The organism is Enterococcus sp. DIV0574 (assembly GCF_051711125.1).
Taxonomy (GTDB): Bacteria; Bacillota; Bacilli; order Lactobacillales; family Enterococcaceae; genus Enterococcus_D; species Enterococcus_D gallinarum.
The window spans coordinates 2976613-3034283 of record NZ_JBIOMA010000001.1 but is presented as its reverse complement, the minus strand read 5'-3'; the positions used below and the strand labels follow the sequence as shown (position 1 = coordinate 3034283).

The window sequence follows — 57671 nt, the reverse complement described above, 5'->3', positions numbered from 1 at the left end:
AGATTTCTTCTGGTGTGCCTTCTTCAGCGATCACACCTTTGTCCATGAAGATCACTCGGTCAGAGACTTCTTTAGCAAAGCCCATCTCATGGGTCACGATGACCATAGTCAGCCCAGTATGAGCTAACGCATTCATCGTTTTCAAAACTTCTCCGACCATCTCTGGATCAAGAGCTGAAGTTGGTTCATCGAATAACATCACATCAGGATCCATTGACAATGCCCGGGCAATGGCTACCCGTTGCTTTTGTCCACCAGATAATTGAGCCGGTTTTGCTTTGACGTAGCGGCTCATGCCGACTTTTTCCAAATTCTCCCGAGCAATTTTTTCTGCTTCGGCGCGATTTCTTTTTAGAACAGTGACTTGGCCCGTGACACAATTTTCCAGAACATCCATGTTATTAAAAAGGTTGAAGGACTGGAACACCATCCCTAAATGAGTCCGATAGTTTGGTAAGCTGTATCCTTTTTCTAGGACATTTTCGCCCATATAAATGATTTTTCCACTGGTTGGCTTTTCTAAAAGATTGATACACCGAAGCAGTGTGGATTTCCCTGAACCGGAGGAGCCGATAATCGTTACGACTTCACCTTTATTGACCGAAAGACTAATGTCTTTCAAAACGACATTGTCGCCAAAACTTTTCTTTAAATGATCGATTTCGATAATTGCTGACATCTGTCTTCCTCCTTATTCTGGGTTGATATCTTCTAGTTTGACATAAGAACTAGGACCATCCATTTTGCGTTCAACAAAACGTAAAATTTGAGTCGCAGAGATTGTCAAAACGAGATAGATTGCACCGATGATCGCAAATGTTTGGAAGTATTGATAATTTGTTCCGGCAGCCGATGTTCCTTGGAAGAAAAGATCGGCGACACTGATTACGCTCAACACGGCAGTATCTTTGATATTGATGATGATTTCGTTACCTGTTGCTGGTAAGATATTTCGCATAACTTGTGGCAAGACAACTTTGAACATCGTTTGCCAGTGAGTCATTCCAATTGCTTGTGCTGCTTCAAATTGACCATCATCCACTGCAAAGATCCCGCCACGGACGATTTCAGACATATAGGCTCCTGTATTGATAGAAACGATCAATAATGCCGCAATCGTACGATTCATGGAAACACCAAATGCTAGAGCAGTCCCATAAAAAATGACCATAGCTTGTACCATCATTGGTGTGCCACGGAAAACTTCAATATAGATCGTCAATAATGCATTGATCAATTTTTGGAAAAAGCGACTTACAGGATTTTCAGCAGCTGGCAGCGTCCGAAAGACACCGACTAATAGACCAATCAATAATCCGACGACAGTAGAAACGATCGCAATGAAAAGCGTCAATCCTGCCCCTCGTAAAAATAGAGAACCATAGTCATCGATGATTTTTTTGAAATCGGCCAGCAGACCTTGATTCGCTGAATCTCCGCTGGTGTCCGCAGGCTGCTCTTCGATAGCCGCATCCATGAGTTTCGTGCGTTCACTTTGAGGGATCGTCGCTAGAATCTCGTTGACCTTTTGGACATCGGGGTCACCTTTGCGCATACCAACGGCAACTTGGACATCCTCTGGGTTGGTTTCAAAACCTTGACCTTCGGCAAATTCGATCATCTTCAGATCAGGATTTGCCCCTGTAGCAGTGACGCCTTCAGGACGTTCGCTGACGTACCCGTCAATGATGCCTGAAGCCAACGCGACGCGCATGGAAGAAAAATCTTTCATGGCTTGTTCTTTTTGTACTTCTGGAATTTGATCGATCACTGTGTAATGGAATGTATTTAATTGGGCGGTGATTTTTGCACCTGTCAAATCAGCTAAACTTTTCGCATTTGCGAATTTACCATCTTTTTGAACGACAACGACTAAGTTCGATTCGTAGTAAGGATCGGTAAAATCGATTTGTTCCCGTCGTTCGGCTGTAGGGGACATCCCAGCGATTACCGCATCAATGGTCCCTGATTGTAATGCAGGTGCCAGGCCATCCCATTGTGTTTTGACGATCACTAATTCTTTGCCAAGACCATCAGCGATTTTCTTCGCGATTTGAACGTCATAACCGCCAGCATAGGCAGACCCTTTCTCGCCAGAAATAGGTACCGCTCCATGGGCATCGGTGGTTTGGGTCCAGTTGAAAGGGGCATAACCCGCTTCCATCCCCACTCGAAACTGATCAGCTGGAGTTTGATCATCTGCATGAGCAGTCATCGATACATTGACAAGTGTGAAACAGAGGGCGAAAAATGCCCAAAACCAATTCATTTTCTTCATTTTCTCTTTCCTTTCACGAGTGGCACTACAGACAGGCAAAGGTAACAAAAAAACAGCCGTACTCCATGATTGGAAAACGGCTGTTGACAATTTCGTCGACAAACCTTTCACAAAACATAGCGCAACTTAGCCAAGCTAAGACAGTACGCAAGTTGTTCACTTGCGTCCCAACAAAATAATTCAAGCAAGAATCATTTTGTTTCGGCGATGTTCCCTAGCTCTGCTTTTGACGTGTTGCTTCACTCAGCAGGATTAATGAACCTCGCGACCTCTACCTAAATGTTAAAGGATACTCGTATTTGATTATGATACTTAATCGAGTGTAGAAGAAAAAGGTGGATTTGTCAATTCTTTTCAACAAAAAAAGCAGTCTCTTTTCTTTGGAAAAGGGAACTGCTTTTCTTTACTTTCGGCTACTTTAAGCAACTTTGGCTTTTGGTTCGCGGCCTAAGACAGCTTGAATAACTGTCAGACCTAGTAATAAGCCTAGAGCTAAATAAATGAGACTTGAGTATTGTGTAACGCCCCAGTCTTGACCTAATGTACGATAAACCAATAGAACGAGTGCTTGAATGATTGCTGTGATGACATTTAAGAAAGCAAACGCCCATAGATTTCCATTTTCTTTACGAGATAAATAGAAAATAGAGAAGTATAAGCTAACTGCCAACCAGCCGAAACTGATGATGATCATTGCCCAATAAATAATAGATGCTACCAATGTATTTCACCTCACTTTGATTCGTGAATAGTTTACCACGTTTTTTGTAGAATGTCATGAAAGAATCAATGAAATGAGCTGAAAATTCCAAGTGAAGATTTCCTTCCTGTTGAGGCTTTTTCAAGGGAAGGTTTGTGAAAAATCGCGGATGATGGTTATAAAAAATGGGGAAATTAGGTATACTATTAAAAAGTAGAACAATCACGGAAGGAGTTCAGCAAAATGTTAGTATCGATTGAAACAGCTGTCGAAAAGATTCAAGCTGCCGAGTCTATCACTTTTTTGACAGGAGCGGGCGTTTCAACCCCTTCCGGTATTCCGGATTACCGCTCTTTGAAAGGGATTTATCATGGCATTGAAGCGCCAGAATATCTGTTGAGTCATACTTGTATGGTCAGAGAGCCGGATAAATTTTATCAATTTGTCAAACATCTCTACCATCCTGAAGCAAAGCCCAATGTGATCCATCAGACGATGGCAGAGTTCGCTCAAGAACGGAACGTTTGGGTAGTCTCGCAAAACATTGATGGCCTCCATCAACAGGCGGGGAGTCAGCAGCGTATTGATTTCCACGGAACCCTTTACCGCTGTTACTGCCGTCAATGCGGTGCAGAAGTTCCTTGGCAAACCTATTTGACAGACTGGCATCATGCCGATTGCGGTGGACAGATTCGTCCAGCGATCGTCTTGTATGAAGAAGGTTTCAGCGAAGAAACAATTACTGCAGCTATCAACGCTGTGGCCAATGCACAGCTAGTGGTCGTGGTAGGCACCTCATTACAAGTCTATCCTTTTGCTGGTTTGTTGCAGTATCAAAATAGCCAGAATTGCTTGATCATCAACCAAACAATGCTTGAACAAAATACGACTCCTCAAGTTTTAGCAAGTGGGGAAACAGTTTTTGCAAAACTCTCACACTAAAATTGAAAAGGAGTATGGAGGCACATTATGACAGAACGTACAGAAAAAGAAAAAATGATTGCTGGTGAATTGTATTTTTCACCAGATCCAGAATTAGTTGCCGATCGCAAATTTGCCAGAGAACAAATGCACTTGATCAATCGGGAATCCGAACCGATGATCAAAGAACAACTGCTAAAAGAGACATTTGGTCAAGTGGCTGGCCGTATCTATATCGAACCGAATGTCCGCTTTGATTACGGCTATAATATTTCAGTTGGAAAAAATTTCTATGCCAATTATGATTGTATCTTTTTAGATGTTTGTCCCATTACCTTTGGTGATAACTGTATGCTAGCACCAAATGTTCGTCTCTTTACAGCTTCTCATCCATTGCATCCAGTCAAGCGTAATAGTGGCCTTGAGTATGGCGCACCAATTACAGTTGGCGACAATGCTTGGATCGGTGGCGGTGCAGTTATCCTTCCAGGTGTTCGCTTAGGCGATAACGTGGTCGTTGGTGCGGGAAGTGTCGTGACTAAATCGTTCCCTGATAACGTGGTGATCGCTGGAAATCCAGCTCGGATCATCAAAACCATTGAATCTGGTGAAACCATCGAAGAGATCGCAAAAGATGTCGCTCCCGCAACTAAAAGCACGACAGAAGTCGTTGCTGCTATCGATCATCAACGGGAGACGATCGATGCGATTGATCGAGAACTGACAGAATTATTAGAAAAACGCATGACAGCAGTCAGTGAAATCGTCCAATGGAAAAAACAGGAACAGACAGCAGTTCTGGATGAATCTCGGGAAGAAGCTGTTTTGAACAATGTTCGCCAGTCCGTTTCCAATAAAGCCTTCGAAGAAACGATTGTCGTAACCTTTGAGTCGATCATGGAACATTCTCGCACTTATCAAAAGAATCAATTGGAGGGATAATGATGGATGGAGCAACACGACGGGAAGCAATCATCAAGCAGTTGCAGACCGCCGAGAAACCGATCAGTGCTAGTAAATTAGCGGGTAAGTTAGGTGTCAGCCGCCAAATCATCGTTGGTGACATTGCCTTGTTGCGAGCAGCAGGAGAGGCTATCGTGGCTACCGCTCGCGGTTACCGCTTAGAAGCTGCAAGTGAGACAGGTCATGTCAGCAAACTTGCTGTGCAACACCGTCCGGAACAAACAGAAGAAGAATTGTTGACATTTGTCTCTTGCGGAATCGAAGTGATTGATGTGATCGTTGAGCATGAGATTTATGGGGAATTAACAGGGAATCTGCGGATCAAAACGGAACAAGATGTCGCAGACTTTATGCGGAAATACCAGCATTCACAAGCCCGCCTGCTTTCTGATTTGACCAATGGGATCCATCTCCATACGTTACGCTACCAAGAAGCAGCAGAGTTAGAGCAAGCAAAGCAATTGTTGGCTGATAAAGGAATCTTATACCAAAACTAAAGGAGAAGTGGATGCAAGATATTCTGATCATCGTTGATTTACAAAAAGGCGTGTGTTCAAACAATGGCACCAAACTGGATCATCTCGATTCGCTGCTGTTGTTTGCCAACCAGCGGATCCAAACTTACCGTCATGCACAACGCCCCGTTTTATTTGTGCAGCATGAGGAAGAAGAACTCGGCTACCAAACAGATGAATGGCTCTTACATCCAGATTTGGCTGTGCAAGCAACCGACTTGTTTTTGCGCAAGACTCATGCGAATAGCTTTTTCAATACCTCCTTACAGTCCTTGTTGACAAAGCACCATGTTCGCAGCATCGAATGGATCGGTGCGCAAACTGAATTTTGTATGGATGGCACGATCAAATTTGCCCATGGATTAGGGTATCAGAATGTGTTGTATCAGCAAGCAACGACTACTTATGCATCCGAAGGCTGGTCAGCTGCTGAAATCATTCATTGGTATGAGCGGATCTGGCAAGATCGCTATGCCCAGATTCTAGCATTGCCAAAAAATTCTGAAAAAAAATAGTTTTCTGATTGACAAGGTATCCTTTTTCCGGTAAAGTACATTTCAACAAGAATAACTATCCGTTAATAAGGAAAGTAATCGTAGATACTTTAAAGAGAGACTCTGGTTGGTGGAAAGAGTTAAGTCTGAAACGTTGAAAAATGGCCTTGGAGGATTGATTGTCGATAAGTAGGCAATCACGGAATCTGCTCTACCGTTAAAAGGAGCACCAATCTCTTGATGGAATTTTCTTGATAGACGTTGGGTTGAGGGAAGGGAAACCTTCTGAACAAAAGGTGGTAACACGAGTGATCGTCCTTTTATCAGCAGATGCTGGTAAAAGGACTTTTTTTGTTTTCATCGATCTTTGAAAATAAAAAGCGGCATAAAAAAATAGAGTCAACACGATGAATTGGTAAGTACAAAAGGAATGTTCCTAAACAGAGAGCTTCGGTAGCTGAAAAGAAGCAGGAAACGAATTTTGGAAAATGGCCAAGGAGTGATTCGTCCCGAGCAATGATGCAAGGCGGCGACGGCAGCATCCGTTATCTTGCTAGAGTATGATCGTACTCGAAGAGGAGCTATATGTGAATATAGCTTAAACTGAGGTGGTAACACGCAAAAAGGCGTCCTCAAGCAAGCCATAACTGGCTTGCTTGAGGACGCCTTTTTGCTGTGAATCACTGCGATTGGTCAAAGACCATGCAAGTTCTTCTTAGCGTCAGCTTAGAAGCAACTGTAGGCGAAGCATAGAGTAGACGAGCAGATGATGAGCAGTAGTAGGTGACCGGAGGAAGCGTAGTTGATCATCCCCAAAAATCAACTAGTTAATCAATCGGCGATAATAAGGAGGAAAAAAATGATTTCATTAAAGGATGTATCGGTGACATTTACACAACCAAACAAGGAGACGATCCAAGCGGTCAAAAATGTGTCACTAGAAGTAGATAAAGGCGATGTTTATGGGATCGTCGGCTATTCCGGCGCGGGTAAAAGTACCCTGGTACGCGTAATCAATTTATTGCAGCGGCCAACGTCAGGGAGTGTCGTAGTCAATCAGACTGAATTGACCGCATTACCGGCTAAAGCATTAAGAGAAAAAAGGAAAACGATCGGAATGATCTTTCAGCATTTCAATTTGATGGATAGCCGGAATGTCTTTGACAACGTGGATTTTTCCTTGAAATATGCAGGAATCTCCAAACAGGAACGTCGTCAAAAAGTGACAGAATTGCTGTTCTTGGTTGGACTGGAAGAAAAGGCAAGGTCGTTTCCTAGTCAACTTTCAGGGGGACAAAAGCAGCGAGTCGCCATCGCACGAGCATTAGCCAACGACCCAGAGATCTTGCTCTGCGATGAGGCGACTAGCGCACTTGATCCTAAGACAACATTACAGATACTTGCATTATTGAAAAAACTCAATCGTAAATTAGGGTTGACGATCGTCATTATCACTCATGAGATGCAAGTGGTGAAAGAAATCTGTAATAAAGTCGCTGTAATGGAAAATGGCGAGATCATTGAACAAGGAAAGAGTGTTCAAATTTTTAGCCAGCCGGCAAAACCGCTGACAAAAGACTTTATTCGGACTGCTACTCATATTGATCAAGCGCTGGAAACGATTCTCGGCAGTGCGAAATTCTCCTCATTGGCTGCCAACGAATGGCTGGTGGAACTGTCTTATGTTGGGGATCAGACCAATGAACCATTGATCGCACAATTGTTTAGTCGTTATCAAGTTACGACGAATATCCTCTACGGAAACGTAGAGATTCTGCAAGATGTTCCCATCGGTAGTTTGATCGTTAGTTTATCAGGGGAATATGGGCAGCGTAAACGAGCATTAGATTTTCTCGCGGATCAAGGTGTTTACACGAATATCATTAAGCAAAATCACGCGGAACCATTGAATAACGTGATTGAAGGAGGATTTTAGATGAGCACTTTTTTTGAACGGTATTTTCCCAATGTCGTTGCTATCTCTGATGAATTTGTAGAAGCAACGATCCAAACATTATACATGACCTTTTGGACAGCACTGATTGCAGGGATTTTAGGAATCATTTTGGGCATTGTTCTTGTCGTGACCCGACCAGGAGGTATTTTGGAAAGCCGCGGATTATTTGAACTTTTGGATAAAATCATCAACATCGTACGTTCCATTCCTTTTATTATCCTATTGGCTTTGTTAGGAACGACGACTCGTTTGATCGTAGGAACAACGATTGGGGAAACAGCTGCTTTGGTTCCATTGATTGCAGGGATCATTCCTTTCTTTGCTCGTCAAATCGAAATTGCCCTATTAGAAGTTGATCCTGGGGTTATTGAAGCGGCAGAAGCAATGGGAACCAGTCCATTGGGAATTATTGTGCGGGTCTATTTACCCGAAGGGTTGGCTGGGATCATTCGCGTCTCTGCTTTAACGATCATCAATGTGATTGGACTGACCGCAATGGCTGGTGCAGTTGGTGCTGGCGGTTTAGGAAACTTGGCGATCACCCGCGGCTATAATCGTTTCCAAAACGACGTCACCATCATGGCGACACTGATCATTTTAATTTTGGTCTTTTTTAGTCAATTTGTCAGCAATCTGTTGGTTAAAAAAGTCAGCCACTAAAAAGGACAAAAAAAAACAAATAAAATTAAGTAGAAACTATTGGAGGAAGAAAATGAAAAAATTACTTAAAGCAATCGTGGTAGGTGCGGCATTATTATTTATTACTGGGTGCAGCAATAGCAATGCTGGAACAAAAGAGAAAGAAGTAACCGTCAAACTTGGAGTGATCGGTGCCGACACGGATGTTTGGGATGATGTCAAAGATCGTTTGAAAGATGAAGGTATCAACTTAGAATATGTTCAATTTTCTGATTATAATCAACCGAATGCGGCGTTGGCAGATGGTTCTATCGATATAAATTCTTTTCAACACCAGTTCTTTTTAGACAATTACAATAAAGAGTTTGGAACGGATCTTGTTTCTATCGGCAATACAGTCAATGCGCCGCTAGGGATTTATTCAGACAAGGTGAAAGATATCAAGGAATTGAAAGAAGGCGCGACAGTAGCAATTCCAAATGACGTCACCAATGGCGGCCGTGCGTTGTTGTTACTACAAAGCGCTGGCTTGATCAAAGTTGATGAAGCAGCAGGCCAGACGCCGACCGTTTCGGATATCACTGAAAACAATCAAAAGTTGAAAATCTCTGAGTTAGATGCTGCCCAAACTGCCCGCGCATTATCAGATGTTGATATTTCAGTAATCAATAGCGGAATGGCTGTGGATGCTGGCTTTGTTCCGACAGAAGATGCGATCTTCTTAGAGCCTGTAGATGAAACGGCTCGCCCATACGTGAACATCATTGCTGCGCGTAAAGAAGATCAAGACAACGAAGTGTATCAAAAAGTTGTTGCTGCTTATCAAACGGACGAAACAAAGAAAGTTATCGAAGAAACATCGAAAGGTTCTAGCGTTCCAGCCTGGGAGACATTTGGCGCGAAGTAAAGAAGAGTATAGCAAGAATGCCTACCTTTCTGAGGCAGGAGCTGTGAGACCACTGACTATTCATACTTATTTGTCCATATTAAAGGGAGAGAAAATCATATGACAACAACTGTAAAAACTTCTATTAAAGAATTTATCGCACAACGCTTACCGGAATACCAAGAACTAGCTTTGGATATTCATGATCATCCAGAAGTCAGCAACTATGAATTTTATTCTGCAGATGCGCTGATTGCCCAATTAGAAAAAGAAGGATTCACCGTGGAAAAAGAAGTGGCTGGTCATCGTACAGGGTTCGATGCCCGTTATCAAAGCGGCAAACCTGGACCAACATTAGCTTTTTTGGCAGAATATGATGCGCTGCCCGGCATCGGTCATGCCTGTGGGCACAATCTCTTTGGAACTTATTCTGTATTGGCTGCTAGTGCGTTGCAACCTTATGTAGATGAACTAGGAGGAGAAATCCGCGTTTATGGTACTCCTGGTGAAGAGGGGGGCGAAAATGGCTCAGCAAAGGGCAGTTTTGTGCGTGAAGGATTTTTTGAGGATGTCGATGCTGCATTGTGCGTGCATCCAGCTTATCGCTATGGCAAAACCACCGCATCTTTGGCTAATGATCCTGTCGATATCAAATTTTATGGTCGGGCATCCCATGCGGCAGCGGCACCAGAGAAAGGCATTAATGCGTTAGAGGCATTGATCCAAGTTTTTAATGGGATCAATGGGTTGCGTCTTCATTTGCCGAAAGATGTCAACATTCATGGCGTGATCACTGATGGTGGTGTGGCAGCGAATGTTGTTCCAGAATATGCAGCTGGACGTTTTTATTTACGAGCAGCCAATCGGGCGACACTAGATGAAGTCTATGAGAAAGTGGAGAATATCGTTAAAGGAGCAGCTTTAGCAACAGGAACGACTTATGAATTTGGACTCTTCCAGAATTCAGTCGACGATGTGATCGTAACACCAAGTTTTGATGAACTATTCTTTGCCCATACTCAGGAAGTTGGCGTTCCCCAAGCAGAGATCGATGTGGAAACAAAAGCAAGTTTAGGCTCTTCAGATGTAGGAAACGTCAGCCAAGTGATCCCCACGATCCAGCCAACTGTCTCAATTTCGGATGAATACATTGCTGGTCACTCCGAGGAATTTAAAGCGGCTGCTCGTAGTACCAAAGGACTGAACTCGATTGCGATCGCAGCGGAATTACTCGCATTGACTGCATTAGATCTTTATCAAAAGCCAGAATTGTTGTCTCAAATCAAAGCGGACCATCAAGCCAGCTTGGCAAAGGGAAATTAATCCTAATGAATGACGACTAAAGTAAACAAGAGCGCATTCCCACTTGGGAGTGCGCTCTTGTTTGCTAATCGTTAATCGATCACTAAAATTCCTTCTTTTAATGAGAAAGGATTTTTTTCATTGATGTGATCATAGAACATGACACCATTCAAATGGTCGATTTCATGTTGCACGACGATAGCTGCATAGTTCTTCAAACGAACTTTTTGCTTCTTGCCTTGCATGTCATAATAGCTGATCGTGATTCGGGCGTGACGTACGACATAGCCTGGTACTTCCCGGTCTACAGACAGACAGCCTTCGCCTTCACCTAAACATGCCTCTTGTACGGAGTGGCTTAAGATTTTAGGATTGTACAACACATCTTTAAATTCAGGTTCTGGATTTTCAGGATCGCTACTAGGAACTAAAACAGCAGTGATTCTTTTAGAAATATCTAGTTGAGGTGCTGCTAAACCGACTCCGCCTCGTAAATTCAATTCTTCGGCTTTCACTGGGTCTTGGCTATTTTCTAGAAACTCCATCATGTCTTTCCCTAATTGAATGTCCGCTTCACTTAATGGAAAGGGGACTTCTTTTGCTACTTCCCGCAAAGTTGGGTTGCCTTCGCGAATAATATCATCCATTGTAATCATTGATGATGTGATTCCTCCTACTATGTAAAAATTACGCGCTCGTTGACTCCTTATAAAGTGTACCACAACTAATGGCCGAACCGCATTAGAAAGTTTAAGGGACAACTTTTTCTTAAAAAATACACCGTTATGAAATTATATTTCTTTTTATAATTATATATTACGAAATATAGTTGCAAAAACAAACAGGCCGTTGTATAATCATTTTGTAGAAAACGGTACCAGCAAGGAGGAATCAACAATGTTTGGGTTTTCAGTATTTATGAATGCCGATTTGACTACCACAGACATCGATGCCATCGAAGAAATGGCGCTTCAAGGTTTTTCTGGGATTTTTACATCCATGCATATACCAGAAGATGATGCCGCCAGTTATCGCCAACGATTGACAACACTTGGTGAAATAGCAAAAAAGAATCGGTTGTCATTAATGGTAGATATTTCAGGAGAGGCATTGGCTAAAGCAGGATTTTCCTATAAAGAGTTAAATGAACTGACGGATCGGGGAGTCACTGGGCTGCGAATGGATTACGCGATCGACAATCAGACCATTGCTCAATTATCTCGTAAAATAACTATTAGTTTAAATGCGAGTACATTGACTGAAAAAGATATTAACGAGTTGAACACCTATCAGGCAGATTTTTCTAATCTAGAGGCGTGGCACAATTACTATCCGCGTCCGGAGACGGGATTAGACAAAGAATGGTTTCAGGCCAAAAATCAGTGGTTGAAACAACAAGGTTTTCTTGTACAGGCCTTTGTTGCTGGGGATGCGAATAAAAGAGGTCCTCTTTACCAAGGATTGCCGACACTGGAAGCGCATCGCAGCATGAGCCCCTTCGCAGCAGCACTGGAGTTGTTGAGGGATTGTGCCGTTGATGCTGTCTACATTGGTGATGGTATCGTGACCCCTGCTTCTTTGAAGCAATTCAGTTCTTATCTAGCCGATCAGACCGTCCTTCTTCGCATAAAGGATATTGGTTCTGCCTATTATCAACATATTTTAGGAGAGCATGAGAACCGGCAAGATGAGGCAAGAGATGTGATTCGCAGTGCAAATGCCCGATTTGCTGAAGTCCCATTGATTTCCCCAGAAACTGCTCAAAAACGGGTTGTCGGAGCTGTGACTATCGATAATCAAGATTACTTGCGCTATATGGGGGAAATCCAAATTTGTAAGCGAATCCTGCCCGCAGATGACAAAGTCAATGTCGCTGCGCAAGTGATTGAAGAAGATCTCCCCTTGCTCCAACAAATCAAAGCAGGAATGCGATTCAAAATAGAAAGAGATGAGAGAAATGACAATGATTAATTTAGAAAACTTAACGACTGAAAGACGAAATCAAGCAACATTTGGCTTGGATGAAATGACTGTGGCAGAGGCTTGTCAGAAAATGAATGCCGAAGACCAGAAAGTTGCTCAATCCGTTGAAAAGGAATTGCCAAGCATTGAAAAAGTAATTCAGCAAACGATTCAATCTTTCAAAAAAGGGGGACGATTGATCTATCTCGGTGCTGGTACCAGCGGACGACTAGGAGTTTTAGATGCCGCTGAATGTGTCCCTACTTTTGGGGTCTCACCGGATATGGTGATCGGTTTGATTGCTGGCGGTGAAGAAGCAATGACTGTAGCGGTTGAGGGGGCAGAAGATTCTGTTGAATTAGGGCGTCAAGACTTGATTGACCTGAAGCTGACGGAAAATGATATGGTCATTGGGATCGCAGCCAGCGGCCGCACACCTTATGTCATTGGAGCACTAGACTATGCAAATGAAATCGGGGCTACCACAGGAACGATCGCCTGCAACAAACAAGCAGAAATTTCAAAACATGCCAGCTTCCCGATCGAAGTGGATTGCGGACCAGAATTTCTGACAGGTTCTACCCGATTGAAATCAGGGACTGCTCAAAAATTGATTTTGAACATGATTTCCACGATTTCGATGGTAGGCATCGGAAAAGTGTACAATAATTTAATGGTCGATGTTAAACCAACGAACGACAAACTCGTTGAACGGGCCAAGAGAATCATCATGCAAGCCACCGAAGCAGATTATGAAACGGCGGCAGACTACTTTGAAAAAGCCGATCAAAATGTGAAGTTAGCGATCGTTATGCTGCTTACCAATAGTGAAAAAGAAGAAGCTGCTGCAAAGCTGGTACAATCAGAAGGGTTCGTTAAAGGAACGTTAGAAGGATAGGAGGAAAAAATCAATGGCAAAAGAAGAACTGACAGTTACACAACTAGCAGAAAAAATATTTCAAGAATCAGGCGGTATCGAGAATGTTGCCTCTGTCACTCATTGTATGACTCGAGTACGGATGACGGTTCGAGATCACAACAAGGTCAGCAAGCAAGGGTTACAAAACATTCCCGGAGTCTTAGGAGTAGTGGACGATGAACAACTGCAAGTGATCATCGGTCCTGGAAAAGTCAATAAAGTAGCAAATGCCATGGCGGCACAAGCGGGTGTTGATCTAGGGCAAGAAATTCCTGTGGCAGCCACCAGTGGAAAAGAGGCTGTGAATGCGAAAGCAGCAGAAATGAAAGCTGCTCAAAAAGCGAAACAAAAACAATCACCAATCAAGTCATTATTGAAAGATATTTCGAATATTTTTGTCCCAATGATCCCAGCGTTTGTCGGTGCTGGTCTCGTTGCTGGTATTGCTTCTGTTATGACGAACTTGATCACTGCAGGAAAAATCGATGGCGACACGTGGAATTATTATGTCATGATTTTAAATATCTTAAAAAACGGGATGTTTTCTTATTTAGTGATCTTCACAGGTGTCAATGCAGCTCAAGTATTTAAAGCGAACCCAACGCTAGGTGGTGTCATTGGGTCGGTCGTCTTATTGACTGGAATGAATCCAGAAGCCCCAATCACCAACCTCTTTACAGGAGATCCTCTGGCAGTTGGACAAGGAGGGATCATCGGTGTGATCTTTGCAGTCTGGTTGCTGGCTAAACTGGAAACTGTTTTGCACCGAGTGATTCCTGAAGCCATTGATATCATCGTTACCCCAACTTTGTGTTTGTTAGCGATCGGTTTGGCAGAGATCTTTTTGATCATGCCATTAGCTGGGTTTATTTCAGACAGTTTGGTTGGCTCAATCAATTGGGTATTAAATGTCGGCGGCGCATTCTCAGGTTTTGTTCTCGGAGCAACCTTCTTGCCAATGGTCATGTTTGGTCTACATCAAATCTTGACACCGATCCACATTCAAATGATCGAAGCAACTGGCAGCACACAGTTATTGCCAATCTTAGCAATGGCTGGCGCTGGTCAAGTAGGGGCGGCATTAGCCCTGTGGATTCGTCTGCGAAAAGATAAAGAACTTTCTGAAATGATCAAAGGCGCTTTGCCAGTAGGGATTTTAGGTATTGGAGAACCATTGATCTACGGTGTAACACTGCCATTAGGCCGACCATTTATTACGGCATGTATCGGAGGCGGAATCGGTGGGGCGGTTATCGGCGCATTGTCGAATATCGGCGCTACCGCCATTGGACCTTCTGGAGTAGCTTTGATTCCGTTGATTGCGAACGGTCATTGGTTAGGCTATGTCTTTGGTTTATTAGCAGGATATGCAGGTGGCTTTGTGGCTACTTACTTCTTTGGGATTCCTAAAGACCGTTTAGCTGCTGTCAATGCTGTTGATGAAGAAGTACCGGCGGCTACTTCAACGACGGCTACAACACCAGCAACGTCTGCAGCACCTGAAACCATTGAACTATATGCAGTTGCTGAAGGAACCGTTCATGCGATTACAGAGTCAAAGGATCCTGTTTTTTCTCAAAAAATGATGGGTGACGGATATTATGTAGCTCCTGCAAATGGAAAAATCTATGCACCAGCTGCAGGAACTGTAACAACGATCTTCCCAACCAAACATGCCATTGGAATCACGACACCAAATGGACTTGAGATTCTGCTGCATATGGGTGTCGATACCGTTGAGCTACAAGGCAAGCCTTTCAATATCCTCGTCCAAGAAGGGCAACAAGTGACTGCCGCTACACAAGTTGCTGAAGTTGATCTGGCAGAATTGGCAGCTAGCAATAAAGCAACTGATATGCTTGTGGTACTCACCAATATGGAACAAGTTATCTCAGAAACCATGACTGCTAAAGGAACAGTCACAAGTGCTAGTCCTGTGATGACTGTACAAGTCAAATAGTTAAAAAACAGCTAGATTCGAATGGTACAATTTTTTCTACCCATGTGTCATTCGGTGATTAAGAACGCTTCGTCCCGTACTGCTGAATGATGATCTCGTTAATGCTTCTGTTAATGTGAATCATCTGAAGTGGTTCGGGATTTTTTGTTAGGGAAGAAGCGGAGTGCATCGGAAGACATTGAATATCTTTTAAATTTCTTAAGGAAGTGCCTTTTTACATTGCGAATAATTTACTATTGTGTTACATTCGTGTTACAAAGAAATCCTGAGAATCCTGAGGAGGTAAAGGAATGAAAAAGAGTATCTGGTTCATGAGCTGTCTATTATTTTTACCAATTACTGCCATTGCAGAGGAAACAGCGGAATCATCAGAAACGATTCAATCTACGCAATCAACTGAAGAAATCATTTCGACAGAAGCGACGGTTTCGAATACTGAAATGGAATCAACCGCTGACACTGCACAAAGTAGTGAATCCGTGACGACACAGCCCGAGGATGTGGTAGAAGCCATTGTCGCTCAAACAGGCGTTCAAGCAAGTCCTGAGTCAGAAACCATTACAGAACAAAGTGATTTGCGCTCTGCTTTTACTAGAGGCATCACTGATGGAAGTGTGACAGCTTTCACGCAAGATGAGTTGGATCAATTGACCGATCAGCAATTAAAAGATGCAGAGACATTAGCATTACGATATAGCCAAGATGTGATGGGAATGGATATCGGCTATTTTGCTCGGATCGTTCGCGCTCTTTTTATCGATCATCTCTTATCTTGGGAGAAGATTGAACCGCAGCTAGCCTTTGATCCAAGCAGCTACTCTTCTTTTGCAGCGTTGATTCCAGAACTGGATCGCTTAAAAACATATCTGCAAGTTGTTTACCCAACAAATGGTGTTTATATTTCCCCGGAACAGCCAATTTCAGATGAATGGTTGACATCGATTTTGTCACACTTAGATGAAGAAGTAGCTGCCAGTGGTTCAGAAACATTGTTTCCAGGTCGGATTGGCTGGATCATTTACGCTGTGAATCAAGGTCATTATCTCCCAGCAGCTTCTGAAGTAACGGGGAATACCGAATCTTCTGATACGTCTGCTGCCAACACTTCGTCGGAACAAACAACAACTAGCAAAACAGAAGTAGCTAGTGCTACTTCGGACAGTCGAGCATTGCCAAAAACGGGAGAGACCGTCAATTGGTTTTTGCCAGTCGTTGGAGTCGTTTTGTTAGTCGGAGTAGGCTGTGTCCTGTGGGTTAGAAAGAAAAAATAGATGTTATTTAAAATCGAAAAACGGCTGTTGTGCAGTGGCTTCCTTTCTTAAGGAATAGCCGCTGCTTTTTTTGTTTTCAGAAAAAGACAATGAATCTATTTTCAATGAAATGAAATCACTAAGCGAATTTCCTTTTTATAAAGAAAATGACTTTCATAAAATATTCAAACTTTTTTACTTGCATTCTCTCATGAGGGGTGTATAATGACACAGTGTCATATGACAACCTGTCATAATAATTGTTGTCATTTATCATTTGAACTGAAAGGAGAGATGACGATGCCAACGGATACGTTTTTCCATTTGCCATTAGATAAGCAAAAACGCATTTTAAGCGCTGCTAAGAAAGAATTTTCTCGGGTCCCATTGAAGGATGCTTCGATTGCCAATATCATCAAAGACGCAGAAATCCCTCGGGGAAGTTTTTATCAGTATTTTGAAAATAAGGAAGACTTATACTACTACTATTTTCATACGTTGAAAAAAAACAGTCAGCGGGATTTGATTCGTTCCATTCAACACGAAAAGGGCGATCTGTTTGCTGGCTTTGAATGGTATTTTTCTCGGATGATCGAAGAAGTGTTAGAAGGAAAAAATGCAAAATTTTATCGCAATCTCTTCATGAGTATGGATTATCGTTCTTTGCGAAAAGTGATGCCGGATATCCACAAAAAACCACTCTACGGCTCTCACAAAGAGCATCAAGAAGCGAGACAGAAGTGGGAAGAAGAATTTTTTGCTGAGATCGACAAAGACTTATTACGGGTCAAGGATGATCATGAATTGAAAATGCTCGTCCAACTGTTGATGCACACCGTTTTTTCTACGATTGCTGAAGCATACCGAGAGTTAGCAGAAAATCATGCCTATGATCCTTCGCTAGCAACGACTGATTTCAATAACAAAATCAGCTGGCTAAGAGATGGCGCACAAAAAGAAAGAGGGGAAAAGAATGACAAAGTTGATTAAACGAGTTTCACTCGTTTCGGCACTGATGGCCGTTGCCTTTATGGTTGTACAAGTAATAGCAGATCTCTATTTACCGACATTAACGTCGAATATCATTAATAATGGCGTTGCAACTGGAGACATTGATTATATCTGGCGTACCGGCTTTTTAATGATCGGTTTTTCACTGATCAGTATTCTGGCTGCATTAGGCAATACATTCTTTGCTACTAGAGAATCACAAAAATTGGGGCAAAAATTACGGACAGATATTTATGAAAAAGTAGAAAATTTCTCCGCACGTTCTTTTGATAAATTCGGAACTGCCTCTTTGATCACTCGTACGACTAATGACGTCAACCAAATTCAAATGGTGGCACAAATGTTCTTGCGGATGATGATCAATGCACCAATCACTTTGATCGGAGCAAGCTTCTTGGCCTATCAAAAAGACGCTCAGTTAACCAAAATCTTTTTAGTCGTTATTCCAATTATGATCGTTTTGGTTGGTGGAATCATGTATTTTGCTGTGCCACTTTTCAAAAGCATGCAGAAAAAAACTGACCGTCTGAATTTGGTCTTCCGTGAAGGATTGACTGGAGTGCGGGTCATTCGAGCTTTCGATAAGACCGGGTATGAAGCCAATCGCTTTGATGAAGCCAATAAAGACTATACCCACACGGCCATCAAAGTAAATACTATCGTGGCACTTATGATGCCTTTGATGACATTGATTATGAGTGGGACCAATATTGCCATCACTTGGTTTGGTGGACATTATATTGCTGAAATGACATTAGAAGTTGGGAATCTGATTGCATTCATGACGTATGCCATGCAAATCTTGATCAGTTTTATGATGCTGTCAATGATCTTTGTGATGGTCCCAAGAGCACAAGCCTCTGCAGATCGGATCAATGAAGTATTAGACGAAGAAGAAGAGATCGTTGATGATAAAGCACCTAAGATGATTCAATTAAAAGGTGATCAAGCCACACTTGCTTTTGATCACGTCAACTATCGTTACCACGGTGCAGAAAAATTAGCACTGCAAGACATTGATTTTCAAGCAAAATCGGGTGATTTTGTGGCAATCATTGGTGGTACGGGTTCTGGGAAGACGACATTGGTCAATTTGCTGCCTCGGCTCTATGATATCGAATCAGGAGCGATCCGCATCAATGGAGTGAATATCGCTGAAGTAACACAGCATAATTTGCGGGACTCAGTTGGTTTCGTCCCACAAAAAGCGGTTTTATTTACTGGTACGATTCGAGAAAACATGAAATACGGTAGACCAGATGCGACAGATGAAGAAATCTGGAAAGCACTGGAAATCGCACAAGCCAAAGAGTTTGTTTCAGAATTGAGCGAAGGCTTAGACAGTCATGTAGAACAAGGCGGCGGAAATTTCTCCGGCGGCCAACGTCAACGGTTAGCGATCGCTCGGGCATTAGTGAAACAAGCCGATGTGTATGTGTTTGATGATTCTTTCTCAGCGCTGGACTTTAAGACAGATGCACAGCTGCGAGCGGCATTGAAAAAAGACATGAAGAACAGCATTATGGTTGTAGTCGCACAACGGGTAAGTACAGTAATGGATGCAGACACGATCCTTGTCCTTGACGAAGGTCAATTGGTGGGTAAAGGAACCCATGAAGAATTGATGGCCTCAAACCAAACGTATCAAGAAATCGTATCATCTCAATTGAGAGAGGAGGATGTGGCATGAGTGAACGGAAAAACCAAGCACCTCGCGGCGGTGGACCGATGGGTGGCGGTCCAGGGCGCAACATTGGAGCGAAAGGACCAAAAGCAAAAAATTTCTGGGGAACGGTAAAACGACTTTTCGGTTATATGTCGAAACGTTCTATCGCAATCATTTCGGTATTTGTTTTAGCGATTGCCGCCGTAATCTTCCAGATTCAAACACCAAAGATCTTAGGGGAAGCAACAACCGAAATCTTTAAAGGTGTTATGATTGGTGCAGAGCAAATGAAAGCTGGAAAAACTGTCACCGAATTTCCGATCGATTTTGATAAAGTAGGACAAATCATTATGATCGCTATCGGTATGTATGTTATTTCTGCTATTTTCAATTTCTTGCAACAATTCATCATGACCCGTGTATCACAACGGACCGTCTATGAACTGCGTCGTGATTTAGAAGGAAAAATGAATCGCTTGCCGATTTCTTACTATGATACCCATTCAAACGGAGATATCATGTCACGGGCAATCAATGATATGGATAATATCGCCAGCACCCTCCAACAAAACTTGACCCAATTTATTACCAGTATTGTTACTTTAGTCGGAGTGTTGTGGATGATGCTAACGATTAGCTGGCAGTTGACATTGGTTGCATTAGCAACGGTGCCGCTAAGCTTGATCGTCGTAATGATCGTCGCACCAAAATCACAAAAATTCTTTGCTGCGCAACAAAAGAGCTTGGGATTACTGAATAATCAGGTTGAAGAAACCTATGGCGGCCATACCGTTGTCAAAACCTTTAACCATGAAGCGGCTGATCAAAAAGTATTTGAAGAAGAAAACGATCGTCTGTATAGTGCTGGTTGGAAAGCACAATTCATTTCCGCAATCATTATGCCATTGATGAACTTCATCAAGAACTTGGGCTATGTCTTTGTCGCAGTTCTGGGTGGGATCAAAGTAGCGAATGGGAACATGACTTTGGGGGATGTGCAAGCATTCTTGCAATACACGAACCAATTCTCACAACCGATCACTCAAATTGCTAGTTTATTGAATACGATCCAATCAACTGTTGCATCAGCAGAACGGGTCTTTGAGGTCTTGGATGAAGAAGAAATGTCAGATGAACCTTCTGGATTACCCGTGGAAGAAAGCGACTATAAAGTTCGTTTTGACCATGTTCAATTCGGTTATACACCAGACAACTTATTGATGACCGATTTTAATCTAGACGTCAAAGCTGGGGAAATGGTAGCTATCGTTGGACCTACCGGTGCCGGTAAAACGACATTGATTAATCTGTTGGAACGATTCTATGATGTTTCCGGCGGTAGTATTCGCTACGACGGTCGGGACACAAGAGATCTGACCCGTGATGAGCTTCGTAGCAACATATCAATGGTTCTACAAGATACATGGCTATTTACAGGATCAATCTATGACAATATCCATTACGGCAATGACAAAGCGACGAAAGAACAAGTAATCGAAGCCGCTAAAGCTGCTCACGTGGATGACTTTGTTCGCAAGCTGCCGGACGGATATGATACGGTCCTCAATGAAGAAGCTAGCAATATCTCTCAAGGACAACGACAATTGATTACGATCGCGCGCGCCTTCTTAGCTGATCCAGATGTGTTGATCTTGGATGAAGCAACATCTAGTGTGGATACTCGGACCGAGATTCTCATCCAAAAAGCCATGAACAAATTGTTGGAAAATCGGACAAGTTTTGTCGTTGCTCACCGCTTATCTACCATTCGGGATGCCGACAATATTATTGTGATGAATCATGGTTCGATTGTCGAAACCGGAAACCATGACACATTGATGGCTAAGAATGGTTTTTATGCGGACTTGTATAACAGCCAATTTTCAGAAGATGCGGCCTGATACAAGAAGACAACGATTTTATTCAATCGATTTTTGTGAATATAAACAAGAATGAAGAGAAGCGTTAAGCTTCTCTTTTTTTTTGTTGGAATGAATATTTTCGTTATAAAATAAATAAATATTGCAATTTATTTGCTAAAAATGTATATTAATACATAAATATTCATAGGAGGTCGTTGATGGATGAGTCAGTTGTTTCCCAATTATACACGTTTGCCATTAGAGATTGCTGCAGGAAAGGGCAGCTATGTAACAGATACTCAAGGTCGGAGATATTTAGATTTTACAAGCGGTATTGGGGTCGCCAACCTTGGCTATGGGCAGCCTGAAATCCAGCAGGCAATGCTGCAGCAAGCGGACAAATTATGGCATGCGCCCAACCTCTACACCAATTCGTTACAAGAGACAGTCGCGCAAAAACTAACAAAAGGTCCATATCTTGCCTATTTTTGCAATAGTGGGGCTGAAGCAAATGAAGCAGCCTTAAAACTAGCTCGAAAAGCAACGGGTCGGACAAAGATTTTAACTTTTGAGGGCTCGTTTCACGGACGAACATTTGGTGCCATGACAGCAACGGCTCAAGAAAGCATCCATCAGGATTTTGGTCCGCTCGTACCAGATTTTGAGTATTTGCCCTTCAATGAATTTTCCCCGCTGCAAGCAGCGTTGGATGAGGAAACAGCTGCGGTGATGATGGAACTGGTCCAAGGAGAAGGCGGCGTGATCCCAGCTGAAAAAGAATGGGTCCAAAAGGTGGCCGCGTTATGTCAAGAAGCAGGTGCACTGCTGATCATAGACGAAATTCAAACAGGAATGGGACGCACGGGGAGTTTTTATGCTTTTGAGCAATATGGGATCGAACCTGATATTTTTACATTAGCAAAAGGGTTGGGCAATGGGCTGCCGGTTGGTGCCATGCTAGGAAAAACTGATTTACAGCAGGGGTTTGGCCCTGGAAGTCACGGTTCAACTTTTGGTGGTAATTTGTTAGCGATGGCTGCAGCAAATGCCGTATGTACGGTCCTAACCGATTCCCCTGTGTTAGTAAATGTTGCTGCCAGACATCAGCAGCTTATGGCAGGCTTAACGGATCTGGCACAGATCGTGGCTATTCGAGGGCAGGGCCTAATGATTGGCTTAGAGTTGAAGGATAGCACTGCTCTCCAACAGGCGATGACAGAATTGCGTCAAGCAGGGTTACTGGTGTTGAAAGCTGGAACGAATGTCCTGCGTCTGCTGCCAGCATTGACCATAACGGAAGCAGAAATGGCTGAAGGACTCGCTGTTCTACGTCATGTTTTAGGAACGAAAGAAGAAACCACTGAAAGGTGAGAATGAAGAAAGAAGAGCTGCTTTGGTTGTTGAAAGGTTGTTGAAAAAGAATTTGAGAACAAGTGAAAAAGGGGTGTAGTAAGTGAAAGCAGCAATCGTCGGGTTTACCGGCTATACAGGATTGGAATTGGTTCGTTTGATCCACTTGCATCCTGTCTTGGAGATAGGAACGTTACATAGTCATTCAGTCCAAGAAAATTCAGTCAATGTTTATCCCCATCTGCAGCAACTGGTCAACCAAAGGATTTACCCGTTTGATCCGCTGCAGATTATGCAAGAAAATGAATTGGTCTTTTTTGCGACACCGGCTGGTATTAGCAAAGATTTGGTCTCGCCATTTGTCGAACAAGACTTTCCTGTGATGGATTTATCCGGAGATCTGCGTTTGAAAGAAGCAGGTGTTTATCAGCAATGGTATCAGCAGACGCCAGCTGCGGATCGTTTATTGCATGCTGCAACATATGCATTGCCAGAGTTTCAGACGTCCCACGGAAATTTAATGGCCAATCCAGGCTGCTATGCCACTGCCGCAATTTTAGCCGCTGCGCCTTTAGTCAGAAGAAAATGGTTGGCAGGCATTCCCATTTTTGACGGCAAATCTGGGCTTTCTGGTGCGGGGAAAAAACTGTCAGATACCAGTCATTTTGTGACAATTTCAGAAAATATGCAGACATATAAATTGAATCAGCATCAGCATATCCCAGAAATTGTCCAGCAGTTTCAACAATGGGATCCAGAATTGACGGCCATCCAATTTTCCACTAGTTTGATTCCGGTTAACAGAGGGATCATGATGACCCTTTATGTGCCTGTAGCGCCAGAAAGAACAGCGGAAGATATTTATCAGAGGTATCAAGAAGACTATCAAGAACAACCATTTATTCGCTTGCAGCCGTTAGGAAAGCTGCCAGAACTGCGGCAGGTGACAGGAACCAACTTTTGTGACATTGGGTTGGTCTTAAATCCGATGACCCACATCGTGACAGTCATTGCGGTGATCGATAATTTAGTAAAAGGGGCTGCCGGACAAGCAATCCAGAACGTCAATAAATGGGCTGGGCTGGAGGAAACAGCTGGATTACGACAGATCCCTTGGTATCCTTAACGATACTTGGGAATTCGATTAGTTCAGAATAAGGAGCGTGTAACATGAAAGAAATTATAGGGACAATTGTTTCACCAAAAGGTTTTTATGCAGATGGCATCCATTGTGGGGTGAAAAAAAGAAAAGCCGATCTTGGCTGGTTGTTCTCTGAAGTTCCGGCAAGTGCCGCCGCAGTTTTCACAACCAATCAAGTACAAGCGGCCCCCGTCCTAGTAACAAGAGAACAGTTGAAAACAGGAAAGCTTCGGGGAGTGATCGTGAATTCCGGGAATGCGAATGCTTGTACTGGAGAACAAGGAATAGCAGATGCCAGAGAAATGATCGCTTTGGCTGCAGCACAAGCCGGAGTGGCCTCAGAAGAGGTGGCGGTGGCATCTACGGGAATCATTGGTCGACCACTACCGATGGCAACGATTGCTGCTGGGATTCGTCAATTAAGTCATTCTGGCAGTCCTACCGGATTTCAGAAGGCCATTTTAACGACAGACCTTGTTGAAAAAAATCAAGTGATTCAGACGGAGATTGCGGGCCACACTGTCACCATGGCAGGTTGCGCCAAAGGCTCAGGGATGATTCATCCAAACATGGCGACAATGTTGGCATTCGTCACTACCGATGTCGCTATTGCACCGTCCCTTCTGCAGTCATTGCTGCGAAAACTCACGGAAGTCACTTTTAATCAAATCACAGTAGATGGCGATACCTCCACCAATGACATGGTATTGGTGCTGGCAAATGGGCAAGCGGGCAATCCGCCGATTGAAGAAAATACATTTGCTTATAAGCAATTTCAAAAAATGCTACAGACAGTCTTAACGACATTGGCCAAAGCCATCGCTAAAGACGGTGAAGGAGCGACAAAACTGATTGAAGCTGAAACAAAAGGGGCTCCCACCGACTTAGCTGCCCGCATGATCAGTAAAACGATCGTAGGTTCACCACTCGTGAAAACAGCAATCTATGGAAAAGACCCCAATTGGGGCCGGATCCTTTGTGCAATTGGGTATAGCGGACAAAGAATCGATCCTGCCAATGTGGCGATCGAATTAGCGGCGATCCCGGTTTTTGCAGGAGGATCCCCCCTTGACTACGATGAAACACTGATGGAAGAACGCTTGACAGCCTCAGAAGTAAAAATCAATGTCATTTTACAAGAAGGGGCCGGTCGCGGGAAAGCTTGGGGCTGTGATCTTACGTATGATTATGTCAAAATCAATGCACTCTATCATACGTAATGCCTATCTCATGGAGGTATCAAACGAATAGAATCGGAATCATTGGCTGTAAGAATCAAAAAATCGCCACAAGATCCAACAGGAGGAAGAACATATGGAAATCATTGTCATCAAGATGGGTGGTGTTGCTTCAGATAATCTGACCCCCGTTTTTTTTGAACAAGTCGCACAATGGCAAGCTCTAGGAAAGAAAATCGTGATTGTTCATGGTGGCGGCCATTATATCTCGGAAATGCTGCAGAAATTGTCACTGCCGATTCAGATCAAAGAAGGCTTGAGGGTAACGGATGCGCAAACTCTTGAGATCACTCGCATGGTTTTGCTGGGACAAGTCCAGCCAATGATCACGACTTATTTTCAGCAAGCTGGATTTCAGGCAATCGGCTTAAATGCTGGCTGTGATCAGTTGATCCAAGGGGAAATGATCAATCACGCCACACTTGGCTATGTTGGGAAGGCTAAGACTATTAATCAGCAGTTGCTTCAGCTGCTGATCAAAGGCAATCATATACCGATCCTTGCCCCACTTGGGATCACAGCCGAAGGCCAGTGGCTGAATATCAATGCGGACGAAGTCGCTTGTAAAGTTGCCAGCAGTCTGAGAGCAGAACGATTGATTCTGCTGACAGATGTACCGGGAATCAAGAAAGACTCCCAGTGGCTGCAGCAAGTCTCATTGACTGACATAAAAACATTGATCAATGAGAAGGTGATCACTGGCGGGATGTTGCCAAAGTTAGTCAGTGCTAAAAAAGCGCTTATGAGCGGAGTAGCAACTGTCAGTATCACCGACCGATTAGAAAAAAACGGTACTCAGATCAGAAGAATGAAAGAAACAGCCTTCCTTCAATGAATAAAGGTAGATTTAACCACAAAAAAAAGAAGTTCAGTGACCTTTTTTGTCGTTAAATCTATTTTTTTGTCAAAAAAAAATGCTTGATAATGGTAGAATGATAAAGGATTTCATTTGCTAGTATAACGGTTTATCAGTACAATAAGGACAAATGCATAGATAAACGCATACATATATAGGGGGAGAAATAATGACAGATTTTGTATTGGGGAAGAGCACAAAGTTGCGGACAATCGCGATTCGAGTAAAAGATCGGGATAAAGCGATTGCTTTTTATCGTGATGTTCTAGGTTTTGATTTGAAACGGGAAGAAAACGAATTAGCCATTTTGGGTTTCAAAGGTGCAGAAGGTGAAGTCATCTGGCTAGAAGAAAGTCCACGGGCCAATGATCATTTTGGGGAAATCAAAAAAATGCAACGGATCCGCTTGACCGTCGCTTCCTTAGAAGAACTGGCAGTAATTTGTAAAAAAGCGAAAGAACAGTCTGCGACTTTTGAAGAATCTATTTTTGAAGGAAGTCAAATCGCAGTTGTTTTGGCTGATCCTGAAGAAAACCGAATCGAAGTTTTTTACGAAGGCACTCAAGAAACAGATTTGCCAAAAACGCTTGAAGCATTGATCGAAGCTGCACCAAGTGAGGTAGTCCTGTTATCAAGCAAAGCTCGCTTCAACCAAATTCATCTGAATGTCAGTGATGTAGCGAAAGAACGCGACTTTTTGGAAGAGCTGTTAGGTTTGACGACCAAAGAAGCAGATGGTTTCTTACATTTGAATGAAGATGATTTTCAAGTTGGTTTGATCGAAGGCCAAGGCGGAACCATCGATTTACCGACACATGAGGTATTGGGATTGGACTTTTTGAAGATCGCTATTGATAAAGAAGACTTATTGACTTTGGAAGCTCATTTGACTGACAGCAAGCAAGAATTCTTTATTGATAAAAAGAAAAACTTACTGACTACCTACGATACCATCGGGATCGAATGGTGGTTCGTTGCAAATAAATAATGCGATTCACCACTAAGATGCAGAAGAATTTCTCTGGAAATCTCTTCTGTATTTTTTTGTGCAATTAGGGCCTGACTGGTATAATCAAAACAGTTTAGAGGCGCACGAAAGGAGGAACTGGTATGTATCCAGAAACGATTCGGCTAATCGCTGAAAAGCAACAGGAGGGCGTCTTACCGGGAGTTGTTTATCGATTCATCCATGGAGAGCAAATGGAGACTCATTGTTTAGGCTACGCGGCTCGGCAGCCCCAAATAGAATCACTTACGACGGAACACCTATTTGATGTGGCTTCTTTGACGAAAGTGGTTTGTACGACGACGGTGATTCTCAAACTATGGGAACAGGGAGTCCTAGCAATCGATGACCCTCTGGTCCGCTATTTGCCTGCTTTTACTGATCAGAAAGTAACGTTACGACATCTTTTAACCCACACCTCCGATATCCAGACTTGGATTCCTCGCCGCGATCAATTGTCTGCTGAAGAGCTGCGTCACGCGTATCTTCGAGTCCAAAGCGGACCACAGCTTGGCAAGCAAGTCCAGTACACGGATACGGGCACGATTCTTCTAGGCTTCATGTTGGAGGAACTTTTTGGCTGTTCTGTCACCGAGATCTTCCAGCAGGAGGTTCTGCAACCGCTAGAAATGACCAACAGTGGGTTTCCTCCTTTGCCGGCAGCAAGCAAGGTAGCAGCCACTCAGCGCCAAGAAGATGGGACTGTTCTGAAAGGAATCACCCATGATCCCAAAGCACGAGTTTTGGGCAAACATGCCGGAAACGCAGGGCTGTTTTCAACCATTGATGATTTGACTCAATTTGTACAAATGATGTTGAAGAAAGGTCAGACAGCGACGCAATCTTTTCTTTCAGCAGATATACTGGAAAGACTATATCTAGACCATACGCCATCTGAAACAGGACATCGCTCAATCGGCTGGGACTTGAAAGGTACGCCTGTACACCTCTATCATACAGGGTATACAGGGACCTTCCTTTTGATTGGTTCTGATGGCAAAGCATTTATTTTTCTTTCGAATCGCGTACATCCAGAGGATCACAGAGACAGCTATCTGAAACATCGGGATCAAATTGTACAAAGTTATTTAAAAGAATCCGTTCGTTGAAGTTTTTCGTGCTATAATATTAGCGAATCAATAGAGAGGGGATCAACTATGGAACCATTATTTATGAAACCTGTTTTTCAAGAAAAAATTTGGGGCGGTAGCCGTTTACATTCTGTTTTCGGTTTTGATCTGCCAAATGATAAGATCGGTGAAGACTGGGCGATCAGTGCACATCCTCATGGTGTCAGCGTGATTGAAAACGGCCCATTTAAAGGGAAGACATTAGCAGACTTATGGCGGGATCACCAAGAATTGTTTGGTCATTCGGAGGCGCCGGTATTTCCTTTGCTGATCAAAATCTTGGATGCAGAAGACGATCTATCTGTGCAAGTGCATCCAGACGATGCGTACGGCATGGAACATGAAGGTGAACTAGGCAAGACAGAATGCTGGTACATCATTGATGCAGAACCTGGGGCAGAGATCATTTATGGCCACCACGCACAAACCAAAGAAGAATTAAAAGCAATGATCGAAGACGGCCGTTGGGATGATCTATTAACGAAAGTTCCTGTTAAAAAAGGCGACTTTTTCTATGTGCCAAGCGGAACGATCCATGCAATCGGTAAAGGCATCATGATTTTGGAAACACAACAAAGTTCAGATACCACTTATCGGGTTTATGACTATGATCGGACAGACGATCAAGGCAAGACCAGAGAACTGCATATCCAACAATCTGTTGATGTGACGACTGTGCCCGCTAAAGCACCAGAACTGTCGATTCGTGAAATCAAGCAAGGATCTTCGGCAATCGTGACGTATCTGGAAACCGAATTTTTCAATGTTTATGAATGGGAAGTTCGTGGCAAATTGAATCTGGAACAACAAGCAGACTATACTCTGATGACCGTGATTGACGGATATGGTCAACTTGTGATCGATGGTCATTCCTATGAATTGAAGATGGGAACAAGCTGTATTCTGCCTAATCCAATCAAAAAATGGACATTACAGGGAGAACTGACGGTGATCGCCTCTGAACCTGGTGAGAACGCATAAGTGATTGCTTTTTCTAAAAAAATACATTGAAGAACCAAATCATTCGCAGCAAGCAGAAGAAAACCTGCTTGCTGTTTTTTGCTATTCTTTTAAACTACCGGAAAATCAATCGTTAGGGATAGACGGTTGGTTTAGATTTGTTATAATGGCTTTAATAAAGGATAGGTGAAACGAATGGTTTATTTAGATCATGCAGCAACGACGCCGATGCACCCGGCTGTCATTCGAGCCATGAATGACACAATGACGACATTTTTTGGCAATCCTTCCAGTATCCATAGGTACGGTCGGGATGCCCATACCAAGCTAGAAGAAGCGCGACAAGTAATCGCCGATCAGTTAGGTGTCAAAGCCCACGAGATCATTTTTAATAGTGGCGGAACGGAAAGCGACAACACAGCGATCCTCGGCACCGCGTATGCAAAACAAGCAGTAGGAAAACACATCATTACTACGACGATCGAACATCCAGCAGTCATCGAAAGCATGAAGTTTTTGGAGAAGCAAGGGTTCGAGATCACTTACTTACCTGTCGATAAAAAAGGACAGCTCTTATCAGAACAAGTAGCAGCGGCACTACGTCCAGATACGATCCTCGTTTCAATTATGTTCGCCAATAATGAAACGGGCAATATTTTGCCGATCCAAGAAATTGGCGAACTGCTAAAAGAACACGCCGCTGTTTTTCATACGGACGCCGTACAAGCTTACGGCAAGCTGCCCATTGATCCTGCTGCGTATGGCATCGATTTGTTGAGTATTTCAGCACATAAGATCAACGGACCTAAAGGCGTTGGTTTCTTGTACAAACGAGACGGCTTGTCACTACCCACTCTCTTACACGGTGGTGAGCAAGAAGAAAAGCGCCGTGCCGGTACAGAAAATTTGACAGGGATCGTAGGTATGGCAAAAGCTGTTTCCTTGCTGACTCCAGAAGTACAGCGTGCGTACAGTGAGACGTATCAGCAATTTGCTAAGCAAGTTTTTTCTGTTTTGGAAGAGCAAAGCGTTGACTACCGTTTAAATGGAGATCCTGATAGCAAGCTGCCTCACATCATCAATCTGCAATTTCCTGGTGTTACTAGTGATCTACTGTTGATGAAATTGGATCTAAAAGGCATTGCGATCTCGACGGGTTCAGCTTGTACCGCAGGGAACGTGGAACCTTCTCATGTTTTAGAAGCAATGTATGGCAAAGAGCATCCCGCTGTGGGAGAATCTGTGCGGATCAGTTTTGGTCTTGGTAACACAGAAGAAGAGGTCCATAGTTTTGCAGAATTACTTGCTCGAACCGTTTTAGGAACGAAGAAGTAGTACCCATAGTTTCGTGTTTTTAGAGGAATCGAAGGGGCTGCTCCTAGATAAGCGAAAAGAGAGCAGAAAGCAAAAAAAAACTGGCACTCATGCAACCATTCATGATAATCTGAAGAAAGAAATACCGGATAGCAAAGAGACTTTCTCTAGAAAAAAGCACTTGTATTTTTTCTAGAGAAGCTTTTTCGGAAATCAAAACGTCGAACGAGGTGGAAAGCAAATGGCATTTGAAACAACAACAACTGTCTTAGGTGCAGAGACCCGCTACCAATTAGCACCAGAAGCAAAAAAGTATACACTGCGGGACAATGGATTTACTGAAACAAACAGTGGCAATTTCCAACTGATCCGCGGGTTGGAAGCAACTCCGCAAAGTAAAGAAGGCTTTAAATTAAAAATCACCGTCGCAAAGGACATCAAAACGTTTAAGATGTCGATTACGACAGCCAATGGATTGAAAGCAGTCAACATCTTTAAAGACCCGCAACACAAAATGCTGCAAGAAAAATTTTATTTCTTGATGGATGGGTTTATTAGTCGCGGATTATTCATCAAAGCGTAAACCATCGCGAACAAAATGATCCGTTATTTAGGAAAAGCAACCAAAAGATTTTCGTTTCAAAAGTGTATCTGGAAGACAATCATGAACAAATTATTCCGTGGACAATGTTGGATCGTCCACAGTAGCGAGTGTGGAGGCTAGCGCTAATCCACTACGTTAGCGGTTCCACACTATCAATGTGGATGTTGTTGTGACTTGTCCCTTGCTCTTTGGCAGAAATGAAATCGTTCGGTTGTTTTTTTGTTACAGTTGAAGGAAAGATCGTGACTTCAATCATGGCTTTTGTTTGCTGTTTTCTTTTTAGGCTAAGCGTATACTGACAGATATGTAAAACATTTACCCTGAGAAAGGAAGAGAAGATGCGCTATTTTACATCAGATACTCATTATTTTCATGAAAAACTATTAGGTTCGAATGATTTTGCCCCACGTCCGTTTGCGTCTGTCTCAGAGATGCATGAAGTCATGGTCGCTAATTGGAATCAGGTGGTTCAAGCACAAGATACGGTCTACCATCTAGGAGATATTGCACTCCATCCAGAACATGAAGCGGGGTTTGCAGAGCTTTTAGCGCTATTAGTACGGCTGCAAGGAAAGATCGCTTTTATCAAAGGCAACCATGATACGCGCGCACTCTTTCGTTATCTAGCAAAGCACGATCCCGGAATTTCCGGAGAGCCGAAGTTTTCTTTTGCGGATGTCGGTCTGTTGTTAAAATTTGATCATCACCAGTATTATTTGAGTCATTATCCGATGCTATTGGGAATGACAAAGAATAGCCGTAACCTTCATGGGCATATCCATCATCATAGTTTGCCTATCGCTGAGAATATCAATGTCGGTGTCGATGCGCCGGAATTAGCATTCCTTCCTCAACCTTGGCCGTTTGGACGACCAATTTCCGAAAACCAATTAGAAAGGATCTTTCAAGCCAAACAAGCAGAAATACACCAAACGTTTCATTGAGAAATAACAAGGAAAACAGTCGGTTAAAGAATTATAGTCATATATCTTTTTAACAATAGTTATAATAGCAAGACAAAATTTCTGCTTCTAGTAAGCTGAACATTGGTCATAGAATGAAAAAATAATCGGTTTCAAGGTTTATCATTTGAAGGATATTTAAGAAATGTGTATGCTTTAAATAGAAAGTAGTAAAGGAGGTTGCCTATGCGTAAGATTTCTAAAGTGATCATGATCATTGGGTTACTGTTATTGTTGCTCGTCTTTTTCTTTGGCATGATTGAGAATCAGCAAGCGGTAGATTTACCATTCTACTTGATTCCACTGCGTGAGTATCCGTGGGTCGGAGCTTCCATGAGCATGTTTTTGTTTTGGACATGTGTCGGCTTTGCACTGCTGACGATCATTGGTATTTTCGTTGTCTTGTTCTTTCCAAAGCGTTCGGATCGTTTGGTTATCCAGCAAAAATCCGGGGAATTGGTGATTCAAAAGAAAGCCTTGGAACATTTTGTTTTAAAGAATGTCCAACAAGCTGATTTTATCCATTCGCCATCAGTGAAGGTCAAGATTATCAAGAATAAAGTCCGAGTCATGATCGATGGAGAAATGAAACAGACCGCAGCCATCCCGCAACAACAAGAAGCATTGGTTGGTGAGATCAGCAGTAAGCTTCAAACGCTATTCGGTGTCACTCATGATATACAAACAGAAGTTGTCTTGAAAGACGCTGAAGAAACAAGAGAACATCACACACAACCCCGTGTCGTTTAGGAGGAGAAATGATGAACAAATGGTTCGAACAAAATAAGATCCCGGTTATCTTTGCTGCATTAGGACTGATACTAGCAATTCTCTTTCTGACAGTCGGCTTTTTGAAAACATTGCTACTACTGATTTTTACAGCACTAGGAGGTTACCTTGGCTTCTACCTCAAAGAGATCGGTTTCTTTGATCAATTTCAAAAGCCGCGGCGTTAGTGATCGGTAACATTTATTATTATAATTTTTATGAAGATATAGGAGGAATGTACAATGGAAAATCAAGTAAAACCAACAACTACTGCAGGTGTTAAAGGAGAATTGACTTACGAAGATAAAGTAATTCAAAAGATTGTCGGGATTGCGCTAGAATCCGTAGATGGACTATTAACGGTTGATGGTGGGTTCTTCTCAAATATCGCAGGAAAATTAGTGAATACGGATGATGTTACTTCCGGTATCAACGTTGAAGTTGGTAAAAAACAAGTAGCCGTAGATTTAGATATCGTAGCAGAATACGGTAGCGACATGACTGCCATTTACGACCAAATCAAAGAAGTCGTTTCAACACAAGTCAACAAAATGACAAACTTGGAAGTTATCGAAGTGAACGTTAATGTAGCAGATGTTAAAACTCGTGAACAATTCGAAAAAGATTCAGAAACTGTTCAAGACAAAGTTAGCAGTGCTGCAGAAACAACTGGAGAATTTGCTTCAAAACAAACACGTAAAGCCAAAGGCGCATTCAACAAAACTGCCAGCCGTATCCAAGAAAACAACGAACCACGAGTTCAATAATTACGGCAAATATAAAAACAGGCTAGCTAATCGGCTAGTCTGTTTTTTTTTGATGGTTCTCAGTCAACAGTGCAAGTCTGTAAGTTGCTTTTGAAAATCAAAGCCAAAAGCACCAATAATTCAATCCTTCAGCAGCAAGCAGTTCATTAGAGAAAGTTTTTTTGTAGTGGTTTTTATCTGGTGAATCATTTGGATCAAGCACTTGAATCCCCCCTTCTCTATTCAAAGCCAATACCATCAAATGGCCTGTGGTAGTAAATGTTCCCGGCTGTACGGAGACAATGACGGGAAATCCTTGCTGAATCATCTTGTAAGCTTCCTCGAAAGAATTTCCCAGATCTAAGAATTGATAGCCAAAATGTTCGGCAAACTGAGGAAAGATTTGCCAGCTAGTTCCTTGATCAGCAAGATAAAATTGGTTGCCTGCCCAGTTGAGAATATTGTCTGGTTCTGGTGCCTGATTTCGCCAAAAAGAATCAATCATTGCTAAAGATGCGATGGCACAACCATTATCGGCAAAGGTATTTTGCTGTTCCCCAGAGCCGTAACGTTTCATCCCCCAACGTTCGTCTCTTTGCAAAATCAAAGGGACTTGTTGGGACTTCGGCAGCACTTCTTGCAGCACTTGATTGGCTTGCTCTGAAAATTTCTTTGGCAATAATACGATATCTTGTGAGTCGGAATGCTTTACTCTTTCAAAGACTAATTGTCGTAAAAGGAAAGAACCGGCGACAATGATCAGTAAGACAAGAATACTTTTTTTGACGGAATTTTTTGGCTTTTTTCTATTTCTGCGGTCAGTCGTTGCGTGATTGTTCATGTTCTGTTACCCCTTTTGTCATTATCTAAGAGGAGTATAGCTGATCCTTGCAACAGACATTTCTGTATTTTATGAAGAAATTCATACGATTTTATGATAGTTTCTTTTTGCTTGAAAGCAGGCTAGCATTAGGCTTAAGCAGCAGCTGTCGGAGGAACTATTTATGTGGGAAAGGTTTTTTTGAATTTAAAGAAGTATCTAAGTTTTTTACAGGAAAAGCTAAACCGATGAAACTCTCCGTGAATTTTTTGCCAATCTGTTGTATAATGCAAATTACTGAAAAGTTGCGACCTTCAAATCGTAGATGATTTCAGAATCTATAATTGAAATGATGGTGAAAAATCATGTCTAACGAAAACACCCGTGTGGTGGTTGGAATGAGTGGCGGGGTGGACTCGTCGGTAACAGCACTTTTGCTGAAAGAACAAGGGTATGATGTTGTCGGGATCTTTATGAAAAATTGGGACGATACCGATGAAAATGGTGTATGTACTGCAACGGAAGATTACAAAGATGTGGCTAAAGTAGCAGCTCAAATCGGCATTCCCTATTATTCAGTCAATTTCGAAAAAGAATATTGGGACCGCGTTTTCGAATATTTCTTAGCTGAATATCGAGCTGGACGTACACCAAACCCAGATGTTATGTGTAACAAAGAAATCAAATTCAAGGCCTTTTTAGATTATGCCATGGATCTTGGTGCTGATTATGTGGCAACTGGACACTATGCTCAAGTCGAAACGGATGAAAATGGGGTTACCCATATGCTGCGCGGAGTGGATAGCAACAAAGACCAAACGTATTTCTTGAGCCAACTGTCGCAAGCACAATTGAGTAAAACCATGTTCCCTTTAGGCGGCATGGAAAAATCTGAAGTACGGGCCATTGCTGAACGAGCTGGTTTAGCAACAGCTAAGAAAAAAGATTCTACAGGTGTTTGCTTTATCGGTGAAAAGAATTTCAAACAATTTCTAAGCAATTACTTGCCAGCAAAAAAAGGCAACATGGTCACATTAGATGGTGAAGTCAAAGGACAACATGATGGTCTGATGTACTATACCATCGGCCAACGTCAAGGATTGGGAATCGGTGGCGGCGGCACTTCACAAGAACCGTGGTTTGTTGTCGGCAAAGATTTAGCAACAAACACATTGTATGTGGGACAAGGATTCCACCATCCAGCATTGTATGCGGATCGGTTGGAAGCAAGTCAAATCCACTTTACGACAGACACGGATCGTCCAAGTGAATTCAAGTGCACAGCCAAATTCCGTTATCGTCAACAAGATGTCGGCGTCTCTGTCCGCTTGCTAGATAATGACCGTGCCGAAGTGATCTTCGATGAACCCGTTCGGGCAATCACCCCAGGACAAGCAGTGGTCTTTTATGATGGCATGGAATGTCTTGGCGGTGGCTTGATCGATGCCGCTTACCAAGAAGCAAAAGAATTGCAATATGTCTAAACGATTCGAACGATTGCAGCAGTGATAATTGAAACGATCCGAATGATCAGTGATGCCTGTATGGATTTGCAGGCATGATCTTTCGGATCGTTTTCTATGTGATTCTAGGAGATTCTTATTGATCGGTACGTCTTTTTTCATCTTCAAAAGCTTCTTGATGCATTTGGAAAAAGCGGTAGTAGGTCTGAACATTTTCCAACTGTGTCCAGCGACGCACATCCACCGGCTTTTGATCCAAATCGTAGATCTTTGCTTCTTTGATGGAGAGGACAAAAGGGCTGTGGGTAGCGATGACAAATTGACAATGTTCGTAGCGGGTCATGTCTTCGATAAATGCGACTAACTCAATTTGTCGTTGGGCCGACAGTGAATTTTCTGGTTCGTCTAAAAGATACAGTCCATTAGGCACGATTTTTTCTTGGAAAAAGCTTGCCGCGTTTTCTCCGTTTGAGAATTCACGGACATTATCCATCAGATTTTTACGTGTGAATTTCGATTGTGTATTGGAACGTGCGAGGTTGATTTTTTTTAATCTCTCATAGTCTTCAAAGCCTTTAAAACGAAAATTTGCATATTTGGCTTCAAAATATTCGTCGAAGATTTCTTCTCGGCGGCGATCAAAGCCTTGATTCAAATTGCGAATGTCGAGCATATAGTCGAATACGTCATCGCTGGTCAAAATTTGCTTGATTTTAGGTTCGTTGGTAACTATGCAATGGCATTGATCAAGGTAATCTTCAAAGAAGTTGGAACGATTATAAGCGGCGGACCGTTGCGCGCCGATCTTCTCAGCAAGGATGTTCAGTGCGGTGGTTTTTCCTGAACCGTTGCCTCCGTAAAGGATAGTGATTGGTTCAAAATCGATTTGAGAAAAGGCGTTCTTTGACAAGACTTGATAGGGGTAATAGGAATCATAGACAGTTCGCATAATCCCCGCAAAAAATGACCCTTCGGATTCACGATCAGGAAAAGTAATTTGATTAAGGTACATCAACGCGCCAACTCCTAACAGATTTTTTGTTTAGTGTAACATAATTGTTCTTGCCATAAAAAAATTTTCCAAGTAAAATAATTTCACCTATGTAGAGTTGTTATCTTTTCTTGTTATATTCACATTCCCTGTGTTCTATGCTAGACTAAGGGTAACATCATTTTGATGTCATCTTAAGAGACAGTATAAAAACATAAAAAAACGATGATTTTTTGAATTTTTTAAAGGGTGCTTAATTGTTGAGACTTATTCCTTGCAACTTTTGGTAAAAGTGACTAATATGGGAAAGGAATCTTGAGAGGAGCGATGGGATGTATCAAGTAATAGTCATGTATGGTGATAACGAGCCATGGTGGTTTTTTGAAGGATGGCAGGCAGATATTCAAGAGGCGTTCACATTTGCATCTTTTGCGGAAGCACAGTCATTTTACGAAGAAAAATGGCACGAGATTCGGAAAGAGTATTCGTACATAAATGCAAAAACCAACTTTATGACGGCTTTTTGGAATGAAGACGAAGAACGCTGGTGTGAAGAATGCGACGATTATCTCCAACAATATATTGGGTTGGCACTACTTAAAGAATACCAACAAGTCGTCGATGAAAGCAGGAAAGATTTTTATGAAACAACTAATTCTAGCGGAAAAGCCAAGCGTTGCCAAAGACCTCAGCAAAGTATTGGGTTGTAATCAAAAAAATAAAAATTATTACGAAGGACCCAAGGTAATCGTTACTTGGGCCCTTGGTCATTTATTAGGTCTAAAAATGCCCGAAGATTTAAACAAAGAATGGGCCTCGTGGCAGATGGAAACATTACCGATGGTTCCCAAAACGATCGGGATCAAACCATTGCCTAAGACGGGGCATCAGTTGAAAGCAATCAAACAACTGGCACATCGCAAAGATGTGTCGGAAGTCGTGATCGCTACCGATGCAGGACGAGAAGGCGAGTTGGTGGCCCGATGGATCTTAGAGTGGGTCCGCTGTGACAAACCTGTCAAGCGGCTATGGATTTCCTCTCAGACCCCTAAGGCTATCAAAGAAGGGTTCTCAAAGTTGCAGCCGGCGAAGCAGTATGATAACTTGTATTATTCTGCCATTGCTCGGGCAAAAGCAGACTGGCTAGTCGGCTTGAATGTGACCCGTGCCTTAACAGTGAAATATCAGGATAATTTAAGCGCTGGCCGAGTTCAAACACCAACGCTTGCTTTGGTTCGCGCACAAGAGAAACAGATTGAAGGTTTCCGCCCCCAAACCTATTATGTCATCAACTTAGAAGTGGGCGACAGTAAAGCAAAGCGGCAACAAAGCAATCCTTATCAATTGAAAGACCGTAGCGAAGCCGAAGCACTGGTTCAAAAGATGAGTCAGCAAAATGGCCGTGTTGCGTCTATTGAAGAGAAGATCAAAACCGAAGCGGCTCCTTTACCCTATGATTTGACGGAGATTCAGCGAGAAGCCAATCAACGCTATGACTTTTCTGCCAAAAAAACGTTGTCATTGGTCCAAAGCTTGTATGAAACCCATAAAATCGTCACGTATCCGCGGACTGATTCAAAATACTTAACCAGTGACATGAAAGCAACGATGAAAGAACGGTTGCAAGCAGTGGCCGATTTTGCTCCTGAAGTCAAAAGCTATTTGAAAAATGGCGGTCAAGTTCAGCAGCAAGCTGTGTTTAATGATAAGAAAGTTACGGATCACCATGCCTTGTTGCCTACAGAGCAACGGGCACGTTATGAAAAATTGAGTAATGACGAACAGCGAATCTATCAAATGATCGTTGAACGTTTTTTGATGCTTTTTGCCAAACCGCATAAGAAGCAGCAGCAAAAAGTTACAGTCAAATTTGGTAATGAAGTGTTTGTCTTTACCCATAACACTGTGATCGAGGCAGGCTGGAAAAAGTCAAAAGAAGAAGCAACCACTGTTTCTTGGCAGGAACAAATGAGTGTCAAACCAACATTCAGTATTCAAAAGGAACTAACGACGCCGCCGAAACCATTGAATGAAGGTACGCTCTTAGGCAAAATGGAAAAACATAGCTTAGGAACGCCTGCAACGAGAGCTGAGATCATTGAGAAATTGATCAAGTCAGAGTTGATGGAGCGAACACCTAGCGGTTTACAAGTTTCGCCAAAAGGCAAGCAGTTGTTGGTGCTAGTCAACCCATCTTTAGTCACTCCGGAATTGACGGAGAAATGGGAAAAGGAATTAGAACTGATCGCTAAAGGAAAATACTCGGAACAAAAATTCCTTGCTCAGATAGAAAAACATACCAAGCAATTAGTCAAAGAAATCAAGCAAAGCGAAAGCAAATATCAAGACTTTTCCTTAACGCAAAAACGATGTCCTGAATGCGGGGAACCATTAAGGGAAAAGAGTACCCGAGATGGCAAGATCTATGTTTGTTCAAGTCAAACCTGTAAGTATCGTCGTCGTAAAGATCCTAAAGTGTCTAACCATCGCTGTCCACAATGTCATCGAAAGATGGAGATCATTGAAGGAAAGAATGGTGCTTTCTTCCGTTGCAAGTTCGATGGGATCACCGAGAAAATGGCAGATAAGAAAGAGCGTAACAAAAAATTGACCAAACATGAAGAACGCCGGTTGATGCAAAAGATCAATCAGGAAGAACCGCAAGAAAGTCCATTGGCTGCAGCATTAAAAGCGGCGATGGAGAAAAAAGAATGACGAACGGCTGAAGGCAAGACGCCAGTATTGATTTTGTTCGTTCAACGATTTTGCTTCTTGCATTATTTGCTAGCCTAAAAAACCAGTCCAGCCTTATGTATAAGGTTGGGCTGGTTTTTTTGAACTTCTGTCAATGGTGGATCTGACGATACTCTTTGGGTGAAATCTGTTCTTTTTTCTTGAATAGGAAAGAGAAGTAATTTGGATCATTGTAACCAATATCAAAGGCGATCTCGGAAAGGCGCAAATTTGTTGTGATCAGTAGTTTTTTTGCCAATGAAAGCCGCTGTTCTGTGAGGTATTCAATGAATGTGGCATCGGTTGCTTGCGAGAAAATCGTACTGAAATGGGCGGGGCTCAAGTTGACTTTTTCTGCAACGACATTCAACGAAATATTTGGATCAGAAAAATTTTTGTCAATAAACTGTTTTGCCTGACTGATCACACTTTGATACTTTGCCATTGCCGGATTGATTTGCTGCTTGACTAAGTATGTAAGCAGTGCAGTCACTTTGTCTTGGTAGTTGTGTGGCTCACTTGTCAGTTGGGATAAATAGTCTAAATCCGCAGTTTGAGCTAGCAAGTCCTTTTGTTCTTTGCCTTCACGCTTTTTTACCAGCGCAATCAATTCTACCAGAACAAAAAAACGATACATTTGGGTTCTTTCTGCAGTTCCTTGAGCGGACATGATTTCATTGACTAAGTCATTGATCGCCTCTGGCTCAGTCTGGGAGATTCGTTCGGCAAGGTCGATTTTGAAAGGATTCGTAGGAGATAATTCTCCTTCTTTCATATCATCCTCATAGCTAATGATCTTTTCCTTGCGGATGCCGCCATACGTTTTCAACATCCCGTTGGCTTTGTGATAGGAAGTTGGAATGTCCGAAAACCGCTCAACTACCGGTCCGATGGCAACTGCCACTTCCTCACTTGAGTCATGGGTGAGCGCTTGTGCCATTTGGTAGGCTTTCTCGAGTACAGCATCTTTGTTGAAATCAAAAAGCAGGAATTTGATGAAGCGACTGGAAATGCTGGAGAATAAGACTGTTTCATCGGAACCATAAGTAGAAGTCAACTGCTTACTGAAGCGGGTATAATCCGAAAAATTCTGATTGTATGGTGTCTTGGCCAACAAGACACAAAATTGTTTACCAGAAAAGGAACGCTTTAGCTCGGTCGCTTGCTGGAAAGCTTCTGAAATTGTGATTTTACTTGCGAAAAGAGTATTCAAAAAGAGATTCTTTCTGACCTCCATTCGCAGGAGTTCATCATCTTGTGAGAGATAGTGTTGTTCTTGGGACTGTTGGTCCAATGCAGCAATGACTTTAATCAATGTCTGTTCAAGGTCCTCATTTTTGATCGGTTTCAACAAATAGTCATCAGCTTGCAATTGTAGCGCTGTTTTTGCGTAATCAAAATCATCGAAGCCGCTAATAAAAATAATTCGAACAAGTGGCAATAATTTTTTGGCCTCTTTGGCAAAGGTCAGTCCATCCATAAAAGGCATTTTGATGTCCGTCAAAATGATATCTGGACGAATGTCAAGAATCGATGCAAGTGCCAACTCGCCATCTGCCGCTTCATTACTATAAATAATGGGGTATTTTTCAGCTAGAGAAATAATCTGATGCCGCAAGTTATCACGGATCAGGTGTTCATCTTCAACTATGAAGACTTTGTACATTAGTGGGCTCCTCCTTTTTTAGGAACGATGATCGAAATCGTTGTTCCTTGTGATTCAATACTCGCGATATCAAATTGTACGTCACTACCGTAATTTAGTAATAGACGACGATAAACATTATAAAGACCATACCCATTTTCTGGATCGGGATCTGTATTTTCTTTCAGATTATGCTGGATGGCCATTAATCGTTCGTGGGAAATGCCAATACCGTTATCACGGACAGACATCTGGATTGTCTGTTCATATTCCTGAATCGTGATGGTGATTTTTCCTACTCGGCGTACAAACTTGGTGCCATGATAGACGGCATTTTCAACTAAAGGCTGTAGGATCATCTTTAAAACTAGTAGGTCTTGGGAAGTGGTCTGCTGGTTGATTTCATAGGTCAGCATCTCCCCATAACGGATCTTTAGGATCGTTAAATAGTCAGCAACATGGCGCAACTCTTTTGAAAGAGGGATCCAGTCGTGCCCTTTGCTTAGTGAAATCCGAAAAAAATCGGAGAGGGCGTACGTCATTTCAGTTGCTTGTTCATATCGTTCTACTTCGATCAAAGAGACGATCGCATCCAAACTATTGTAAATAAAGTGAGGCGTGATCTGTGCTTGCAACACACGAACTTCACTTTGAGCCAAATGGTATTGTTTCAAAGCATTCTCTTCTAATAAACGGGTTAAATCATCCGCCATTTTATTCAAACTGCTCGTCAATGTGCGCAATTCCGGTGTATCAGGCAGGACTGCTCGAAAGCCGAGATGCCCTTGGGCAAGTTCATCAGATAATTCGACTAGACGATCCAATGGATTTTGGAGATTTTCGCGAACAAAGCGGCGATTTTTAGAAATAAAGTAAATAATCAAAAGAATCAAAAGCAATTGAAAAGCGATCAATAACAAGACAGATTGAATCAAATCTTGATTGGTTTGACTTGCCAAACTAATCTCTACACGAACAAATTCCTGCAGGATTTCAGATAATAATTCAATCACAGAATCCACCTGGACCATCACATATTGATTTTTTTCTAGTGGTTCATCGTTAGCAATATTTTCGATGAGCTTGTTTTGGTAGGTTTCTAATGAATCCAGTGTACGTAAGGCAACAGCCAACGTGTTCTTTTCTTTGGCTGTATTCGTATTTGTTTGGATATGGTCAAGATCCGCGCGCAATTCTTCAATGACGTTGTTGACTTGAACATCCGCCACGCTCTTTTGGCCAAAGACAAGATCCCACATTTCTTCTAAAACAATTGCATCCACTTTACCCGAGAGCTGATTGGCTTCTTCAATATTGTTGATCGTATTTTGATAAATAAAAATTTGGCGGGAATAAAAGATACTACTGATCAATAAAGGAAGAAAAGCGACTAAGATCATCAATTTATTGGTTTGTTGGAAGATGCCCTTTATACTTGTCTTTTTCATGAATGACTCCTTAATAATTTCGGGGTGGAATCTGGTCAAAATCCATATCACTTGAAAAAACTGTCTCGTGGACATAGATTTCTTTTGGAACTGCACTTCTGCCCCGACTTAAATAACGGGAAATAGCATTTTTAACGAAGATACCAGCATCGGGATCACATTCAACAACGCAATTAACGATGCCGTTTTTCAAATTGTCGATCATTTCTTTTTGAGCATCAATCGTAACGATAACAATGTCTTTTCCAGGGACGATATCTGTTTGTTTCAAGGCTTCTAACGCGCCGATAGTCATTTCATCGTTATGACTGAATAAAACATCGATGTCGGCCATTTTTCCTTCTGCAATATATTGTTCAATCACTTCTTTGCCTTTTCTACGAATGAAGTCGCCATTCAAGGCATCAGTTACTTGAATAGTGACATTGTTTTTCGCATAATCTCGTTTGATGGTTTCTCGAAAGCCATCTGAACGTAGTTGCGTAGGGGATGTATCACTGAGTCCGGTCAACTCCAGCACGTTGATCGTTTCATTTTCATGATGCTTGAAATAATTGCTGACATAAAGGCCAGCTCGATTGCCTTCCGCTTTGAAACTAGGACCGATATGTGTCAAAAATAAGGAAGGATCTGCCAGATCCACATGACGATCAACGATAAAAACAGGGATACCTGCATTGGCCGCCTCTTCGAGTATTGGTTCCCAACCATCTTCTTGTAATGGAGTAAAGACGATTGCATCTACTTGGTAAACGATAAAACTGCGGATATCTTGGATCTGTCTTTCTTGATTCATATAGCCATTTCGATAAAGTACTTCATACCCTTCTTTCTCTAACTCTGTCCGAATCGATTCAGTATGACGTTTACGCCAACTGCTTTCTGTACCAGATTGCGAAAAGCCAATGACAATGCTCTCTTTAGCAGATTCATTGGTCCCCTCAGCTGGTCGTTGGCAGGCGCTAAGACTGGTCATAAGCAGGATCGAAAGGAAGATGTGTAACCTTTTTTTATCCATAATTTCACCCCCGACCTCTATTTTACCAAAAAAAGGTAAGCGCTTTTCTTAATTTCAAGATTCCGAAAAAAAACAAGGTAATCGAAAGAAAATCAAGGTTTGAATTCCAATGTCCCAAGAAATCAAAGAAACTACCAAAAATAGTTAATGTAAGCGATTGCTGTTTTTTCTATACTTAGCCTGTAAGTAAAAGTATGGAGGGATCAATAAATGAAAAGCACAATTAAAAAAATCGTAGGTATCGCTTCAACCGTTCTCTTGGGAGGGATGTTGGCAGCTTGCGGAAACGGCTCAGATAGTGGTGGAGCCAGCAGCGGGGACAAAGGGTTTGTGGGAATCGCTATGCCTACAAAATCAGCAGAACGTTGGATTGCCGATGGAAACAATATGGTAGATGAACTGGAAAAGTTAGGCTACAAAACAGACTTGCAATATGGCGAAGATAAGGTTGAGAATCAGGTCGCTCAAATTGAAAACATGATCACTAAAGGCGTCGATACATTAGTGATTGCTTCTATTGATGGTTCCGCGCTTACCGATGTTCTCGAAAAGGCTCATAACGAGGACATCAAAGTGATTGCTTATGATCGGTTATTGATGAATTCGGAGTACGTCGATTACTATGCAACCTTTGACAATTTCGGTGTGGGTGTTTTACAAGCTTCTTATATTGAAGACAAGCTAGGCCTGAAAGATGGAAAAGGACCCTTCAATATCGAATTGTTTGGTGGTTCACCGGATGATAACAATGCGTTGATCAATTACAATGGCGTGATGTCTGTTTTTCAACAGTATATTGATAGTGGTCAATTAGTGGTTCCTTCGGGTCAGACGAATTTCAACCAAATCGCAACACTGCGCTGGGATGGTTCTACTGCACAGGCACGGATGGACAACTTATTGAGTGCCAACTATACCGATAAAACATTAGATGCCGTTCTTTCTCCTTATGATCCAATCAGTTTAGGAATCATCTCATCCCTAAAAGGTGTGGGGTATGGTTCTTCTGAAAAACCATTACCTGTAATTACAGGACAAGATGCAACCATTGCTGGAGTTAAATCGATCATTGCTGGAGAACAAACGCAAACGATTTTCAAAGATACCCGAGTTCTAGCCAAAAACACGATCGAAATGATCGAAGCAATCGCCAATGGCGAAGAAGTCCCAGTCAATGATACCGAAACTTATGACAATGGGGTCAAAGTGGTACCGACCTATCTATCTAATCCAGTCTCTGTAGATAGCAGCAATTATAAAGAAGAGCTTGTGGACAGTGACTATTACACGGAAAAAGATCTGGGCTAGTTGTTGACAGTGGGGCTGTCAAAAGCGCAAAAAAGGTAAAAGAGCAGCTGAAGGGATAATGATCGGGGCAGATCAGCGGATACTCCAATGTTTTGCCCTGTTCTTTCTTGTTTGTCAAAGAGCCGTTCTTTTGAATGGATCATTTTATTTCTTCTGCAGAATCTCTGACTACATAAAAAGAAAAGGGTGAAAGGACATGGCAGATTATATTCTCGAAATGAAGAATATCGTCAAAGAATTTTCAGGCGTACGAGCATTAAGCAATGTAAATCTTTCGATCGAACGTGGTGAGATCCATGCGCTATGTGGTGAAAACGGCGCAGGAAAATCTACATTGATGAATGTGCTAAGCGGTTTGTATCCACATGGCACGTATGAAGGTGAAATATATTACGAAGGAGAGCTCTGTAAATTTAAAGATTTACGAGATAGCGAAGAAAAAGGGATCGTAATCATTCATCAAGAGCTGGCTTTAAGTCCTTATTTATCCATCAAAGAGAATATTTTTTTAGGAAATGAACAAGCCAAAAATGGCATCATCGATTGGAATATCACAGAAAAGAAGACCGATAATTTATTAAAAACAGTTGGCTTGCGTCTTGATCCTAATACATTGGTTTCACAAATCGGTGTAGGGCAGCAGCAGCTAGTAGAGATCGCCAAAGCATTTTCTAAATCAGTCCGATTATTGATTTTAGATGAACCAACAGCCGCTCTGAATGAAGAAGAAAGTGCCAATTTACTAGAATTGATCAAAGAATTTCGTAATCAAGGGATTACTTCCATCATTATTTCTCATAAGTTGAATGAAATAGTCAATGTCGCCGATCGCATCACGATTTTGCGCGATGGACAAACCATTGAAACGATGGCTGGCAATCAGATTTCTGAAGAGCGAATCATTCGCGGGATGGTTGGTCGTGACTTGACGAATCGCTATCCGGAACGGCATCCCCAGATTGGTGATCCTTTTTTTGAAGTGAAGAATTGGACCGTTCATCATCCTATCGATACAAATCGAATCGTGAACGAAGATCTCAATTTGATGATCCGCAAAGGAGAAATCATTGGCATTGCTGGGCTTATGGGCGCGGGACGAACAGAATTTGCGATGAGTGTCTTTGGGCATTCCTATGGCAGCAATATCACGGGCGAAGTCTATAAAGAAGGGCAACAAATCTCCGTAAAAGATGTTCCAGCTGCCGTTAGAAATGGGCTTGCGTATGTCTCAGAGGACCGTAAAGCATTAGGACTTAATCTATTGATGGACATTCGGGAGAACACAACGATTGCTAGTCTGAATAAAATCAGTCGCAACGGTGTTTTGGACAAAGAGAAAGAAGTAATTTTGGCAGAAGAATACCGCAAAAAAATGCGGACGAAAACCAATTCAATCTATCAAAATGTTGGCAGCCTTAGCGGCGGAAACCAGCAAAAAGTTGTTTTGGCTAAGTGGTTGATGACGGAACCGGATATTTTATTTTTAGATGAGCCAACACGAGGAATCGATGTTGGAGCAAAATATGAAATTTATACGATCATTGAAGAAATGGCATCTGCGGGTAAAGCAATCTGTATCATTTCCTCCGAGCTGCCGGAACTTTTGGGTATGTGTGACCGGATCTATACGATGAATGAAGGGCGTTTTACAGGAGAAGTATTGCGGCAAGATGCGGATCAAGAACTGCTGATGAACTTGATGACATTAGAAGAGAGTGGGGTTTAGGATGGAAACAACGAATAAATTAAAAAAAGTGCAAAAACATTCTATCAAAGACAAAGCGTTAGAGATTTTTAGCAAATACAGCATGATTATTATCCTGGTCGTCTTATTGATTGCCTTTCAAGCAATGACAGATGGTATTTTCTGGCGACCATTGAACATCACCAATCTTGTTTTGCAAAATAGTCATATATTGGTTTTAGCTGCGGGGATGTTACTAGTTGTCTTGTTAGGGCATGTCGATTTGTCTGTCGGATCTGTCATGGCGTTTGTTGGCGCAATCGCCGGCGTCTTGATGGTCAATAATGGCATGAGTCCCTGGGTGGCTGTGCCATTATGTGTACTGATTGGTGCGTTGATTGGCGCTTGGCAAGGTTTCTGGGTAGCTTATGTGGGGATTCCTGCTTTTATTGTTACGTTGTCTGGACTGTTGATGTTCCGTGGATTGACTCAAGTCGTTCTGGGAGGACAATCTTTAGCACCATTTCCTACCTCGTTTCAAAAAATTTCAACAGGCTATTTACCTGATATTGTCAGCAGCGATCATATTCATCTCCTTTCAATGATTATCGGTGTCGGTATCACGGCACTATTGATTTTTGGTCAATGGCGAACCCGGGAACGCCGCAAGAAAAATTTGTTTGAAGTAGAGTCCACCAGTACCTTTTTGTTCAAAGCTCTTTTCATCGGCGTCGTTTTCATTGGCGCAACTTATGTGTTCGCTTCTTATCAGGGTTACCCGATCATCTTGATTTTATTAGGAGTCATCGTCGCAGCATATGGATTCTTAACAAATAAAACAGTTGCCGGTCGTCAAATCTATGCAACTGGTGGAAATAGGAAAGCCGCTGAACTGTCAGGAATCAAAACGAAAAAAATCACTTTCTGGGTCTTTGTCAATATGGGCGCGATGGCGGCATTGGCAGGTTTGGTTTTGGCTGCCCGATTGAACGCTGCGACACCACAAGCAGGAACCTCTATGGAACTGGATGCCATGGCTGCCGTTTATTTTGGCGGTGCCTCAACTTCTGGCGGAATCGGAACGATCATGGGTGCGATCGTCGGCGGATTAGTGATGGGAGTACTGAATAATGGGATGTCGATTCTAGGTGTAGGGGTCGACTGGCAACAGGCAATCAAAGGATTGATCTTGCTGTTAGCAGTTGTCTTAGATATTTATAATAAGAAAAAGAAAATATCTTAGGAGGCTGTAAATATGGGGACAGAAGCACAAAAGACGATCTTATTGATCTGTACAGCAGGCATCACAACAGGTCTATTAGTGAAAAACATGCAGCGAGCAGCGGATGAACAAGGAATAACTGTCCATATTTATTCAGCACCAGCAATCATTGCTGAACAAATCATTCAAAATCAGACTGTTGATGCATTACTGATTGGACCACAATCGAAATATGAAATCAATCGCTTAAAAGATTTTTTGAACTATAAAGCAGTTCCGTATAAACTAATCACACCAGAAGATTACGAGCTTCTTGATGGTGAAGCGGTCTTAGCAGATAGTTTAACATTATTGCAGTTGAATTAGTTCTCGGCTATTCTGGTGTTGAAATCCTGAACGCAACCTGTGGAAAAAAACTATGTGAAACAAACTAAACTATGTAATTTAGAGTAGTGGCTTGTCAATTCATTTGGCATCTACTACTCTATTTGCTGTAAAGACCAAAAACAAAACAACTGCGGTTAGTGAGCCATCGCCAGTAAGAACACTTATCTGAATGGGTTCCAGTTTGCTGACAATCAGTTGGAGAAAGGGGAAGTGCGATGAAAGTTGAAGAATTGACGGCGATCCGTCCGAGTTACCGTCAACTACTATGGCAAGCACGGGAATTTTATGGCTTTATTCATTTTGGCTTGAATACCATGACGAATCGGGAATGGGGAAATGGGAGAGAATCCTTAGCACTATTTGACCCGCAAGCAGTGGACTGTAAAGAGTGGGTCACGCTTTGCAAATGCAGCGGGATGAAAGGGATGATCTTAACCTGTAAGCACCATGATGGCTTCTGTTTATGGCCCAGCAACTATTCGCAGCAGACAGTCGCTTATACACCTTGGAAAAATGGCAAAGGAGATTTAGTCAAAGAATTGTCGGAGGCTTGTCAAGAAGCAGGGATGGCGTTTGGCATCTATCTTTCTCCGTGGGATCAGCACGCCGCAAGCTACGGCACCGGACAGGCCTATAACGAGGTGTATGTGGGTCAATTGACAGAATTATTGACGCAGTATGGTGAAATAGCAGAAGTGTGGCTTGATGGAGCCAATGGAGAAGGACCTAACGGAAAGCGGCAGTTTTATGACTGGCAAAGATATTATCAACAGATTCGGCAATTACAGCCGGATGCTGTGATTGCCGTTTGCGGTCCAGATGTTCGCTGGATCGGAAATGAAGCCGGGCACACAAGGCAGAATGAGTGGAGTGTCGTTCCCCGTGAGCTATTGGATGCCGAAAAGACGGCCGAAAAATCACAACAAACAGACACAGCAGAATTCCGGACGACAATCTCAAGTATGGCAGAAGATTTAGGTAGCCGATCTGTATTGAGAAACTACGATTCCAGCAGAGATTTAGTCTGGTATCCCGCAGAGGTCAATCTATCAATCAGACCCGGCTGGTTTTATCATCCGGAAGAGGATACAGCAGTGAAAAGTGCCGAAACATTATTTTCTTTGTATCGGAAAGCGGTAGGAGGAAACGCGGTATTTTTATTAAATGTTCCGCCAATGCCCAATGGGGCGATCCACCCGAAAGATCAGCAGTCACTGATGCAATTAGGGCAATATCTACGGCCATTACAAACGGATCAGCCGTTGTACCAAGGACAGATCACAGCTTCTTCCCAAAAATCACCCTGGGATCAAGAAAGCCTGCAGAAGGTTACCTCATCAAAGAAGACGTATTGGCAACCTGCGGATAACGATCATGAGCCGTGGGTAACAGTGACTTTTGCACAACCAACACAAATCAATACAGTGATTTTACAAGAAGAAATCCGCGAGAGTCAGAGAATTGAAAAAGCAGTACTTTATTATGAAAAAGATGGCAAGGATTGCTTTTTAGCAGAATGCGGAACTGTCGGGTATAAGAAAATCATTGATGTCGACCCAGTTACTACTAAAAGAATCAAAGTTGTTTTCTTGGCATATCGTCAATACCCAACGATCAAAAAATTTTATGTACGCTTTCTTGAGAAGAGAGCTTCAAAGTAGTCCCTTCACCTAAAGAGAATCCACCCAAAAACAGACAGCCGCAGGGCTGTCTGTTTTCAGGGGATACAAATAAGGAATAAAAGTGGATATTAGTTAATTGCAACTGTCTAGGGGGCAAACCAAGGACAGTGCAAGAAAACTACAAATTAAGGTAACGTGATCACATTCTCAGATGTCTTATCAAAGAAGTGGGCTTTGTTGATGTTGAAAGCAAGATCAATCACTTCACCTGGACGATGGAAGTCACGAGCATCTACTTTAGAGATAAACTCAGTGGAACCAATCTTTGTATAAAGCATTGTTTCAGCACCAAGCAGTTCAGAAACGACTACTTCTGCACGGACAGTTGCTTCTGGTGAAGCTTCCAATGCGATTTGTTCGCTGTGGATATCTTCTGGACGGATACCAAAGACTAATTCCTTGCCTTCGTACCCTTTTTCGATAAGGACTTTGTTTTTGCCTTCAGGAATACGTAAGTTTAATCCATGGCCGTCTGAGATCATGCCGTTTTTCAAAGTAACTGTAAAGAAGTTCATAGCAGGTGAACCGATAAAGCCGGCAACAAACATATTTTTAGGTGAGTTGTACACTTCTTTCGGTGAACCGATTTGTTGAATAAATCCGTCTTTCATAATAACGATTCGGTCTGCCATTGTCATCGCTTCTGTTTGGTCATGGGTTACATAAATCGTAGTTGTTTCAAGACGTTGATGCAGTTTCGCAATCTCCGCACGCATTGCTACCCGCAATTTCGCATCTAAGTTTGACAAAGGTTCATCCATCAAGAAGACTTTGGCATCACGTACGATGGCACGACCCAAAGCTACCCGTTGACGTTGTCCACCAGATAGTGCGGCTGGTTTACGGTCTAGATATTCTGTCAATCCTAAGATCTCGGCAGCATTTTCTACCCGTTTTTTGATTTCTTCTTTATCGTATTTACGTAATTTCAATCCGAAAGCCATGTTGTTGAAAACTGTCATATGTGGATACAACGCATAGTTCTGGAATACCATGGCAATATCACGATCTTTTGGTGCGACATCGTTCATTACTTTGCCGCCGATGGATAATTCTCCTTCAGAAATATCTTCTAATCCAGCGATCATCCGCAGCGTTGTTGACTTTCCGCAACCGGAAGGTCCAACAAAAACAATAAACTCGCGATCAGAAATATCTAAATTAAAATCTGTTACAGAATAATTATCATTGTTGTCGTATTTTTTATGCACGTGTTTCAGAGCCATTTCTACCATTAGGATTACCTCTTTCCATTTAGTTTACACCTGTATCATAAATGAAAACGCTTTGATTCAGCAACGGAAATATGCACAAGAAAAAAAACGTTTTCTTGTGCAAGTTGTTCAATCGGCTGGATGAGCGAAATTTTTGATAAGAAAATAGCACAGCAGCAGATCATCCATTTCTTTTAAGTTCAGATTAGTCATACTTTGGAATTTATCGATCTTATAAAGTAGTGTATTGCGATGCATGAAGAGTGACTTGGCTGTAGAACTGGCATTTCCTTGATTTTTCCACAGCGACTCGATCAAATGGATAAGATCGCTTTCCTGAAACCAATCCTGATAAAGTGTTCGAAATAATAGTTGATAGTCGGAACCGGCAGTGCTTAGCAAATGGATCAGAGATGTAGCCAGATCCAAACTTTTTAAATTGGTTTGTCGAGTCAATTGTTGAAAAAGAGTCATTTCTTCAGTCAGCAGAAGTGTGAAATCATGGCTCGAATGGTGAAACGGCCCTACAAATAAATGCGAGTAGCAGTCAAAATCCATATCTAAAGCAACAAATAAACCATCCAGTTCATCTAAGCGCAAGTTCTCACCAGCCCGCTGTTCAACAATCAACGCACTGTCTTCGGTAACAAAAAAGAGGTCGACGACATGGGGGAGCATTTGCTGGATCTCTTGCAGCCACTCAGTCTGCAATAAATCGATCCCACTCGTAAATTTCACTTGCAACAAGCGATAATCACCGGTCTCATTTATCGGCTGATGTTCAAATAAAATCGGGTACCATGGTCGAAAACGGTTGTCGATTACCGGAAACAGTGCACCGCTGCCTAATTGCAGCATGATTCTTTCTTTTGCCGATAGATCGGCAGTAGGCAGCCAGATGAATTTCTGACCAAATGGAATCGATTCGATTCCTGGATCTGTTGATTTTGCTGGATGCAAAGCAGCGTTTGGGTAATTTTCTTTAATATCTTTAAAAGAGAAAATAGGAAGAACCTCCTTTGCTGTCGTTGTCATTTATTGTATAGCAATTCATCTTTTCTGAACAGTTGCAATTGATCGAATCGTGCATTTAGCAGAGGCTGCCACTGACTATTATATTTCTGCTTCAGGTAAAAAATTGATTTTTACAAAATTACATTGACAAGAAAGCGCATTCCAAATATACTATATGTACGGACAACTTTCGAAAGATGGGATTAATATGACAACGAAGTACGAACAACTTGCGAATGAATTACGGGAAAACATCCGTTTAGGAACCTATAAAGAAGGAATGACGATTCCTTCGGAGGCTGTATTACAAGAAGAATATCATTTGAGCCGACATACCGTGCGACAAGCGATTGCTTTGCTAGTAAACGAAGGCTATTTACGTAAGGAAAGAGGATCTGGTACGTACGTTTCAAAACCTGAGAATCTTCCGCAACGCAGCCATAAAACGATTGGCATCATCATGACGTATCTGTCGGATTATATCTTCCCTTCAATTATGCGCGGAGTCGAGCAGACATTGCGGGAACAAGGCTATTCTTTGCTGTTGGGATCAACAAATAATGACCATGAACAAGAACGAGCTTGCCTTCAACAAATGATGGACCAAGGAGTAGATGGCTTAATCGTTGAACCGACGAAGAGCAGTCAATACAATCCCAATTTGGCCTACTACATGGCATTGAAAGAAGCAGGGATTCCGCTAGTGATGATCAATGCCTACTATGAAGAACTGGATCTGCCTCATATTTGTGTCAATGACACTCGTTCAGGCTATCTAGCCACGAATTATTTATTGGAACAGCAGCATCAACACTTGATGCTGATCACTAAAATTGATGATTTACAAGGGAAATATCGGATGAAAGGTTTTGTCAAAGCTTTGGAACAAGCAAAGAAAACATTTGCTGCTGAAGATGTCGTGACTTATACCACAGAAACCAAAGAGGCTGTCATTGCACAAGCGATTGACCGGTTGAACCAATCGAATGAGATCACTGGAATCGTCTGTTATAACGATGAAATTGCACATGGGTTGATCCAGCAATTAGAAGCCAATGGAAAGCGTGTACCAGAAGATTATTCAATTGTAGGAAATGATGATTCACCTTTAAGTACATTGACTTCACCAGGAATAACCACACTGGCTCACCCAAAGGAAGAGATGGGGATTTTAGCGGCACAATGGGTCACCTCAGGAACTACGTTGGAAGAAACGTTTTATTATGAGCCAGAATTGATTGTTCGCGGCTCCGTCATGAGCCATTCGTGATTTCATGTATATCAAAATTCAAAAGGAGAGAAGAGAAATGGAGCAGCAAATAAGTGAAGCGATTCAAGAAGGGCGCACGGCACTTGGAATCGAGTTAGGATCCACAAGAATTAAAGCTGTCTTGATCGATGAGCAATTTCAAACCATCGCAACCGGTAGTTATGAGTGGGAGAATCAGTTATTAGATGGTGTCTGGACCTATTCTTTGGCATCTGTCTGGCAAGGAATCCAAGAAAGCTATCAAGCATTAGCAGCTTCTGTTCAATCCCGATACGGGGAACCTTTGACGAGAATTGGTTCAATTGGTTTTTCCGCTATGATGCATGGGTATCTCGCTTTTGATGAGAATGATCAGTTATTGGTGCCTTTCCGCACTTGGCGCAATGCCAGCACAGAAGCAGCCGAAAAGGCTCTAACTGAATTGTTCCAATACAATATTCCGCAACGCTGGAGTATCGCTCATCTGTACCAAGCCATTTTGAATCAAGAAGCGCATATACCGGAAGTCAACTTTTTGACGACATTAGCGGGCTATGTTCATTGGCAGCTGACAGGTGAAAAAGTAATCGGTATTGGGGATGCCTCGGGAATGTTCCCAATCGACAGCCTACAAAAAGACTATGATCGACAGATGATGGCCCAGTTTGATGATCTGATCCTTCCAGAAAATTTACCTTGGCAGTTAGCAGATATTTTGCCCAAAGTCTTAGTAGCTGGTGAAGCAGCAGGCACTTTGTCGGCAGCAGGTGCTTTGCGGTTAGATCCAACAGGAACATTGTTGCCGGGTATTCCATTCTGTCCACCCGAAGGAGATGCGGGAACCGGAATGGTTGCGACGAATAGTGTTGCGCAAAGGAGTGGGAATGTCTCTGCCGGAACATCAGCTTTTGCTATGATCGTTCTTGAAAGCGGTCTCTCTAAAGTCTATCCAGAAATTGATCTGGTAACAACGCCAGCAGGAGATTTAGTTGGCATGGTTCATACGAATAATTGTACTTCGGAGATCAATGCATGGGTCAAAGTTTTTCGGGAATTTGTAGAAGCAGCAGGGGTCGAAATGAGCACAGAAGCTCTGTTTACGACATTGTTCAACCAAGCACTGAAAGGAGATCCTGACTGTGGTGGGTTGTTGTCTTATGGGTATTACTCAGGAGAGAATATTACAAAAATAGCAGCTGGTAGACCATTGTTTGTTCGCTCCCCAGAAAGCCGCTTTACTTTAGCAAACTTTATGCGGCTCCATTTGTTTAGTGCGTTTGGTGCGATGAAGATCGGGATGGATATCCTAACTAAAGAACAAGTCAAGATCGACCGAATCGTAGGACACGGAGGGATTTTCAAGACTCCGACTGTTGCGCAGCGGGTGTTGGCTGCTGCGATGGAAGCACCAGTGACGGTGATGGAAACAGCAGGAGAAGGTGGTGCTTGGGGCATCGCTTTACTGGCAGCATTTATGAAAAAAAAATCGGTAGAAGAAACACTTACAGTCTTTTTATCCAGAGTTTTCCAAGGAAAAGAAGGGACAACTTTAGCGCCATTACCTGAGGATATAGTTGGTTTTACTGAGTTTGTTAAGCGCTACCAACACGGTCTGCCGATCGAGCAAGCAGCGATCGATGGATTGATTTAAAACAAAAATAGAGGTGAGTCATTTGTTAGAACAATTGAAAGAAGCCGTCTTCCAAGCCAATTTAGCTCTGCCAAAACAGGGCTTGATCAAATACACTTGGGGCAATGTGTCTGCCGTTGACCGCAGCCAGCAGCTATTTGTGATCAAACCTAGTGGGGTTGATTATGAAACGATGCAAGCTAGTGATATGGTGGTCTGCGATTTTGAGGGGAACGTTGTTGAAGGAAAGATGAATCCTTCTTCTGATACCCCTACTCACGCTGTATTGTATCGAGCGTTTCCAGAAATTGGCGGCATCGTCCATACCCACTCCACTTGGGCAACAAGTTGGTCACAGGCAGGAGTTGATTTGCCGGCAATGGGCACGACCCACGCTGACACCTTTTATGGCAGTGTCCCTTGTGCGCGCTTTTTGACACAGGAAGAAATTGACCGTGGTTATGAAGCAGAGACTGGAAACGTGATTGTTGAAACTTTCCAGGAACGCGGTATCCAACCTTTAGAGATTCCCGGCGTCTTGCTGCAGGGACATGGTCCATTCACTTGGGGCAAAGATGCTCAAAGTGCAGTCATGAACGCAGTCGTTTTAGAAGAAGTAGCAAAGATGAACGTTGTGACGCGTCAGATCAATAGTTATGCACCGGAACTGCCGCAGCGCATCCTTGACAAGCATTATCTACGAAAACATGGCAAAGATGCCTACTATGGGCAAAAATAATCAAGAAGGAGCAGACAATATGTTAGCAATCAGTAAAAAAGAATTTTGGTTCGTTGTAGGATCTCAGCACTTATATGGGGAAGAAGCCTTGCAAGAAGTCCGCGATCATACAGCTGAAATGGTCAAACGCTTGAATGACAGTGGAAATCTGCCTTATCCAGTCGTTTTACAAGAATTGGCAGTCACTGCGGACACGATTACAAAGATCATGAAGGAAGTCAATTATCGGGATGAAGTAGCTGGTGTCATTACTTGGATGCATACCTTCTCACCAGCAAAAATGTGGATCCGGGGAACGAAACTGCTGCAAAAACCATTGCTTCACTTGGCGACTCAATACAATGAACGCATTCCTTGGGAGACCATCGATATGGACTTTATGAATTTGAATCAGGCAGCCCATGGGGATCGCGAATATGGTTTTATCAATGCGCGTTTGCAGAAACAAAACAAAATCGTTGTCGGTTATTGGAAAAAAGAGACGGTCCAAAAAGAAATCGCAGCTTGGATGGATGTGGCGGTTGCTTACAATGAAAGTTTTGCTATCAAAGTCGCTCGTTTCGGCGACAACATGCGCAATGTTGGGGTAACAGAAGGGGACAAAGTCGAAGCACAAATCCAATTTGGTTGGACCGTGGATTACTTTGGCATTGGTGATCTTGTTCAAGTAATCGATGCTGTGACCGATGAAGAGATCAATGACTTGTTTGAAGAATACCGTAATTTGTATGAGTTTGATCAGGGAGATTATGAAGCCGCAATCTGGGAAGCACATGTGAAAGTACAGGCCAAACAAGAAATCGGCATCCGCCGTTTCTTAGAAGCAGGAGGCTATAGTGCGTTTACGACCAACTTTGAAGATCTTTATGGCATGCAACAGCTACCAGGATTAGCTGTACAGCGACTCATGGCGGAAGGATACGGATTTGCTGGTGAAGGTGACTGGAAAACAGCAGCCATCGATCGTCTTATGAAGATCATGGCACATAATAAAGCAACCGGTTTTATGGAAGACTATACCTATGAGTTGACCGAAGGCAAAGAAGCCATCTTGCAGTCGCATATGATGGAAGTGGATCCAGTATTGGCTGTCAATAAACCAAAAATCGTCGTTTCGCCGCTATCAATGGGGGATCGAGAAGACCCAGCACGATTAGTCTTTGACGGACAAGGTGGCGCAGGAGTAGTTGTATCTATGGCCGACTTTGGCACTCACTATAAATTATTGATCAATGAAGTCGATGCTTTTGAGCCAACAGAAGCCGCACCTAAATTGCCGGTGGCTCGCGTGATGTGGACGCCTCGTCCCGACTTTCATCAAGGAGTCAAACAATGGATCGAAACGGGAGGCGGACATCATACGGTTGTTTCATTAGCGTTGACGTCAGATCAAATCGAGACGTGGGCAAAACTCGTTGGTTTGGACTATGTGACGATCAAGTAGCTATTAAAAAAGTAGACAAGACAACAGAAAAGAGCCAACACTGACAAGACCAAACCCTCTCATACTGAAACATGTTGGGAGGAACTCTGGTCTTGTTTTTTCTTGTGCTGAAGCAGACAAATCATAAGAGAGATGCAAGGTGTACAATCAGCAAAATTGACTTTTAAAATCGAGACGCATAGACTTTTAATTAAGAGAAAGCAAGGAGGAGTAGTATGGAGACAACATTTGATACCCAAGAGTATTTTGACAAAATGAATGCTTGGTGGCGGGCAGCCAACTATCTTTCTGTCGGACAAATCTATTTGAAAGACAATCCACTGTTACGGCGGCCCATTGAAGAAAAAGATCTGAAAGTCAATCCGATTGGTCACTGGGGCACCATTGCTGGTCAGAATTTTATCTACACCCACTTGAATCGTGTCATCAATAAATATGATTTGAATATGTTCTACATTGAAGGACCTGGTCATGGAGGTCAGGTGATGGTTTCGAATGCCTATCTAGATGGAAGTTATACGGAAATCTATCCAGAAGTAACCCAAGATGAGGCCGGGATGCAGCATCTTTTCAAAATTTTTTCCTTCCCAGGAGGAATTGCTTCCCATGCGGCACCAGAA

Annotated in this window: 52 protein-coding genes, 1 riboswitch and 2 other annotated features (2 of these 55 only partly in view); of the genes, 41 read left to right on the top strand and 11 right to left on the bottom strand. The window is 42.5% G+C overall.

What is annotated here, in order from left to right; genetic code table 11:
- The 3 genes from IGJ45_RS14440 to IGJ45_RS14430 form a co-directional block, all read right to left on the bottom strand.
- On the bottom strand, positions 1-679 hold the 5' portion of the coding sequence (locus IGJ45_RS14440; RefSeq protein ID WP_003128125.1) for an amino acid ABC transporter ATP-binding protein. 56 nt of this gene lie to the left of the window's left edge; 679 of the gene's 735 nt are visible here — the first part of the coding sequence; the start codon lies at positions 677-679; its stop codon lies beyond the left edge, outside the window.
- A 12-nt stretch (positions 680-691) separates the two neighbouring features.
- Positions 692-2278, bottom strand: a complete 1587-nt coding sequence (locus IGJ45_RS14435) for an ABC transporter permease subunit (protein WP_003128126.1) — start codon at positions 2276-2278, stop codon at positions 692-694.
- A gap of 109 nt (positions 2279-2387) precedes the next feature.
- A riboswitch (Lysine riboswitch) is annotated at positions 2388-2560 on the bottom strand.
- 136 nt (positions 2561-2696) lie between these two features.
- The gene (locus IGJ45_RS14430) at positions 2697-2999 is read right to left on the bottom strand and encodes a hypothetical protein (protein ID WP_003128127.1); all 303 of its coding nucleotides are present in this window, start codon (positions 2997-2999) and stop codon (positions 2697-2699) included.
- 222 nt (positions 3000-3221) lie between these two features.
- On the opposite strand from IGJ45_RS14430, the gene IGJ45_RS14425 reads away from it, so the two are divergent.
- From IGJ45_RS14425 to IGJ45_RS14390, 8 genes are all read left to right on the top strand, one after another.
- Complete coding sequence (locus IGJ45_RS14425; protein ID WP_003128130.1) at positions 3222-3920, top strand: NAD-dependent protein deacylase; 699 nt, start codon at positions 3222-3224, stop codon at positions 3918-3920.
- A gap of 27 nt (positions 3921-3947) precedes the next feature.
- On the top strand, positions 3948-4841 hold the full coding sequence (locus tag IGJ45_RS14420) for a chorismate mutase (RefSeq protein WP_005470101.1): 894 nt from the start codon (positions 3948-3950) through the stop codon (positions 4839-4841).
- Positions 4841-5359 carry a transcription repressor NadR gene (locus tag IGJ45_RS14415; protein ID WP_003128132.1) on the top strand — a complete coding sequence of 173 codons (519 nt, stop codon included), beginning with the start codon at positions 4841-4843 and terminating at the stop codon, positions 5357-5359. Before IGJ45_RS14420 ends, IGJ45_RS14415 begins: the two co-directional genes overlap by 1 nt.
- Before the next feature lie 11 nt (positions 5360-5370).
- Positions 5371-5892 (top strand): isochorismatase family protein, encoded by a 522-nt coding sequence (locus IGJ45_RS14410; protein ID WP_003128133.1) that lies wholly within the window; start codon positions 5371-5373, stop codon positions 5890-5892.
- Positions 5893-5945: 53 nt separating this feature from the next.
- Positions 5946-6194, top strand: a binding site (T-box leader).
- Positions 6195-6269: 75 nt separating this feature from the next.
- Positions 6270-6508: a binding site (T-box leader), on the top strand.
- A gap of 222 nt (positions 6509-6730) precedes the next feature.
- On the top strand, positions 6731-7807 hold the full coding sequence (locus IGJ45_RS14405; RefSeq protein WP_096710895.1) for a methionine ABC transporter ATP-binding protein: 1077 nt from the start codon (positions 6731-6733) through the stop codon (positions 7805-7807).
- The gene (locus tag IGJ45_RS14400; RefSeq protein WP_003128135.1) at positions 7808-8488 is read left to right on the top strand and encodes a methionine ABC transporter permease; all 681 of its coding nucleotides are present in this window, start codon (positions 7808-7810) and stop codon (positions 8486-8488) included.
- A 52-nt stretch (positions 8489-8540) separates the two neighbouring features.
- Positions 8541-9374: a MetQ/NlpA family ABC transporter substrate-binding protein gene (locus IGJ45_RS14395; RefSeq protein WP_003128136.1), complete on the top strand. Its 834-nt coding sequence runs from the start codon at positions 8541-8543 to the stop codon at positions 9372-9374.
- 99 nt (positions 9375-9473) lie between these two features.
- Positions 9474-10676, top strand: coding sequence for a M20 family metallopeptidase (locus tag IGJ45_RS14390; protein ID WP_003128138.1), 1203 nt, complete (start codon positions 9474-9476; stop codon positions 10674-10676).
- 71 nt (positions 10677-10747) lie between these two features.
- On the opposite strand, the gene def is transcribed toward IGJ45_RS14390, so the two are convergent.
- Positions 10748-11311, bottom strand: coding sequence for a peptide deformylase (def, locus tag IGJ45_RS14385; protein WP_003128139.1), 564 nt, complete (start codon positions 11309-11311; stop codon positions 10748-10750).
- A gap of 241 nt (positions 11312-11552) precedes the next feature.
- On the opposite strand from def, the gene IGJ45_RS14380 reads away from it, so the two are divergent.
- The 20 genes from IGJ45_RS14380 to IGJ45_RS14285 all read left to right on the top strand — a co-directional run bounded on the left by IGJ45_RS14380 (position 11553) and on the right by IGJ45_RS14285 (position 33381).
- Positions 11553-12626, top strand: a complete 1074-nt coding sequence (locus IGJ45_RS14380; RefSeq protein ID WP_005470109.1) for a DUF871 domain-containing protein — start codon at positions 11553-11555, stop codon at positions 12624-12626.
- Positions 12613-13515 (top strand): N-acetylmuramic acid 6-phosphate etherase, encoded by a 903-nt coding sequence (gene murQ, locus IGJ45_RS14375; protein WP_005470111.1) that lies wholly within the window; start codon positions 12613-12615, stop codon positions 13513-13515. The genes IGJ45_RS14380 and murQ overlap by 14 nt, the downstream gene beginning before the upstream one ends.
- A 13-nt stretch (positions 13516-13528) precedes the next feature.
- Positions 13529-15496 (top strand): glucose PTS transporter subunit IIA, encoded by a 1968-nt coding sequence (locus tag IGJ45_RS14370; RefSeq protein ID WP_003128142.1) that lies wholly within the window; start codon positions 13529-13531, stop codon positions 15494-15496.
- A gap of 290 nt (positions 15497-15786) precedes the next feature.
- Positions 15787-16767, top strand: a complete 981-nt coding sequence (locus tag IGJ45_RS14365) for an LPXTG cell wall anchor domain-containing protein (RefSeq protein WP_096710896.1) — start codon at positions 15787-15789, stop codon at positions 16765-16767.
- Between the two features lie 279 nt (positions 16768-17046).
- Complete coding sequence (locus IGJ45_RS14360) at positions 17047-17736, top strand: TetR/AcrR family transcriptional regulator (RefSeq protein ID WP_003128144.1); 690 nt, start codon at positions 17047-17049, stop codon at positions 17734-17736.
- Positions 17720-19447, top strand: coding sequence for an ABC transporter ATP-binding protein (locus IGJ45_RS14355; RefSeq protein ID WP_003128145.1), 1728 nt, complete (start codon positions 17720-17722; stop codon positions 19445-19447). The genes IGJ45_RS14360 and IGJ45_RS14355 overlap by 17 nt, the downstream gene beginning before the upstream one ends.
- Complete coding sequence (locus tag IGJ45_RS14350) at positions 19444-21324, top strand: ABC transporter ATP-binding protein (RefSeq protein WP_096710897.1); 1881 nt, start codon at positions 19444-19446, stop codon at positions 21322-21324. Before IGJ45_RS14355 ends, IGJ45_RS14350 begins: the two co-directional genes overlap by 4 nt.
- 183 nt (positions 21325-21507) lie before the next feature.
- Positions 21508-22656, top strand: coding sequence for an acetylornithine transaminase (locus tag IGJ45_RS14345; RefSeq protein ID WP_003128147.1), 1149 nt, complete (start codon positions 21508-21510; stop codon positions 22654-22656).
- Between the two features lie 82 nt (positions 22657-22738).
- The gene (argC, locus tag IGJ45_RS14340) at positions 22739-23761 is read left to right on the top strand and encodes an N-acetyl-gamma-glutamyl-phosphate reductase (protein ID WP_003128149.1); all 1023 of its coding nucleotides are present in this window, start codon (positions 22739-22741) and stop codon (positions 23759-23761) included.
- 44 nt (positions 23762-23805) lie between these two features.
- Positions 23806-24996 (top strand): bifunctional glutamate N-acetyltransferase/amino-acid acetyltransferase ArgJ, encoded by a 1191-nt coding sequence (argJ, locus tag IGJ45_RS14335; protein ID WP_003128150.1) that lies wholly within the window; start codon positions 23806-23808, stop codon positions 24994-24996.
- Between the two features lie 94 nt (positions 24997-25090).
- On the top strand, positions 25091-25849 hold the full coding sequence (argB, locus tag IGJ45_RS14330) for an acetylglutamate kinase (RefSeq protein ID WP_003128151.1): 759 nt from the start codon (positions 25091-25093) through the stop codon (positions 25847-25849).
- A gap of 190 nt (positions 25850-26039) precedes the next feature.
- A complete protein-coding gene (locus IGJ45_RS14325; protein ID WP_096710898.1) occupies positions 26040-26858 on the top strand; it encodes a VOC family protein in 819 nt (272 codons plus the stop codon).
- A gap of 122 nt (positions 26859-26980) precedes the next feature.
- A complete protein-coding gene (locus tag IGJ45_RS14320; protein WP_096710899.1) occupies positions 26981-27985 on the top strand; it encodes a serine hydrolase domain-containing protein in 1005 nt (334 codons plus the stop codon).
- A 48-nt stretch (positions 27986-28033) separates the two neighbouring features.
- Positions 28034-28987 (top strand): mannose-6-phosphate isomerase, class I, encoded by a 954-nt coding sequence (manA, locus tag IGJ45_RS14315; RefSeq protein WP_003128154.1) that lies wholly within the window; start codon positions 28034-28036, stop codon positions 28985-28987.
- Positions 28988-29161: 174 nt separating this feature from the next.
- Positions 29162-30301: a cysteine desulfurase family protein gene (locus IGJ45_RS14310; RefSeq protein WP_096710900.1), complete on the top strand. Its 1140-nt coding sequence runs from the start codon at positions 29162-29164 to the stop codon at positions 30299-30301.
- Between the two features lie 220 nt (positions 30302-30521).
- Positions 30522-30863, top strand: a complete 342-nt coding sequence (locus tag IGJ45_RS14305; protein ID WP_003128156.1) for a DUF1831 domain-containing protein — start codon at positions 30522-30524, stop codon at positions 30861-30863.
- Positions 30864-31222: 359 nt separating this feature from the next.
- Positions 31223-31828 carry a metallophosphoesterase gene (locus IGJ45_RS14300; RefSeq protein WP_021150561.1) on the top strand — a complete coding sequence of 202 codons (606 nt, stop codon included), beginning with the start codon at positions 31223-31225 and terminating at the stop codon, positions 31826-31828.
- Between the two features lie 204 nt (positions 31829-32032).
- On the top strand, positions 32033-32596 hold the full coding sequence (amaP, locus tag IGJ45_RS14295) for an alkaline shock response membrane anchor protein AmaP (protein WP_003128159.1): 564 nt from the start codon (positions 32033-32035) through the stop codon (positions 32594-32596).
- Between the two features lie 11 nt (positions 32597-32607).
- Entirely contained in the window at positions 32608-32802 is a 195-nt protein-coding gene (locus IGJ45_RS14290; RefSeq protein ID WP_029486300.1) for a DUF2273 domain-containing protein, read from the top strand.
- A 54-nt stretch (positions 32803-32856) separates the two neighbouring features.
- Complete coding sequence (locus tag IGJ45_RS14285) at positions 32857-33381, top strand: Asp23/Gls24 family envelope stress response protein (RefSeq protein WP_003128162.1); 525 nt, start codon at positions 32857-32859, stop codon at positions 33379-33381.
- Positions 33382-33478: 97 nt separating this feature from the next.
- Here IGJ45_RS14285 and IGJ45_RS14280 read toward each other — a convergent pair whose 3' ends face one another.
- Complete coding sequence (locus tag IGJ45_RS14280) at positions 33479-34201, bottom strand: C39 family peptidase (RefSeq protein ID WP_003128163.1); 723 nt, start codon at positions 34199-34201, stop codon at positions 33479-33481.
- Between the two features lie 344 nt (positions 34202-34545).
- Here IGJ45_RS14280 and mnmA point away from each other — a divergent pair, with 344 nt between their 5' ends.
- On the top strand, positions 34546-35664 hold the full coding sequence (gene mnmA / locus IGJ45_RS14275; RefSeq protein ID WP_003128164.1) for a tRNA 2-thiouridine(34) synthase MnmA: 1119 nt from the start codon (positions 34546-34548) through the stop codon (positions 35662-35664).
- 115 nt (positions 35665-35779) lie between these two features.
- On the opposite strand, the gene IGJ45_RS14270 is transcribed toward mnmA, so the two are convergent.
- Positions 35780-36655: an AAA family ATPase gene (locus IGJ45_RS14270; protein ID WP_096710901.1), complete on the bottom strand. Its 876-nt coding sequence runs from the start codon at positions 36653-36655 to the stop codon at positions 35780-35782.
- A gap of 311 nt (positions 36656-36966) precedes the next feature.
- On the opposite strand from IGJ45_RS14270, the gene IGJ45_RS14265 reads away from it, so the two are divergent.
- Together IGJ45_RS14265 and IGJ45_RS14260 are read left to right on the top strand one after the other, a co-directional pair.
- A complete protein-coding gene (locus IGJ45_RS14265) occupies positions 36967-37344 on the top strand; it encodes a DUF1033 family protein (RefSeq protein ID WP_003128166.1) in 378 nt (125 codons plus the stop codon).
- Positions 37277-39349 carry a DNA topoisomerase III gene (locus IGJ45_RS14260; RefSeq protein WP_096710902.1) on the top strand — a complete coding sequence of 691 codons (2073 nt, stop codon included), beginning with the start codon at positions 37277-37279 and terminating at the stop codon, positions 39347-39349. Before IGJ45_RS14265 ends, IGJ45_RS14260 begins: the two co-directional genes overlap by 68 nt.
- A gap of 130 nt (positions 39350-39479) precedes the next feature.
- Here the strand turns inward: IGJ45_RS14260 and IGJ45_RS14255 are convergent, their stop codons facing one another.
- Genes IGJ45_RS14255 through IGJ45_RS14245 form a run of 3 tightly spaced genes read right to left on the bottom strand, consistent with a single transcriptional unit; the run spans position 39480 to position 43436 of the window.
- On the bottom strand, positions 39480-41033 hold the full coding sequence (locus tag IGJ45_RS14255) for a response regulator (protein WP_005470122.1): 1554 nt from the start codon (positions 41031-41033) through the stop codon (positions 39480-39482).
- The gene (locus IGJ45_RS14250; RefSeq protein WP_021150556.1) at positions 41033-42460 is read right to left on the bottom strand and encodes a sensor histidine kinase; all 1428 of its coding nucleotides are present in this window, start codon (positions 42458-42460) and stop codon (positions 41033-41035) included. The genes IGJ45_RS14255 and IGJ45_RS14250 overlap by 1 nt, the downstream gene beginning before the upstream one ends.
- 10 nt (positions 42461-42470) lie before the next feature.
- Entirely contained in the window at positions 42471-43436 is a 966-nt protein-coding gene (locus tag IGJ45_RS14245) for an ABC transporter substrate-binding protein (RefSeq protein ID WP_096710915.1), read from the bottom strand.
- Between the two features lie 252 nt (positions 43437-43688).
- Here IGJ45_RS14245 and chvE point away from each other — a divergent pair, with 252 nt between their 5' ends.
- The 5 genes from chvE to IGJ45_RS14220 all read left to right on the top strand — a co-directional run bounded on the left by chvE (position 43689) and on the right by IGJ45_RS14220 (position 49740).
- Positions 43689-44786 carry a multiple monosaccharide ABC transporter substrate-binding protein gene (gene chvE / locus IGJ45_RS14240; RefSeq protein WP_438768693.1) on the top strand — a complete coding sequence of 366 codons (1098 nt, stop codon included), beginning with the start codon at positions 43689-43691 and terminating at the stop codon, positions 44784-44786.
- Positions 44787-44982: 196 nt separating this feature from the next.
- On the top strand, positions 44983-46512 hold the full coding sequence (mmsA, locus tag IGJ45_RS14235) for a multiple monosaccharide ABC transporter ATP-binding protein (RefSeq protein ID WP_003128175.1): 1530 nt from the start codon (positions 44983-44985) through the stop codon (positions 46510-46512).
- 1 nt (position 46513) lies between these two features.
- Complete coding sequence (mmsB, locus tag IGJ45_RS14230; RefSeq protein ID WP_003128177.1) at positions 46514-47713, top strand: multiple monosaccharide ABC transporter permease; 1200 nt, start codon at positions 46514-46516, stop codon at positions 47711-47713.
- A 12-nt stretch (positions 47714-47725) separates the two neighbouring features.
- Positions 47726-48058, top strand: coding sequence for a PTS sugar transporter subunit IIB (locus tag IGJ45_RS14225; RefSeq protein ID WP_003128178.1), 333 nt, complete (start codon positions 47726-47728; stop codon positions 48056-48058).
- A gap of 236 nt (positions 48059-48294) precedes the next feature.
- Positions 48295-49740: an alpha-L-fucosidase gene (locus IGJ45_RS14220; protein WP_005470131.1), complete on the top strand. Its 1446-nt coding sequence runs from the start codon at positions 48295-48297 to the stop codon at positions 49738-49740.
- A 146-nt stretch (positions 49741-49886) separates the two neighbouring features.
- Here IGJ45_RS14220 and IGJ45_RS14215 read toward each other — a convergent pair whose 3' ends face one another.
- Together IGJ45_RS14215 and IGJ45_RS14210 are read right to left on the bottom strand one after the other, a co-directional pair.
- The gene (locus IGJ45_RS14215; protein ID WP_003128181.1) at positions 49887-50996 is read right to left on the bottom strand and encodes an ABC transporter ATP-binding protein; all 1110 of its coding nucleotides are present in this window, start codon (positions 50994-50996) and stop codon (positions 49887-49889) included.
- Between the two features lie 108 nt (positions 50997-51104).
- Positions 51105-52010: a helix-turn-helix domain-containing protein gene (locus IGJ45_RS14210; RefSeq protein WP_003128182.1), complete on the bottom strand. Its 906-nt coding sequence runs from the start codon at positions 52008-52010 to the stop codon at positions 51105-51107.
- Between the two features lie 154 nt (positions 52011-52164).
- Here IGJ45_RS14210 and IGJ45_RS14205 point away from each other — a divergent pair, with 154 nt between their 5' ends.
- The 5 genes from IGJ45_RS14205 to IGJ45_RS14185 all read left to right on the top strand — a co-directional run.
- Entirely contained in the window at positions 52165-53259 is a 1095-nt protein-coding gene (locus IGJ45_RS14205) for a GntR family transcriptional regulator (RefSeq protein ID WP_003128184.1), read from the top strand.
- Positions 53260-53296: 37 nt separating this feature from the next.
- Positions 53297-54889 carry a xylulokinase gene (locus IGJ45_RS14200; RefSeq protein WP_041119874.1) on the top strand — a complete coding sequence of 531 codons (1593 nt, stop codon included), beginning with the start codon at positions 53297-53299 and terminating at the stop codon, positions 54887-54889.
- A gap of 22 nt (positions 54890-54911) precedes the next feature.
- Entirely contained in the window at positions 54912-55607 is a 696-nt protein-coding gene (locus tag IGJ45_RS14195; protein WP_096710903.1) for an L-ribulose-5-phosphate 4-epimerase, read from the top strand.
- Between the two features lie 19 nt (positions 55608-55626).
- Positions 55627-57051 (top strand): L-arabinose isomerase, encoded by a 1425-nt coding sequence (gene araA / locus IGJ45_RS14190; RefSeq protein ID WP_021150548.1) that lies wholly within the window; start codon positions 55627-55629, stop codon positions 57049-57051.
- 215 nt (positions 57052-57266) lie between these two features.
- Positions 57267-57671 carry the 5' end (the start) of a phosphoketolase family protein gene (locus IGJ45_RS14185; RefSeq protein WP_029486312.1) on the top strand. It continues 1959 nt past the right edge of the window, so 405 of the gene's 2364 nt are visible here — the first part of the coding sequence; its start codon is at positions 57267-57269; the stop codon falls past the right edge of the window.

What these genes read in the sequence shown, in the direction of transcription:
- IGJ45_RS14435 (WP_003128126.1), bottom strand. Translation starts at nt 2,278, where the DNA reads ATGAAGAAAATGAATTGGTTTTGGGCATTTTTCGCCCTCTGTTTCACA.
- IGJ45_RS14425 (WP_003128130.1), top strand. Translation starts at nt 3,222, where the DNA reads ATGTTAGTATCGATTGAAACAGCTGTCGAAAAGATTCAAGCTGCCGAG.
- IGJ45_RS14420 (WP_005470101.1), top strand. Translation starts at nt 3,948, where the DNA reads ATGACAGAACGTACAGAAAAAGAAAAAATGATTGCTGGTGAATTGTAT.
- IGJ45_RS14415 (WP_003128132.1), top strand. Translation starts at nt 4,841, where the DNA reads ATGATGGATGGAGCAACACGACGGGAAGCAATCATCAAGCAGTTGCAG.
- IGJ45_RS14410 (WP_003128133.1), top strand. Translation starts at nt 5,371, where the DNA reads ATGCAAGATATTCTGATCATCGTTGATTTACAAAAAGGCGTGTGTTCA.
- IGJ45_RS14405 (WP_096710895.1), top strand. Translation starts at nt 6,731, where the DNA reads ATGATTTCATTAAAGGATGTATCGGTGACATTTACACAACCAAACAAG.
- IGJ45_RS14400 (WP_003128135.1), top strand. Translation starts at nt 7,808, where the DNA reads ATGAGCACTTTTTTTGAACGGTATTTTCCCAATGTCGTTGCTATCTCT.
- IGJ45_RS14395 (WP_003128136.1), top strand. Translation starts at nt 8,541, where the DNA reads ATGAAAAAATTACTTAAAGCAATCGTGGTAGGTGCGGCATTATTATTT.
- IGJ45_RS14390 (WP_003128138.1), top strand. Translation starts at nt 9,474, where the DNA reads ATGACAACAACTGTAAAAACTTCTATTAAAGAATTTATCGCACAACGC.
- def (WP_003128139.1), bottom strand. Translation starts at nt 11,311, where the DNA reads ATGATTACAATGGATGATATTATTCGCGAAGGCAACCCAACTTTGCGG.
- IGJ45_RS14380 (WP_005470109.1), top strand. Translation starts at nt 11,553, where the DNA reads ATGTTTGGGTTTTCAGTATTTATGAATGCCGATTTGACTACCACAGAC.
- murQ (WP_005470111.1), top strand. Translation starts at nt 12,613, where the DNA reads ATGACAATGATTAATTTAGAAAACTTAACGACTGAAAGACGAAATCAA.
- IGJ45_RS14370 (WP_003128142.1), top strand. Translation starts at nt 13,529, where the DNA reads ATGGCAAAAGAAGAACTGACAGTTACACAACTAGCAGAAAAAATATTT.
- IGJ45_RS14365 (WP_096710896.1), top strand. Translation starts at nt 15,787, where the DNA reads ATGAAAAAGAGTATCTGGTTCATGAGCTGTCTATTATTTTTACCAATT.
- IGJ45_RS14360 (WP_003128144.1), top strand. Translation starts at nt 17,047, where the DNA reads ATGCCAACGGATACGTTTTTCCATTTGCCATTAGATAAGCAAAAACGC.
- IGJ45_RS14355 (WP_003128145.1), top strand. Translation starts at nt 17,720, where the DNA reads ATGACAAAGTTGATTAAACGAGTTTCACTCGTTTCGGCACTGATGGCC.
- IGJ45_RS14350 (WP_096710897.1), top strand. Translation starts at nt 19,444, where the DNA reads ATGAGTGAACGGAAAAACCAAGCACCTCGCGGCGGTGGACCGATGGGT.
- IGJ45_RS14345 (WP_003128147.1), top strand. Translation starts at nt 21,508, where the DNA reads ATGAGTCAGTTGTTTCCCAATTATACACGTTTGCCATTAGAGATTGCT.
- argJ (WP_003128150.1), top strand. Translation starts at nt 23,806, where the DNA reads ATGAAAGAAATTATAGGGACAATTGTTTCACCAAAAGGTTTTTATGCA.
- argB (WP_003128151.1), top strand. Translation starts at nt 25,091, where the DNA reads ATGGAAATCATTGTCATCAAGATGGGTGGTGTTGCTTCAGATAATCTG.
- IGJ45_RS14325 (WP_096710898.1), top strand. Translation starts at nt 26,040, where the DNA reads ATGACAGATTTTGTATTGGGGAAGAGCACAAAGTTGCGGACAATCGCG.
- IGJ45_RS14320 (WP_096710899.1), top strand. Translation starts at nt 26,981, where the DNA reads ATGTATCCAGAAACGATTCGGCTAATCGCTGAAAAGCAACAGGAGGGC.
- manA (WP_003128154.1), top strand. Translation starts at nt 28,034, where the DNA reads ATGGAACCATTATTTATGAAACCTGTTTTTCAAGAAAAAATTTGGGGC.
- IGJ45_RS14310 (WP_096710900.1), top strand. Translation starts at nt 29,162, where the DNA reads ATGGTTTATTTAGATCATGCAGCAACGACGCCGATGCACCCGGCTGTC.
- IGJ45_RS14305 (WP_003128156.1), top strand. Translation starts at nt 30,522, where the DNA reads ATGGCATTTGAAACAACAACAACTGTCTTAGGTGCAGAGACCCGCTAC.
- IGJ45_RS14300 (WP_021150561.1), top strand. Translation starts at nt 31,223, where the DNA reads ATGCGCTATTTTACATCAGATACTCATTATTTTCATGAAAAACTATTA.
- amaP (WP_003128159.1), top strand. Translation starts at nt 32,033, where the DNA reads ATGCGTAAGATTTCTAAAGTGATCATGATCATTGGGTTACTGTTATTG.
- IGJ45_RS14290 (WP_029486300.1), top strand. Translation starts at nt 32,608, where the DNA reads ATGAACAAATGGTTCGAACAAAATAAGATCCCGGTTATCTTTGCTGCA.
- IGJ45_RS14285 (WP_003128162.1), top strand. Translation starts at nt 32,857, where the DNA reads ATGGAAAATCAAGTAAAACCAACAACTACTGCAGGTGTTAAAGGAGAA.
- IGJ45_RS14280 (WP_003128163.1), bottom strand. Translation starts at nt 34,201, where the DNA reads ATGAACAATCACGCAACGACTGACCGCAGAAATAGAAAAAAGCCAAAA.
- mnmA (WP_003128164.1), top strand. Translation starts at nt 34,546, where the DNA reads ATGTCTAACGAAAACACCCGTGTGGTGGTTGGAATGAGTGGCGGGGTG.
- IGJ45_RS14270 (WP_096710901.1), bottom strand. Translation starts at nt 36,655, where the DNA reads ATGTACCTTAATCAAATTACTTTTCCTGATCGTGAATCCGAAGGGTCA.
- IGJ45_RS14265 (WP_003128166.1), top strand. Translation starts at nt 36,967, where the DNA reads ATGTATCAAGTAATAGTCATGTATGGTGATAACGAGCCATGGTGGTTT.
- IGJ45_RS14260 (WP_096710902.1), top strand. Translation starts at nt 37,277, where the DNA reads ATGAAACAACTAATTCTAGCGGAAAAGCCAAGCGTTGCCAAAGACCTC.
- IGJ45_RS14255 (WP_005470122.1), bottom strand. Translation starts at nt 41,033, where the DNA reads ATGTACAAAGTCTTCATAGTTGAAGATGAACACCTGATCCGTGATAAC.
- IGJ45_RS14250 (WP_021150556.1), bottom strand. Translation starts at nt 42,460, where the DNA reads ATGAAAAAGACAAGTATAAAGGGCATCTTCCAACAAACCAATAAATTG.
- IGJ45_RS14245 (WP_096710915.1), bottom strand. Translation starts at nt 43,436, where the DNA reads ATGACCAGTCTTAGCGCCTGCCAACGACCAGCTGAGGGGACCAATGAA.
- chvE (WP_438768693.1), top strand. Translation starts at nt 43,689, where the DNA reads ATGAAAAGCACAATTAAAAAAATCGTAGGTATCGCTTCAACCGTTCTC.
- mmsA (WP_003128175.1), top strand. Translation starts at nt 44,983, where the DNA reads ATGGCAGATTATATTCTCGAAATGAAGAATATCGTCAAAGAATTTTCA.
- mmsB (WP_003128177.1), top strand. Translation starts at nt 46,514, where the DNA reads ATGGAAACAACGAATAAATTAAAAAAAGTGCAAAAACATTCTATCAAA.
- IGJ45_RS14225 (WP_003128178.1), top strand. Translation starts at nt 47,726, where the DNA reads ATGGGGACAGAAGCACAAAAGACGATCTTATTGATCTGTACAGCAGGC.
- IGJ45_RS14220 (WP_005470131.1), top strand. Translation starts at nt 48,295, where the DNA reads ATGAAAGTTGAAGAATTGACGGCGATCCGTCCGAGTTACCGTCAACTA.
- IGJ45_RS14215 (WP_003128181.1), bottom strand. Translation starts at nt 50,996, where the DNA reads ATGGTAGAAATGGCTCTGAAACACGTGCATAAAAAATACGACAACAAT.
- IGJ45_RS14210 (WP_003128182.1), bottom strand. Translation starts at nt 52,010, where the DNA reads ATGACAACGACAGCAAAGGAGGTTCTTCCTATTTTCTCTTTTAAAGAT.
- IGJ45_RS14205 (WP_003128184.1), top strand. Translation starts at nt 52,165, where the DNA reads ATGTACGGACAACTTTCGAAAGATGGGATTAATATGACAACGAAGTAC.
- IGJ45_RS14200 (WP_041119874.1), top strand. Translation starts at nt 53,297, where the DNA reads ATGGAGCAGCAAATAAGTGAAGCGATTCAAGAAGGGCGCACGGCACTT.
- araA (WP_021150548.1), top strand. Translation starts at nt 55,627, where the DNA reads ATGTTAGCAATCAGTAAAAAAGAATTTTGGTTCGTTGTAGGATCTCAG.